At 43.4% G+C, this 57671-nt stretch carries 48 protein-coding genes, 1 tRNA gene, 2 rRNA genes and 1 pseudogene; 47 read left to right on the top strand and 5 right to left on the bottom strand.

Annotated features, from left to right (window positions below; all coding sequences use genetic code 11):
- The first annotated feature begins 53 nt into the window (after positions 1 to 53).
- From serC to HMPREF9960_RS05710, 13 genes are all read left to right on the top strand, one after another.
- Entirely contained in the window at positions 54 to 1145 is a 1092-nt protein-coding gene (gene serC, locus HMPREF9960_RS05770; protein WP_005591854.1) for a 3-phosphoserine/phosphohydroxythreonine transaminase, read from the top strand.
- A gap of 12 nt (positions 1146 to 1157) precedes the next feature.
- Positions 1158 to 2333, top strand: coding sequence for a 3-phosphoglycerate dehydrogenase family protein (locus tag HMPREF9960_RS05765; protein WP_005591855.1), 1176 nt, complete (start codon positions 1158 to 1160; stop codon positions 2331 to 2333).
- A gap of 71 nt (positions 2334 to 2404) precedes the next feature.
- Positions 2405 to 2707, top strand: a complete 303-nt coding sequence (locus HMPREF9960_RS05760; RefSeq protein ID WP_005591856.1) for a YciI family protein — start codon at positions 2405 to 2407, stop codon at positions 2705 to 2707.
- Positions 2708 to 2806: 99 nt separating this feature from the next.
- The gene (locus HMPREF9960_RS05755) at positions 2807 to 3160 is read left to right on the top strand and encodes an arsenate reductase family protein (protein WP_005591857.1); all 354 of its coding nucleotides are present in this window, start codon (positions 2807 to 2809) and stop codon (positions 3158 to 3160) included.
- Between the two features lie 167 nt (positions 3161 to 3327).
- On the top strand, positions 3328 to 4263 hold the full coding sequence (gene msrB, locus HMPREF9960_RS05750) for a peptide-methionine (R)-S-oxide reductase MsrB (RefSeq protein WP_005592296.1): 936 nt from the start codon (positions 3328 to 3330) through the stop codon (positions 4261 to 4263).
- Between the two features lie 164 nt (positions 4264 to 4427).
- Positions 4428 to 4670: a hypothetical protein gene (locus HMPREF9960_RS05745; RefSeq protein ID WP_005592291.1), complete on the top strand. Its 243-nt coding sequence runs from the start codon at positions 4428 to 4430 to the stop codon at positions 4668 to 4670.
- Positions 4671 to 4869: 199 nt separating this feature from the next.
- A complete protein-coding gene (gene tkt / locus HMPREF9960_RS05740) occupies positions 4870 to 6846 on the top strand; it encodes a transketolase (RefSeq protein ID WP_005591860.1) in 1977 nt (658 codons plus the stop codon).
- A gap of 163 nt (positions 6847 to 7009) precedes the next feature.
- Positions 7010 to 7300 carry a preprotein translocase subunit YajC gene (gene yajC / locus HMPREF9960_RS05735; protein WP_050806132.1) on the top strand — a complete coding sequence of 97 codons (291 nt, stop codon included), beginning with the start codon at positions 7010 to 7012 and terminating at the stop codon, positions 7298 to 7300.
- A 217-nt stretch (positions 7301 to 7517) separates the two neighbouring features.
- The gene (gene uppS, locus HMPREF9960_RS05730) at positions 7518 to 8267 is read left to right on the top strand and encodes an undecaprenyl pyrophosphate synthase (RefSeq protein ID WP_005591862.1); all 750 of its coding nucleotides are present in this window, start codon (positions 7518 to 7520) and stop codon (positions 8265 to 8267) included.
- Between the two features lie 15 nt (positions 8268 to 8282).
- Positions 8283 to 9086 carry a phosphatidate cytidylyltransferase gene (locus HMPREF9960_RS05725; RefSeq protein WP_005591863.1) on the top strand — a complete coding sequence of 268 codons (804 nt, stop codon included), beginning with the start codon at positions 8283 to 8285 and terminating at the stop codon, positions 9084 to 9086.
- 70 nt (positions 9087 to 9156) lie between these two features.
- A complete protein-coding gene (gene rseP, locus HMPREF9960_RS05720; RefSeq protein ID WP_005592263.1) occupies positions 9157 to 10416 on the top strand; it encodes an RIP metalloprotease RseP in 1260 nt (419 codons plus the stop codon).
- A 17-nt stretch (positions 10417 to 10433) separates the two neighbouring features.
- On the top strand, positions 10434 to 12284 hold the full coding sequence (locus tag HMPREF9960_RS05715; protein ID WP_005591865.1) for a proline--tRNA ligase: 1851 nt from the start codon (positions 10434 to 10436) through the stop codon (positions 12282 to 12284).
- A gap of 90 nt (positions 12285 to 12374) precedes the next feature.
- Complete coding sequence (locus HMPREF9960_RS05710; protein WP_005592305.1) at positions 12375 to 12755, top strand: PH domain-containing protein; 381 nt, start codon at positions 12375 to 12377, stop codon at positions 12753 to 12755.
- A gap of 100 nt (positions 12756 to 12855) precedes the next feature.
- On the opposite strand, the gene HMPREF9960_RS05705 is transcribed toward HMPREF9960_RS05710, so the two are convergent.
- Positions 12856 to 13323 (bottom strand): hypothetical protein, encoded by a 468-nt coding sequence (locus HMPREF9960_RS05705; protein ID WP_005591867.1) that lies wholly within the window; start codon positions 13321 to 13323, stop codon positions 12856 to 12858.
- 150 nt (positions 13324 to 13473) lie between these two features.
- A complete protein-coding gene (locus HMPREF9960_RS05700; protein WP_005591868.1) occupies positions 13474 to 14016 on the bottom strand; it encodes a hypothetical protein in 543 nt (180 codons plus the stop codon).
- Positions 14017 to 14183: 167 nt separating this feature from the next.
- On the opposite strand from HMPREF9960_RS05700, the gene HMPREF9960_RS05695 reads away from it, so the two are divergent.
- From HMPREF9960_RS05695 to HMPREF9960_RS05680, 4 genes are all read left to right on the top strand, one after another.
- Complete coding sequence (locus HMPREF9960_RS05695; protein ID WP_005591869.1) at positions 14184 to 18572, top strand: PolC-type DNA polymerase III; 4389 nt, start codon at positions 14184 to 14186, stop codon at positions 18570 to 18572.
- 19 nt (positions 18573 to 18591) lie between these two features.
- Entirely contained in the window at positions 18592 to 18744 is a 153-nt protein-coding gene (locus HMPREF9960_RS10660; protein ID WP_005591870.1) for a hypothetical protein, read from the top strand.
- 20 nt (positions 18745 to 18764) lie between these two features.
- Complete coding sequence (locus HMPREF9960_RS05685) at positions 18765 to 20006, top strand: aminopeptidase (RefSeq protein WP_005591871.1); 1242 nt, start codon at positions 18765 to 18767, stop codon at positions 20004 to 20006.
- Positions 20007 to 20099: 93 nt separating this feature from the next.
- A complete protein-coding gene (locus HMPREF9960_RS05680) occupies positions 20100 to 20330 on the top strand; it encodes a GlsB/YeaQ/YmgE family stress response membrane protein (RefSeq protein ID WP_005591872.1) in 231 nt (76 codons plus the stop codon).
- 65 nt (positions 20331 to 20395) lie between these two features.
- Here HMPREF9960_RS05680 and def read toward each other — a convergent pair whose 3' ends face one another.
- A complete protein-coding gene (gene def, locus HMPREF9960_RS05675) occupies positions 20396 to 21028 on the bottom strand; it encodes a peptide deformylase (protein ID WP_005591873.1) in 633 nt (210 codons plus the stop codon).
- 194 nt (positions 21029 to 21222) lie between these two features.
- On the opposite strand from def, the gene HMPREF9960_RS05670 reads away from it, so the two are divergent.
- From HMPREF9960_RS05670 to HMPREF9960_RS05595, 16 genes are all read left to right on the top strand, one after another.
- Positions 21223 to 22374 carry an MFS transporter gene (locus tag HMPREF9960_RS05670; protein ID WP_005591874.1) on the top strand — a complete coding sequence of 384 codons (1152 nt, stop codon included), beginning with the start codon at positions 21223 to 21225 and terminating at the stop codon, positions 22372 to 22374.
- Positions 22375 to 22383: 9 nt separating this feature from the next.
- Positions 22384 to 23112, top strand: coding sequence for a pseudouridine synthase (locus tag HMPREF9960_RS05665; protein WP_005591875.1), 729 nt, complete (start codon positions 22384 to 22386; stop codon positions 23110 to 23112).
- 115 nt (positions 23113 to 23227) lie between these two features.
- Entirely contained in the window at positions 23228 to 23722 is a 495-nt protein-coding gene (locus tag HMPREF9960_RS05660; protein WP_005591876.1) for a DUF536 domain-containing protein, read from the top strand.
- Between the two features lie 156 nt (positions 23723 to 23878).
- Complete coding sequence (locus HMPREF9960_RS05655) at positions 23879 to 25633, top strand: glycerophosphodiester phosphodiesterase (RefSeq protein ID WP_005591877.1); 1755 nt, start codon at positions 23879 to 23881, stop codon at positions 25631 to 25633.
- Between the two features lie 140 nt (positions 25634 to 25773).
- On the top strand, positions 25774 to 27750 hold the full coding sequence (locus HMPREF9960_RS05650) for a peptide ABC transporter substrate-binding protein (protein WP_005591878.1): 1977 nt from the start codon (positions 25774 to 25776) through the stop codon (positions 27748 to 27750).
- Between the two features lie 65 nt (positions 27751 to 27815).
- Complete coding sequence (locus HMPREF9960_RS05645; RefSeq protein WP_005591879.1) at positions 27816 to 29312, top strand: ABC transporter permease; 1497 nt, start codon at positions 27816 to 27818, stop codon at positions 29310 to 29312.
- A complete protein-coding gene (gene oppC / locus HMPREF9960_RS05640) occupies positions 29312 to 30238 on the top strand; it encodes an oligopeptide ABC transporter permease OppC (protein WP_005591880.1) in 927 nt (308 codons plus the stop codon). The genes HMPREF9960_RS05645 and oppC overlap by 1 nt, the downstream gene beginning before the upstream one ends.
- 8 nt (positions 30239 to 30246) lie before the next feature.
- Positions 30247 to 31314, top strand: a complete 1068-nt coding sequence (locus HMPREF9960_RS05635; protein ID WP_005591881.1) for an ABC transporter ATP-binding protein — start codon at positions 30247 to 30249, stop codon at positions 31312 to 31314.
- 10 nt (positions 31315 to 31324) lie between these two features.
- Complete coding sequence (locus HMPREF9960_RS05630) at positions 31325 to 32251, top strand: ATP-binding cassette domain-containing protein (protein ID WP_005591882.1); 927 nt, start codon at positions 31325 to 31327, stop codon at positions 32249 to 32251.
- Between the two features lie 259 nt (positions 32252 to 32510).
- A complete protein-coding gene (locus HMPREF9960_RS05625) occupies positions 32511 to 34703 on the top strand; it encodes a PTS transporter subunit IIBC (protein ID WP_005591884.1) in 2193 nt (730 codons plus the stop codon).
- A 17-nt stretch (positions 34704 to 34720) separates the two neighbouring features.
- On the top strand, positions 34721 to 35536 hold the full coding sequence (locus tag HMPREF9960_RS05620; RefSeq protein ID WP_005591885.1) for an endonuclease/exonuclease/phosphatase family protein: 816 nt from the start codon (positions 34721 to 34723) through the stop codon (positions 35534 to 35536).
- Positions 35537 to 35757: 221 nt separating this feature from the next.
- Positions 35758 to 36453 carry a cell wall-active antibiotics response protein LiaF gene (gene liaF / locus HMPREF9960_RS05615; protein WP_005591886.1) on the top strand — a complete coding sequence of 232 codons (696 nt, stop codon included), beginning with the start codon at positions 35758 to 35760 and terminating at the stop codon, positions 36451 to 36453.
- Entirely contained in the window at positions 36450 to 37469 is a 1020-nt protein-coding gene (locus HMPREF9960_RS05610; RefSeq protein ID WP_005591887.1) for an envelope stress sensor histidine kinase LiaS, read from the top strand. The genes liaF and HMPREF9960_RS05610 overlap by 4 nt, the downstream gene beginning before the upstream one ends.
- A complete protein-coding gene (locus HMPREF9960_RS05605; RefSeq protein WP_005591888.1) occupies positions 37447 to 38079 on the top strand; it encodes a response regulator transcription factor in 633 nt (210 codons plus the stop codon). The genes HMPREF9960_RS05610 and HMPREF9960_RS05605 overlap by 23 nt, the downstream gene beginning before the upstream one ends.
- A gap of 37 nt (positions 38080 to 38116) precedes the next feature.
- A complete protein-coding gene (locus tag HMPREF9960_RS05600) occupies positions 38117 to 39517 on the top strand; it encodes a bifunctional Cof-type HAD-IIB family hydrolase/peptidylprolyl isomerase (protein WP_037586248.1) in 1401 nt (466 codons plus the stop codon).
- Positions 39517 to 39879 (top strand): S1 RNA-binding domain-containing protein, encoded by a 363-nt coding sequence (locus HMPREF9960_RS05595; RefSeq protein WP_005591890.1) that lies wholly within the window; start codon positions 39517 to 39519, stop codon positions 39877 to 39879. Before HMPREF9960_RS05600 ends, HMPREF9960_RS05595 begins: the two co-directional genes overlap by 1 nt.
- 47 nt (positions 39880 to 39926) lie before the next feature.
- Here HMPREF9960_RS05595 and cysK read toward each other — a convergent pair whose 3' ends face one another.
- Together cysK and HMPREF9960_RS05585 are read right to left on the bottom strand one after the other, a co-directional pair.
- The gene (gene cysK, locus HMPREF9960_RS05590; protein WP_005591891.1) at positions 39927 to 40856 is read right to left on the bottom strand and encodes a cysteine synthase A; all 930 of its coding nucleotides are present in this window, start codon (positions 40854 to 40856) and stop codon (positions 39927 to 39929) included.
- 116 nt (positions 40857 to 40972) lie between these two features.
- Positions 40973 to 41608, bottom strand: coding sequence for a YigZ family protein (locus HMPREF9960_RS05585; protein ID WP_005591892.1), 636 nt, complete (start codon positions 41606 to 41608; stop codon positions 40973 to 40975).
- A 56-nt stretch (positions 41609 to 41664) separates the two neighbouring features.
- On the opposite strand from HMPREF9960_RS05585, the gene HMPREF9960_RS05580 reads away from it, so the two are divergent.
- From HMPREF9960_RS05580 to HMPREF9960_RS05515, 14 genes and pseudogenes are all read left to right on the top strand, one after another.
- Complete coding sequence (locus tag HMPREF9960_RS05580) at positions 41665 to 42966, top strand: ATP-dependent helicase ComFA (protein ID WP_005591893.1); 1302 nt, start codon at positions 41665 to 41667, stop codon at positions 42964 to 42966.
- Entirely contained in the window at positions 42963 to 43628 is a 666-nt protein-coding gene (locus tag HMPREF9960_RS05575) for a ComF family protein (protein ID WP_005591894.1), read from the top strand. Before HMPREF9960_RS05580 ends, HMPREF9960_RS05575 begins: the two co-directional genes overlap by 4 nt.
- Before the next feature lie 81 nt (positions 43629 to 43709).
- Positions 43710 to 44252, top strand: coding sequence for a ribosome hibernation-promoting factor, HPF/YfiA family (hpf, locus tag HMPREF9960_RS05570; protein ID WP_005591895.1), 543 nt, complete (start codon positions 43710 to 43712; stop codon positions 44250 to 44252).
- A 149-nt stretch (positions 44253 to 44401) separates the two neighbouring features.
- Positions 44402 to 47515 (top strand): pilus expression-regulating Snf2 family helicase, encoded by a 3114-nt coding sequence (locus tag HMPREF9960_RS05565; protein WP_005591896.1) that lies wholly within the window; start codon positions 44402 to 44404, stop codon positions 47513 to 47515.
- Positions 47516 to 47556: 41 nt separating this feature from the next.
- Positions 47557 to 48228, top strand: a complete 672-nt coding sequence (gene zapJ, locus HMPREF9960_RS05560) for a divisome accessory protein ZapJ (RefSeq protein ID WP_005591897.1) — start codon at positions 47557 to 47559, stop codon at positions 48226 to 48228.
- Positions 48229 to 48260: 32 nt separating this feature from the next.
- On the top strand, positions 48261 to 49595 hold the full coding sequence (gene murC / locus HMPREF9960_RS05555; protein WP_005591898.1) for a UDP-N-acetylmuramate--L-alanine ligase: 1335 nt from the start codon (positions 48261 to 48263) through the stop codon (positions 49593 to 49595).
- A gap of 11 nt (positions 49596 to 49606) precedes the next feature.
- Positions 49607 to 50119, top strand: coding sequence for a GNAT family N-acetyltransferase (locus HMPREF9960_RS05550; RefSeq protein ID WP_005591899.1), 513 nt, complete (start codon positions 49607 to 49609; stop codon positions 50117 to 50119).
- The gene (locus HMPREF9960_RS05545) at positions 50119 to 50616 is read left to right on the top strand and encodes a GNAT family N-acetyltransferase (RefSeq protein WP_005591900.1); all 498 of its coding nucleotides are present in this window, start codon (positions 50119 to 50121) and stop codon (positions 50614 to 50616) included. Before HMPREF9960_RS05550 ends, HMPREF9960_RS05545 begins: the two co-directional genes overlap by 1 nt.
- A 64-nt stretch (positions 50617 to 50680) precedes the next feature.
- Positions 50681 to 52482, top strand: a pseudogene (gene mltG, locus HMPREF9960_RS05540) (endolytic transglycosylase MltG).
- Positions 52483 to 52546: 64 nt separating this feature from the next.
- Positions 52547 to 53029 carry a transcription elongation factor GreA gene (gene greA / locus HMPREF9960_RS05535; RefSeq protein ID WP_005592281.1) on the top strand — a complete coding sequence of 161 codons (483 nt, stop codon included), beginning with the start codon at positions 52547 to 52549 and terminating at the stop codon, positions 53027 to 53029.
- A gap of 77 nt (positions 53030 to 53106) precedes the next feature.
- Positions 53107 to 53736 carry an endonuclease III gene (gene nth, locus HMPREF9960_RS05530; protein ID WP_005591903.1) on the top strand — a complete coding sequence of 210 codons (630 nt, stop codon included), beginning with the start codon at positions 53107 to 53109 and terminating at the stop codon, positions 53734 to 53736.
- Positions 53737 to 54146: 410 nt separating this feature from the next.
- Positions 54147 to 55694: ribosomal RNA gene (locus tag HMPREF9960_RS05525) — 16S ribosomal RNA — on the top strand.
- A 53-nt stretch (positions 55695 to 55747) separates the two neighbouring features.
- A tRNA-Ala gene (locus HMPREF9960_RS05520) sits at positions 55748 to 55820 on the top strand.
- A 126-nt stretch (positions 55821 to 55946) separates the two neighbouring features.
- Positions 55947 to 57671 (top strand): 23S ribosomal RNA (locus tag HMPREF9960_RS05515); the annotation flags it as partial.

Raw genomic sequence — 57671 nt, 5'->3', positions numbered from 1 at the left:
AATTTTCTGAACATTGTGATATGATAGACAAAATACATTTTTGGAGGTAGGATATGACCATTTACAATTTTTCTGCTGGACCGGCAGTATTGCCCAAGGAAGTCTTGAAAAAAGCTCAGGCTGAGTTTTTAGACTATGCCCAAAGCGGCATGAGCGTGATGGAGCTATCCCACCGATCCAAAGAATTCGACGATATTATCAAAGAAGCTGAGAGCTTGCTGCGTGAGCTCATGGATATCCCAGACAATTACCGCGTCCTCTTTCTGCAGGGCGGGGCATCTACCCAGTTTTCTATGCTTCCTCTCAATCTCGCCAAGGGCGGCAAGGCCTATTACCTAGTAGCCGGATCTTGGGGCAAGAAGGCCTACACAGAAGCAGTCAAGCTGGCTAAGACCGTGCCTTTTGAGCCTATTCTTTTGGCTTCGTCAGAGGATTTAAATTACACAGAAATTCCTTTTTTTGATGAAAAAGAGATTGATCCGCAGGCGGCCTATGTGCATCTGACAACCAATAATACTATCGAAGGAACGGCCATCTACGACCTGCCAGCGACCAATGGCGTGCCCATTGTGGCGGATATGTCTTCTAATATCCTTGCTGCTCAGTATCGGGTAGAGGATTTTGGTTTGATTTATGCTGGAGCTCAGAAGAATATCGGACCAGCCGGCGTGACAGTGGTCATCATTCGTGAGGATTTGCTCAATGACGAGCCAGTTCTGTCTAGTATGCTGGACTACCGCATTCAGGCGGACAATGACTCTCTCTACAATACACCACCAACTTTCGCCATCTATATGGCCAAACTGGTCTTTGAGTGGGTCAAGGAGCTGGGTGGCGTAGCAGAAATGGAAAAGCGCAATCGTGAAAAATCTGGCCTTTTGTACGACTTCATTGAGCAGTCGGACTTTTATCGCAGTCCAGTCCGTTACAAGGAGCAGCGCTCAGTAGCCAATATTCCCTTTGTGTCTCCTAGCCCAGAGCTGGATGCTAAATTTAACAAAGAGGCTGCAGCAGCGGGATTCAAGAATATCAAGGGACACCGCAGCGTAGGCGGCATGAGAGCTAGTCTCTACAATGCCTTTCCGCTCCAAGGTGTCAAGGACTTGATTGCCTTTATGCAGAAATTTGAAGAAGAAAATTCTTAAGAGAGGGAAACTATGGTCTTTAGTGTCAAAACCTTTAATAATATCAATCAAATCGGCCTTAAGGAGCTGGGCAATGCTTTTCAGATTGACGGAGATAAGTCGGACAATCCAGATGCTTATATCCTGCGCAGTCAAAACCTGCATGGACAGGAATTTCCAAGCAAGCTCAAAGCCATTGCGCGGGCAGGTGCAGGAACCAATAATATTCCTGTTGACCAGGCAACAGCTCAGGGAATTGTAGTCTTTAACACTCCAGGAGCTAATGCCAATGCGGTGAAAGAAGCTGTCTTGGCTTCCATTCTCCTATCTGCACGTGACTATATCGCAGCTAATAGCTGGGCTAATGGCCTTTCTGGAGATGATGTTCCCAAGCAAGTGGAAGCTGGTAAGAAGCAGTTTGCGGGTACAGAAATTGCCAATAAAACCTTGGGTGTCATCGGTCTGGGAGCTATTGGTGGACGTATTGCCAATGATGCCTACCGTCTGGGAATGAATGTCCTAGGCTATGATCCTTATGTATCCATTGAGACGGCTTGGAATATCTCTAGTCATGTCAAACGGGTAGCAGACATCAAGGAAATTTTTGAAAAAAGCGACTACATCACTATTCATGTACCTCTAACTGAGGATACTCGTGCGACCTTTAATCAAGCGGCTTTTGAAGCCATGCAAAAAGGTACCACAATTATCAATTTCGCTCGGGGTGAGTTGGTGGATAATGCAGCCCTCTTTGAGGCCTTGGAAGCTGGTGTTGTCAAACGATATATCACAGACTTCGGTGTAGAAGAGCTGCTCCTTCATCCGCAGATTACAGTCTTTCCGCATCTGGGCGGATCGACAGAGGAAGCTGAGCTCAATTGTGCCATTATGGCTGGAAAAACAATCCGCCGTTTCATGGAAACAGGAGAGATTATCAATTCAGTGAATTTCCCTAATGTCCGTCAGGCTCTCTCAGCGCCTTATCGGATTACCCTGATTAACAAAAATGTACCAAATATTGTCGCTCGGATTTCAACAGCGGTCAGTGATTTGAATATCAATATTGACAATATCATCAACCGTTCTAAAGGTGATTACGCCTATACTTTGCTGGATCTGGATGAGTCGGACGAAGGTAAGATTCAGGAGCTGGTTGATAAATTTGAGAATAGCGATAATATTGTGCGCGTGCGTTTGATTAAAAAATAACAAAAAAATACGGCTTACATAAAAGTGATTTATATGCTAAATATCATAAGTAAAATATCATAGGAGTTATTATGTTTATTATTGATTTAACTTATAAAAAAGACCTAGTAGAAGTTGAAAAATATTTACCAGAGCATATTTCTTTTTTAGATAAATATTATGCATCTGGCCATTTTATCGCATCAGGACGGAAGAATCCTCGGACTGGTGGGATTATTTTAGTGAATACAGATAGTAAAGAAACTGTTCAAAAGATTATTTCAGAAGATCCTTTTTATATTCAAGAGATTGCAGCATATACTTTCACCGAGTTTTATCCGACAAAGTATTCGCAACACTTCAAGAAAATATTGGATGAGGGTGATGTCTTGTAGAGGAAGCATTTGCTTTCTTTAACAGTAAGCATAGAAATTTCAAGCTATTTTGGAATTTTAGACCACAAAGTCTAGAGATTAATAAGAATTGAGGTAAGTATGTTAGAATTTATCGAATACCCAAAATGCTCTACCTGCCGCAAGGCCAAGGCTGAGCTCAATCAATTAGGAGTGGACTTTGAAGCGGTGGATATTGTCAAAGAAACGCCTAGTCAGGAGCAACTTCTGCAATGGATGACCAATTCTGATTTGGAGATTAAGTCTTTCTTTAATACCAGTGGTATCAAGTACCGAGAATTGGGGCTCAAGGATAAGGTCCCTCAGTTTTCTGCTGAGGAGGCAGCCGCACTTTTGGCGACCGACGGCATGCTGATTAAGCGACCGCTGCTAGTCCAAGATGATCGGATTGTGCAAGTTGGTTACCGAACCGAATACAAGGAATTAAACCTTTAATTAAAGATGGGAAATTTCCTGTCTTTTTATATTTTCTTGAAACTATTAAATTTGGCTAATCCATAGAGGCGCAGTATTTGATATGATTTTTAAGAAAGTCCCAATCAAAATCCTATAAAAGTTTCTCTTTTTATGAGAAAATAGAGGAAAAGATTGGAGGGATGTTTATGGCAGAAATTTATCTAGCGGGCGGTTGTTTCTGGGGCTTGGAAGAATATTTTTCTCGGATTGAAGGGGTTGAGAAGACGACAGTAGGCTATGCCAATGGACAAGTAGAGTCCACCAACTATCAGCTCATTCACCAGACCGACCATGCGGAGACGGTGCACTTGATTTATGACGAAGAAAAAATCAGCCTGCGGGAAATTTTGCTCTACTATTTCCGAGTCATTGACCCCCTATCTATCAACAAACAGGGTAATGATATTGGACGTCAGTATCGGACAGGTGTTTACTATGTCCGTGAGGAAGATCGCGCCACTATCGAGCAGGTTTTTGCTGAGCAGGAGGAGCAATTAGGACAAAAGTTGGCTGTAGAGCTAAAGCCCTTGCGCCATTATATCTTGGCCGAGGATTATCATCAGGATTATCTCAAGAAAAATCCGACGGGTTATTGCCATATCAATGTCAAGGATGCTGAGCAGCCCTTGGTAGATGCGGGCCATTATCCTAAGCCTAGCCAGCAGAAACTCAAAGCAGTGCTAAGTGAGGAGCAGTATCAGGTGACCCAGCAGAGCGCAACGGAGCGCCCTTTCCATAATGCTTACAACGCGACTTTTGAGGCAGGGATTTATGTTGATGTGACAACTGGCGAACCACTCTTTTTTGCGGCTGACAAGTTTGAATCTGGTTGTGGCTGGCCTAGCTTTGCTCGTCCTATCGCTCGCGAGCTTATCAAGTATTATCAAGATTTGAGTCATGGCATGGAGCGAATTGAAGTGCGGAGTCGCTCAGGAAATGCCCATTTGGGTCACGTCTTTACCGACGGTCCGCAGGAATTAGGCGGTCTGCGCTACTGCATCAATTCAGCAGCTCTGCGATTTATCCCGAAAGAGCAAATGGAAGAGGAAGGCTACGGCTACCTGCTATCCTATATGGACTAATGCTCACTTTCGTCGCTTGTCAACCTTCTCAAAATCTAGCTAAACTAGCCAGAAATAATCAGCCAATTTCCTCTTTTCTAACGCTCCAAGCATTTATATATGTAAATACCATAGAAAAGTGTATAATGGTTAGGAAAAGATAAATGTTATGGAAGGAATGCAAAATGGAGAAATTGGATATTACTACAATGTCTGATTATAAAAAGGTAGAAGCTGTTATTCAATTACTAATCGATGGAGTTTTGACCAGCTATCGTGTGGCGACAGATGCCAACATCAGCAAAATGAGCATCTTGACACTGGTCAAAGGTAGCAGCAAGATTAAGAATATTACTTATCAAACGGCTATTGCTCTGATTAATTGGTATGAAGAAAATCATGAAAAATACGGTATTACTATTCAATAAGTAGCCGATTTTACAGGGAAATATATATAACTGGAATTCTATGAGTGGCTTGCTTGTGGGATTCTTTTACTGAAGGAAAGAATAGCCTTTCCATTATTGCAGGAAAGGCAAAAATTTCATATAATGGAAATAAGAAAAATGAGCGTAGGAATGTCTGCTGGTTGTAGCAGCCCGCTAAATTTTTTATAAGGAGAACTCAATGTCACAATTATCTGTTAATGCCATTCGCTTTTTAGGAATTGACGCGATTGAAAAGTCTAAGTCAGGTCACCCTGGTGTCGTGATGGGCGCTGCGCCGATGGCTTACGACCTATTTACCAAACAGCTGCGTATCAATCCAGAAGAGCCAAATTGGATTAACCGCGATCGCTTCGTTCTATCTGCAGGACACGGCTCTATGCTGCTTTATGCCTTGCTCCATCTGTCTGGCTTTAAAGATGTCAGCATGGAGGAAATCAAGAACTTCCGCCAATGGGGCTCTAAGACACCAGGTCACCCAGAGTTTGGTCATACAGCTGGAGTTGATGCGACGACTGGACCATTGGGACAAGGGATTTCTACAGCGACTGGATTTGCTCAAGCAGAGCGTTTCTTGGCTGCTAAGTACAACCGTGAAGGCTATCCGATTTTCGACCATTACACTTACGTAATCTGTGGTGATGGCGATTTGATGGAGGGAGTTTCAGCTGAGGCGGCTTCTTACGCTGGTCTGCAAAAGCTGGACAAGCTGGTTGTCCTCTACGATTCAAATGATATCAACTTGGATGGGGAAACTAAGGATTCCTTTACAGAAGATGTTCGTGCCCGCTATGAAGCTTACGGATGGCACACTGCTTTGGTGGAAGATGGAACAGACCTTGCAGCGATTGATGCGGCTATCAATGAAGCGAAGGCTTCTGGCAAGCCATCTTTGATTGAAGTTAAGACAGTTATCGGTTACGGTTCTCCAAACAAGCAAGGAACCAATGCAGTTCACGGTGCGCCTTTAGGAGCAGAAGAAGCGGAAGCCACTCGTCAAGCCTTGGGATGGGACTATGCGCCATTTGAGATTCCTGAGGAAGTCTATGCTGACTACCGTACAAATGTAGCAGAGCGTGGTGCCGCAGCATACGATGCTTGGAAACAGCTAGTAGAGGACTACAAGCAAGCCCATCCAGAATTGGCAGCAGAAGTAGCAGCTATCATCGCTGGTCAGGATCCAGTAGAAATCAAACCAGAAGACTTCCCAGCACTTGAAAATGGCTTCTCTCAAGCGACCCGTAATTCTAGTCAGGATGCCCTCAATGCAGCAGCTAAAGTGCTTCCAACTTTCCTCGGCGGTTCTGCTGACTTGGCTCATTCCAATATGACCTACATCAAGGAAGACGGCTTGCAGGATGATGCCCACCGTCTCAATCGCAACATCCAATTTGGTGTGCGCGAGTTTGCCATGGGAACAATTCTCAACGGTATGGCGCTTCATGGTGGTCTTCGCGTTTACGGTGGTACCTTCTTCGTCTTCTCAGACTATGTTAAGGCAGCTGTTCGTTTGTCTGCTTTGCAAGGCTTGCCAGTGACCTATGTCTTCACACATGACTCAATTGCAGTTGGTGAAGATGGACCGACTCACGAGCCGATTGAGCATTTGGCTGGTCTGCGTGCGATTCCAAACCTGACTGTCCTTCGCCCAGCGGATGCACGTGAAACTCAAGCAGCTTGGTATCTGGCCCTTAAGAGCCAATCTACTCCGACAGCTCTAGTCTTGACCCGTCAGAATCTGACAGTTGAAGAAGGCACAGACTTTGACAAGGTAGCTAAAGGTGCTTACGTGGTCTATGAAACAGGAGCAGATTTCGATACCATTTTGCTGGCTTCTGGTTCTGAGGTTAATTTGGCTGTTGCAGCTGCTAAAGCACTGGCAGCAGAAGGTGCTAGAATTCGCGTGGTCAGCGTGCCATCAACAGAGCTTTTTGATGCTCAAGATGCAGCCTACAAAGAAGAAATTCTGCCAAATGCAGTTCGTCGCCGTGTAGCCATCGAGATGGCAGCTAGCCAGCCTTGGTACAAGTATGTTGGTCTTGACGGTGCAGTTATCGGAATCGACCAGTTCGGTGCATCTGCTCCAGCAAGCAAGGTTCTGGAAGAATACGGCTTTACAATTGAGCACGTAGCAGAAGTTGTTAAAAATCTTAAATAAAAAGACTTAAGATCAGGATGCTAGTCATCCTGATTTTTTTGGAAATCATTTTCCTGCCTTGTCAAACGGGCCAAAATCTGCTATAGTAATTAGTAGATGAATTCCAAAGGAGAAGAGAAATGAATCCAACAATGATGATTATTTTTTTGTTGTACTAGTAGGGATGATGTATTTCCAAGTACGGACACAGAAAAAGCAAGCTGAAAAACGGATGGAGAGCCTTAATAAACTGCAAAAAGGCTATGAAGTCATTACTATTGGTGGTCTTTACGGAACTGTTGACGAAGTTGATTCAGAGCGTAAGACTGTTGTCTTGGACGTAGACGGTGTTTTCTTGACATTTGAATTGGCAGCCATTAAGACTGTTTTGCCATTGACAGAAGGTATCCCAGCTGCTGCAGGAGTGGAAGGCGATATCGCTGTGTCTGATGAAGATACTGCCATTGAAGAATAGGATACAGGACAGCCGAGAGGCTGTCTTTTTTATTTTAAGGACATATTGTAAACTCATCTTTTACAATATTATAGTTGCACAACACTAGCGAAACCTGTCTGCATACACTACCAGCTATTCATCATCAGCTCTGATAGACGAAAAATCAGCTCTCCTGCCCACATTTAAAGGATTTATGATATAATGAAATGATAAAACTTTAAATAGGATAAAAAATATGTTTAGTTTTAAGAAAAAAGAAAAGCTCGATGAGGCCTTGCTTGTTCCCAAGCATATAGGCATTATCATGGATGGCAATGGTCGTTGGGCTAAAAAACGTATGCAGCCGCGCGTCTTTGGTCATAAGGCAGGTATGGAAGCCTTGCAAGAAGTGACGATTGCAGCCAAGGAGATGGGCGTGCAGGTCTTGACAGTCTATGCCTTTTCAACGGAAAACTGGACGCGACCAGAAAAAGAAGTGTCTTTCATTATGAATTTGCCGGTTGAGTTTTATGACCGCTATGTGCCAGAATTGCACAGAAACAATGTAAAAATTCAAATGATTGGCGACACGAAGCGCCTTCCTAAAGCTACTTTTGAGGCCTTGGAGAAAGCTGAAGATCTGACTCGCTTGAATACGGGGCTGATTTTGAACTTCGCCCTAAACTATGGCGGACGAGCTGAGATCAATCAAGCGGTTCAGAAGCTTGCTCAAGATGTTTTAGATGCGAAAGTTCAGCCAGCAGATATTACAGAGGAAATGCTTGGAGATTATCTCTACACTAGCAGTTTGCCTGTAAGCTTGCGAGATCCTGACTTGGTTATTCGTACGAGTGGCGAGCTGCGCCTTAGCAATTTCTTGCCTTGGCAGACAGCTTATAGCGAGTTGTATTTTACAGATATCCTTTGGCCGGATTTCGATGAGAAGGCTTTGAAGGATGCAGTTGTAGAGTATAATCGCCGTAATCGCCGCTTCGGCGGTGTATAAAGGAGGGAGAAAAAGATGAGTTTAGATTTACAAAGACGTCTTCTTTTTGGAGGAATTGCTCTAGCTATTTTTATACCTCTAGTGAAGATGGGAGGGATTCCCTTCCAGATCAGTGTTGGCCTTTTAGCTATGCTAGCAGTGCATGAATTGCTTAAGATGAAGGGGCTTCCGACAGCGACCTTGGAGGGCGGATTGGCTATGCTGGCAGCTTTCGTCTTGACCCTGCCACTTGAAAATTACTTGAAGTTTTTGCCCGTGGACGGCAATGTGATGGCTTATGGCTTGGTTGTTTTCGTCTTGCTAGGAGCGACTGTTTTAGGTTCCTCTTATAGCTTTGAAGATGCGGCTTATCCGATTGCTTCTAGTTTTTATGTCGGTCTAGGTTTTAATGCTTTGATCGATGCCCGTTTGGTGAATGTGGACAAGGTTTTGCTGGCCCTCTTTATCGTCTGGGCGACAGACAGTGGGGCCTATCTGGTTGGTACTCGCTACGGACGGAGAAAATTATTGCCAAAGGTATCGCCAAATAAAACCATTGAAGGCAGTTTAGGAGGCATTATCTCAGCGGTGTTGGTTTCGGCGATTTTTATGTCTGTTCGTCCGCAAGTTGCCACTCCATATAGTTTTGTGACCATGCTGCTCTTGACAGTTGTCTTTAGTATTGCTGGTCAATTCGGCGACTTGGTAGAGAGCGCCATCAAGCGTCACTTTGGTGTCAAAGACTCAGGGAAGTTTATTCCTGGGCATGGCGGTGTTTTGGATCGCTTTGATAGCTTGCTTTTTGTCTTCCCACTGATGCACCTCTTTGGCCTGTTCTAAGGAGTTTGGTGGCCAAGCAGCCGAAAGCCTTCTTGGCTTAATGAACAATCTTAAGAGAAAGATTAGACTTATGCAGATTATTACATTTATTATTATTTTTGGGGTCATTGTGGTGGTTCATGAATTTGGACATTTCTACTTTGCCAAAAAATCAGGTATTCTAGTTCGTGAGTTTGCCATTGGGATGGGGCCGAAAATTTTTGCTCATATTGGCAAGGATGGAACAGCCTACACGATTCGGATTCTGCCGCTAGGTGGCTATGTCCGCATGGCTGGCTGGGGCGAGGATTCGACAGAAATCAAAACAGGTACGCCAGCAAGTCTAACTCTGAATGAAGAGGGAAAAGTCGTACGCATCAATCTGTCTGGCAAGAAAATCGATCAGACGGCTCTGCCTATGAATGTGACCAGTTTTGATTTTGAAGAAAAACTAGAGATTACAGGGCTGGTCTTAGATGAAAGCAAGACTTATTCTGTCGATCACGATGCGACCATTGTTGAGGAAGACGGAACGGAAGTTCGGATTGCTCCGCTGGATGTCCAGTATCAAAATGCAAGTATCTGGGGACGACTCATTACCAACTTTGCGGGTCCCATGAACAACTTTATCCTGAGCATTGTCGTCTACTCTCTCCTAGCCTTTATGCGAGGAGGAGCAGTGGACTACTATAGCAATCATGTTCAGGTTGTTCCTCAAGGAGTGGTGGCTAAGGCTGGTTTGAAAGACAATGACCAGATCGTTCAGGTCAATGAATACAAGGTTTCCAATTGGGATGAGTTGACAGATTCTGTCCAGAAGGCAACCCGTAACCAAGGAAAAAATCCAGAAGTAACGATTACCTATGAACGAGATGGAAAGACTCAAAAAGTGACGGTCCAACCAGAAGAAGATGGGGGACGCTATTATATCGGTGTGACCAATGCTGTCAAGACGGGCTTTTTCGATAAGCTTCTGTCAGGTGTGACAGATACTTGGTACACAGCAAGTCGTATCTTGACGGCCTTGAAGGATATCATCTTCCACTTTAGTTTGAACAAGTTGGGTGGTCCAGTAGCGATCTACAAAGCGAGTTCGCAAGCAGCGGAGCTTGGACTTCCAGCTATCCTGTCCCTGATGGCCATGTTGTCCATCAATATCGGAATCTTTAACTTAATCCCTATTCCGGCCTTGGATGGTGGGAAAATCTTGATCAATTTGATCGAGCTGGTTCGTCGCAAACCGCTCAAGCAGGAAGTAGAGACCTACTTGACCCTTGCTGGAGTGGCGGTCATGGTTATCTTGATGATTGCCGTTACTTGGAACGATATTATGAAATTATTTTTGAAATAGAAAAGGAATGAATCTGAATGAAACAAAGTAAAATGCTTATTCCAACACTTCGCGAAATGCCAAGTGATGCGCAGGTTATCAGCCACGCTTTGATGCTCCGTGCGGGTTATGTTCGTCAAGTCTCTGCAGGTGTCTATTCATATCTGCCACTTGCTAACCGTGTGATCGAAAAAGCTAAGAAGATCATGCGCCAAGAATTTGATAAGATTGGTGCGGTTGAGATGTTGGCTCCAGCCCTTCTCAGTGCGGACCTCTGGCGCGAGTCAGGTCGTTACGAGACCTACGGTGAAGACCTCTACAAGCTGAAAAACCGTGAGAAATCAGACTTTATCCTAGGGCCAACCCATGAGGAAACCTTTACGGCTATCGTCCGTGATTCGGTTAAATCCTACAAACAGCTGCCGCTTAATCTCTATCAGATTCAGCCTAAATACCGCGATGAAAAGCGTCCTCGTAACGGGCTCTTGCGGACGCGTGAGTTTATCATGAAAGATGCCTACAGTTTCCACGCTAACTATGACAGCTTGGATGTAGCTTATGATGAATACAAGTCTGCCTATGAGAAAATCTTTACCCGCAGCGAGCTGGATTTCAAAGCCATTATCGGCGATGGTGGTGCCATGGGGGGCAAGGACAGCCAAGAATTCATGGCCATTACGCCGGACCGAACAGATTTGAATCGCTGGGTTGTCTTGGACAAGTCTGTAGCCAGCTTTGATGAAATTCCTGCAGAAGTACAAGAAGAAATCAAGGCAGAATTGCTTAAATGGATGGTTTCTGGTGAAGATACCATTGCCTACTCTAGCGAGTCTAGCTATGCGGCCAACCTAGAAATGGCAACCAATGCTTATAAACCAAACAAAAAAGTAGTGACTGAGGCAGAGTTGGTGCGTGTAGAAACCCCTGACTGCAAGACCATTGATGAGGTGGCAGCTTTCCTACAAGTTGATACAGAAGAAACAATCAAGACCTTGGTCTACATGGCTGATGACAAGCCTGTTGCAGCCCTTTTAGTTGGAAATGACCAACTCAACGAAGTCAAGCTGAAAAATCATTTGGGAGCTGATTTCTTTGAAGTCGCTAGTGAAGAGGATGTTCGTCAGCTCTTGGGCGCAGCCTTTGGTTCTCTAGGACCAGTCAATCTGCCAGAAGATGTGACTATTATCGCGGACCGTAGAGTCCAAGACCTTTCTAACGCTGTAGCAGGAGCCAATGAAGATGGCTACCACCTGACTGGTGTTAATCCAGGCCGTGACTTTAGTCCTGAATATGTGGATATCCGCGAAGTTCGTGAAGGTGAAGTGTCTCCGGACGGTCAAGGTATCCTTAAGTTTGCTCGTGGGATTGAGATTGGGCATATCTTTAAGTTAGGAACTCGCTATTCTGACAGCATGAACGCCAATGTCTTGGACGAAAATGGCCGTGCCGTACCGATGATTATGGGCTGTTATGGTATCGGTGTCAGCCGCCTCCTCTCTGCTGTTATGGAGCAGCACGCTCGTCTCTTTGTCAATAAAACTCCTAAGGGTGAATTCCGCTATGCTTGGGGCATCAACTTCCCTAAAGAACTGGCACCATTTGATGTACATTTGATTCCGGTCAATGTCAAGGACGAGGAAGCTCTGGCTCTGACTGACCAAATCGAGGCTAACTTGCTAAGTGCTGGTTATGAGGTCTTGGTGGATGATCGCAATGAGCGCGCGGGTGTCAAGTTCAGCGACAGCGATTTGATTGGTCTCCCAATCCGTGTGACAGTTGGTAAGAAAGCCGCAGAAGGCATCGTCGAAGTCAAGATTAAGGCTACGGGCGATACCATTGAAGTCCACGCTGATAATCTGCTAGAAACTCTGTCTATTTTGACAAAATAAAAACAACTGCCAGTTTTATCTGGCAGTTTTCTTTTGCTTATTAGCCTTGAAAATGCTATAGTAGGGAAAAATGAATTGGAGGATCAAAACATGGGATTATTCAGCGGTTTATTGGGCAATGCTTCTCAGAAAGATATTGAAAAAACAGAAAGAGAATTGGAGAACATTCTGACGCCGGCAGAAAATGTGGAGTTATCTTTCAGTCTGATTCGCGACTTGATTGTCTTTACAGATAAGCGGTTGATCTTGGTGGACAAGCAGGGAGTGACAGGCAAGAAAACGGCTTATAAGTCTTATCCTTATCGCTCCATTTCTCGCTTTTCAGTGGAAACGGCTGGCCACTTTGACCTGGACGCTGAACTGAAAATCTGGGTTTCCAGCGCTGAGGAACCAGCTGAAACCCTAACCTTCCGAAGTGATAAAAGTGTCATTGCTATCCAAAAAGCGCTGGCAGAAGCGGTATTGAGATAAAAAGCGGTTGAAACCGCTTTTTTTGCAAACAAAAACTAACCATAGCTTATTAGCTTGGTTAGTCTATAAATAAAGATTGACGATCTGGAATACTTCCCATCTAGTTGTCTTCACTAGGGAAAGATTCACCAAAATGCAGCTCAGAGTATGGAGTTTCAAAATGACCTCCGTCATAAGTTACCTTGACTGAACTTATTCCAAAGTCAACGATTATTGGTTTTGCAGCAGTTATAAAGACATAGCGATTAGCGTTTTGTTTTATATCATAGACTTTTACTGCTCCGTAAATGGAATCGGAAGAATAGATATCTCCATTTTTAGTCGATTTGCTTATTTCAATGGTCTTCTTAGTAGGAGAGTAGGATAAATTATAGGCTTCTTTTTTTCCGATGCCTTGTGTAATAAAAGTTTCGTTGTCATCACTTTTAGCTTGAAAGTGAATAAAATTTTTATCAAAACTTTGCTGAGCGTTGTTCATAACGAGAAATACATTTACTCCCCATGCAGCTAAGCCCAAAATAAGAAGAGAAGCGATACCAATAAAAACAGTTTTTTTAGTTAAGCGCATAAAAACTCCTTGAAAATCATGCTATTGGAGAAGTGAATGCCAATAGCTTGCTCTATAAAATATTTTCTAAGTTTTTTCTTGCTGGCGAACTAAGGACTTGGCTAGCAAGACTGGATAGTTTCTAAAGTATAAAATCAGTCCGAAAAGATTTTATTCTTCTGTGAATCCTTGAGATAGCAGAAAAGCAAAGAAATCTTCGGGCTTTTCCTTAAGCTTTTTGAATAGGTTATCTTTAGTTGTTTCCCCTAAAGCAGCCATGACTTGTTTTTCTTTTGCTTTGCTGAGATCAAAGTGGGCAACTTGTGCAACGGTTTTCTTGTCCTCTGAAACTTTGACTTCAAGTGTGACTCCATCTAACTTGCTGAATTTATCATAAAAGTCACTGGCTTTCAATTCTTCTTGATAAATGTTGATGATTTCTTCAGGACTCTTACTTTGCTCGTCCTCTTGAGTCGGTTTCGTAGCCATAAAATCGAAGGCTCGAATCCTATCTTTTTGATAATAAGCGACAATTTTATTATTGTATCCGTTAGGCATGTTGTAAGCAAAAGTCTTGGTTTTTACTTTCTCTTCTTTTTTTGGCTTGCTTTGGCTCTGACTTTGGTTGGGCTTGCTTTCGTGTTTAGTTTGCTTAGGCATGCTGCAGGCAGTCAAAGCCAGCAGACAGGCGCTAGCTAGTAAAATTTTCTTCACAGTTAAGACTCCTTTTGATAAATGTTTTTTCTATTATATCATAACTTAGTTTTAAGACAAGAAAACATATAAATATATAAGCATAACTAACTTTGCGCTACTCTTTTTCTATCGAAAAAAGTGCTGATTTATGGTAAAATAGGGTCACTACTGTACGAGGAAATGTCATGTCAAACAAGTTTGAAATTTTAATGCATCAACTGGATATGCCACTGGAAATGAGAAATTCAGAGGCCTTTTTGAATGCTGAAATTGAGAAAGTTCTGGTCCATAAGGTCAGTCGGGTCTGGGAGTTTCATTTTTCTTTTGCGAATATCCTGCCCATTGAGATTTTTCGGGAATTGCAGAAGCGCTTAGCTCAAGAGTTTTCAAAGACAGGCAATCAAGCTATTTTTGAAATTCATTGTCAGAATCCTCATGTATCGGATGAACTCTTGCAGGCTTATTACCAGCAGGCCTTTGAGGAGGGGCCTTGTGCCAGTCATGGCTTTAAGAGTCTGTATCAGGATTTGCGGGTTCATCTAGATGGTTACAAGCTGCTGATTGAGGGAGCTTCGACCATTGATACGGAGCATTTTCGTAAGAATCACCTGCCCAATCTCAGTCGTCAGCTGGTCAAGTACGGCTTTCCACATCTGACCTGTCAGGTTCAGCACAGCGATGAGCTGACCCAGCAGCAAGCGGAGAATTTTCAGGCTGAGAATGACAAGATTGTTCAGGCGGCCAATGAAGAAGCGCTCAAAGCCATGGAATCTCTGCAACAGATGGCCCCACCGCTAGAAGAAAAACCGACTTATGATTTCCAAGCTCGCAAGGCTGCGGCTAAACCAAATCTGGACAAGGCAGAGATTACTCCTATGATCGAAGTTCAGACTGAGGAAAACCGTCTGGTCTTCGAGGGAATGGTCTTTGACTTGGAGCAGAAGGTCACTCGGACCGGCCGAGTCTTGCTTAACTTCAAAATGACAGACTACACTTCCAGCTTCTCCTTGCAAAAATGGATGAAAAACGAAGAAGAAGCCAAGAAGTTTGACATGATTAAGAAAGGCGCCTGGCTGCGCGTGCGGGGAAATGTGGAGATGAACAACTTCACCCGCGACCTGACCATGAATGTGCAGGATGTCCAGGAAGTTACCCACTATGAGCGCAAGGATCTGATGCCTGAGGGTCAGAAGCGGGTTGAATTTCACGCTCATACCAATATGTCTACTATGGATGCCCTGCCTGAGGTAGAGGAAATCGTTGCAACAGCGGCTAAGTGGGGCCACAAGGCTGTCGCCATTACCGACCATAGCAATGTGCAGAGCTTTCCCCATGGCTACAAGGCTGCAAAGAAGGCTGGTATTCAGCTGATTTACGGTATGGAGGCCAATATTGTAGAAGACCGGGTGCCCATCGTCTACAATGAAGTGGACATGGAGCTGAGCGATGCGACCTATGTTGTCTTTGACGTGGAGACAACAGGGCTTTCGGCTGTCTACAATGACTTGATTCAAGTTGCTGCCAGCAAGATGCACAAGGGCAATATCATCGCTGAGTTTGATGAGTTTATCAATCCTGGTCATCCTCTTTCGGCCTTTACGACGGACTTGACCGGGATTACGGATGAGCATGTCCGCAATGCCAAACCACTGGAGCAGGTGCTGAAAGAATTTCAGGAATTTTGCCAGGACAGCGTCCTCGTTGCCCATAATGCTACCTTTGACGTAGGCTTTATGAATGTCAACTATGAGCGGCATGGCCTGCCCCAAATTACCCAGCCAGTCATTGACACGCTGGAATTTGCCCGCAACCTCTATCCAGAGTACAAGCGGCATGGTCTGGGGCCTTTGACCAAGCGTTTCCAGATTGCTCTGGAGCACCACCACATGGCCAACTATGACGCGGAAGCTACTGGCCGCCTCCTCTTTATCTTTATCAAGGATGTGGCTGAAAAGCATGGTGTGACCAACCTTAAGGATTTGAATACGGATCTGGTCGATGAGAATTCTTACAAGAAAGCTCGGGTCAAACATGCGACCATTTATGTGAAAAATCAGACGGGGCTCAAGAATATTTTCAAGTTAGTCAGTCTGTCCAATACCAAGTATTTCGAAGGTGTCCCTCGGATTCCACGGACCGTGCTGGATGCCCATCGTGAAGGACTGATTTTAGGCTCAGCCTGTTCAGAAGGTGAAGTCTATGACGCCGTTGTCTCTCAGGGGGTGGATGCAGCTGTCGAAGTAGCCAAATATTATGACTTTATCGAGGTCATGCCACCAGCTATCTATGAGCCACTGATTGCCAAGGAGCAGATCAAGGACCAGGAAGAGTTGCAGACCATTATTCGCAATCTGATTGAGGTCGGAGAACGCTTGGGCAAGCCTGTCCTTGCGACGGGGAACGTCCACTATATCGAGCCGGAAGAAGAAATCTACCGTGAGATTATCGTACGCAGCCTCGGTCAGGGAGCCATGATTAACCGGACTATTGGTCACGGTGAAAATGCCCAGCCGGCTCCGCTTCCTAAGGCTCACTTCCGGACCACCAATGAGATGCTGGACGAATTTGCCTTCTTGGGCGAGGACTTAGCTAAGAAGTTAGTCATCACCAATCCGAATCAGCTGGCGGAGACCTTTGAGCCGGTAGAGGTAGTCAAGGGCGACCTCTATACGCCTTTCATTGACAAGGCCGAGGAGACAGTTGCCGAACTGACCTATCAAAAAGCTTTTGAGATTTATGGCAATCCGCTGCCAGATATCGTGGACTTGCGGATCGAAAAAGAGCTGACCTCCATCTTGGGGAATGGTTTTGCCGTGATTTATCTGGCTTCGCAGATGCTGGTGCAGCGCTCCAATGAGCGGGGCTATCTAGTAGGTTCGCGGGGGTCTGTCGGATCTAGCTTTGTTGCGACCATGATTGGGATTACTGAGGTTAATCCTTTGTCGCCCCACTATGTCTGTGGCAAATGCCAATACAGCGAGTTCATCACGGACGGCTCCTATGGTTCTGGCTTTGATATGCCGGATAAGAACTGTCCAGAATGTGGCCACAAGCTGAGCAAGAACGGTCAGGATATTCCATTTGAGACCTTCCTTGGATTTGACGGGGACAAGGTACCCGATATTGACTTGAACTTCTCCGGAGAGGATCAGCCGAGCGCCCACTTGGACGTGCGGGATATCTTTGGTGAGGAGTATGCCTTTCGGGCTGGAACCGTTGGTACCGTTGCCGCTAAGACGGCCTATGGATTTGTCAAGGGCTACGAGCGCGACTACGGGAAGTTCTACCGGGATGCAGAAGTTGAGCGTCTGGCGCAGGGAGCTGCCGGAGTCAAGCGGACGACCGGACAACACCCGGGCGGAATTGTTGTTATCCCCAACTACATGGATGTTTATGACTTTACACCGGTCCAATATCCAGCTGACGATGTGACGGCCGAGTGGCAGACCACCCACTTCAACTTCCACGATATCGATGAAAATGTCCTCAAGCTAGACGTTCTGGGACACGATGATCCGACCATGATTCGGAAGCTTCAGGACTTGTCAGGCATTGATCCTAATGACATTCCTATGGATGATGCTGGCGTCATGGCCCTCTTTTCTGGAACAGACATTTTGGGTGTGACTGAGGAGCAAATCGGCACGCCGACTGGTATGTTGGGGATTCCGGAGTTTGGGACCAACTTTGTACGGGGCATGGTTGACGAGACCCATCCGACCACCTTTGCCGAGCTCTTACAGCTATCTGGTCTCTCTCATGGTACGGACGTTTGGCTAGGCAATGCCCAGGACTTGATCAAGCAAGGGATTGCCGACCTGTCCACCGTTATCGGCTGTCGGGACGACATCATGGTTTACCTCATGCACAAGGGCTTGGATCCTAAGATGGCCTTTACGATCATGGAGCGCGTGCGGAAGGGCCTCTGGCTGAAGATTTCTGAAGAAGAGCGCAATGGCTACATCGCAGCTATGAAGGAAAACAATGTGCCAGAATGGTACATCGAGTCCTGTGGAAAGATTAAGTACATGTTCCCCAAGGCTCATGCGGCAGCCTATGTTATGATGGCCCTGCGGGTGGCCTATTTCAAGGTGCATCATCCGATTTATTACTACTGTGCCTACTTCTCTATCCGAGCTAAAGCCTTTGATATCAAGACCATGAGTGGTGGACTCGATGCCGTCAAGCGCCGGATGAGCGAAATCGCTGAAAAGCGCAAGAACAATGAAGCCTCCAATGTAGAAATTGACCTTTATACGACTCTGGAAATCGTCAATGAAATGCTGGAGCGAGGCTTTAAATTCGGCAAGCTAGATCTTTACAAGAGCCACGCGACCGAGTTTCTCATCGAAGGAGATACCCTTATCCCGCCTTTCTCTACCATGGACGGTCTGGGTGATAACGTTGCCCGCCAATTAGTTAGAGCGCGGGAAGAAGGTGAATTCCTTTCTAAGACAGAGCTCCGCAAACGTGGCGGCCTCTCTAGCACCCTAGTCGAAAAAATGGACGACATGGGCATTCTGGGCAATATGCCAGAGGATAACCAGTTGAGTTTGTTTGATGAGTTTTTCTAAAATATAGAAAGAGGTTTTTATGAAATTGACTATTTCCGCTCAGGATAAGCCTGCGCAAAAGGTGTTTGATTACCAGCTGGAGTTTGACCCAGATACGATTTTGAAAATGACCGCTTTGATTTGCGGTACGGTGGCAGCGGTGAGTCTGCTGTCCCTGTTTAAAGAGAAATAACGAAAGAAAAGGAGAAGCAGATGGTTCTGCCAAATTTTAAAGAAAACTTAGAAAAATACGCTAAACTATTGGTTGCCAATGGTATCAATGTGCAGCCAGGTCACACGGTAGCGCTCAATATTGATGTGGAGCAGCGTGAATTGGCACATTTGATCGTGAAAGAAGCTTATGCCTTGGGTGCGCATGAGGTTATCGTTCAGTGGACAGATGATGTGATCAACCGTGAGAAATTCCTCCATGCACCAATGGATCGTTTGGACAATGTGCCAGAATATAAGATTGCTGAGATGAACTATCTCTTGGAGAACAAAGCCAGCCGCTTGGGCGTTCGTTCATCTGATCCGGGGGCCTTGAACGGTGTGGACGCTGACAAGCTTTCAGCTTCTGCTAAAGCGATGGGACTTGCTATGAAGCCAATGCGCATCGCAACTCAATCCAACAAGGTTAGCTGGACTGTAGCAGCCGCTGCTGGACTTGAGTGGGCTAAAAAAGTCTTCCCAAATGCTGCGAGCGATGAAGAAGCAGTGGACCTCCTTTGGGACCAAATCTTCAAAACTTGCCGTGTCTACGAAGACGATCCTGTTAAGGCTTGGGAAGAACACGCTGCCATTCTTAAGAGCAAGGCAGATATGCTTAATAAGGAGCAATTTTCAGCCCTTCATTACACAGCGCCAGGGACAGATTTGACACTTGGTTTGCCAAAGAACCACGTTTGGGAATCAGCTGGTGCTGTCAATGCACAGGGAGAAGGATTCTTGCCAAATATGCCGACAGAAGAAGTCTTCACAGCGCCTGACTTCCGTAGGGCAGATGGTTATGTCACTTCTACAAAACCGCTTAGCTATAACGGAAATATCATCGAAGGCATTAAGGTAACCTTTAAGGATGGACAAATCGTGGATATTTCAGCCGAGAAGGGTGATCAGGTCATGAAAGACCTTGTCTTTGAAAATGCGGGTGCGCGTGCCTTGGGCGAATGTGCCTTGGTACCAGATCCAAGCCCAATTTCCCAGTCAGGCATTACCTTCTTCAATACCCTTTTTGATGAAAATGCTTCAAACCACTTGGCTATCGGTGCAGCCTATGCGACCAGCGTTGTTGGTGGAGCAGAGATGAGCGAAGAAGAGCTTGAAGCTGCAGGCCTCAACCGTTCAGATGTTCACGTGGACTTTATGATTGGCTCTAACCAGATGGATATCGATGGTATCCGTGAGGATGGAACACGAGTTCCTATCTTCAGAAATGGAGACTGGGCAATCTAAGATTTCAAGTTATTTTGACGGGCACTTTTAATCTGGCAGCTCCCACCTGCTTCTTGAAAAGAATTCTTAGAAACATAGAAAGAAGGATCCTATATGATTGGTAGTATGTTTGTCGGTTTTATTATTGGTCTCATGGCTGGGGCTATTACCAGCCGCGGGGAACGTATGGGCTGTATCGGAAAAATCCTCTTGGGCTGGTTTGGTTCATGGCTTGGGCAATTGCTTTTTGGCCACTGGGGACCGATGCTAGCGGACACAGCCATTCTTCCCTCAGTCTTGGGCGCTGTGATCCTCTTGGCTCTTTTCTGGGATCGAGGCACTTAGAATAGTGTAAAAGAAATACCTAGACGCTCTATGTCTAGGTATTTTTGATTGAAATATAAGGTCGTTTATTCCAGCACCAGCATGCCGTCTTTCACTGCAAATGGATCTTTTTCATTGATACGATCGTAAAACATGATGCCGTTGATGTGGTCAATCTCGTGTTGAACCACGATAGAATTGTAGCCTTTGAGTTTGATGCGGTGTTTTTGACCGTCCTTGTCAAAGTAATCCACGGTCACTCGTGCATGGCGCACAACATAGCCTGGCACCTCTCGGTCAACAGAAAGGCAGCCTTCTCCATCAGCTAGAGCAGCATCTTGCACAGAGTGGGCAACAACTTTAGGGTTATACATGACCTGAGCTAGGGAGTAGGCTTCTTTAGGTGGATTTCCTTCTTCGTCCTCCAGATTTGGCACCAGAACAGCGATGATTCGTTTAGAAATATCCAGCTGGGGAGCTGCTAGACCGACTCCGCCACGAAGCCCCATTTTTTCCGCCATGACAGGATCTTGAGAATGTTTCAAGAACTGCATCATTTTTTCACCTAAAATGATTTCCTGATCAGATAAGGGAAAGCTGACTTCCTCAGCCACCGCACGCAAGGTAGGATTTCCCTCACGAATAATATCGCTCATATCAATCAAATGAGCTGCTTTGGTTAATTTATCCATAACCGATTTTTTTTCACTAACAGACATGATTCTCTCCTTTTTCTTTCTTTCATCATAACACAAATCCCGCCAGAAATAAAGAAAGGGCTTGTCCTTTTGTCAGAGGAGAAATTTTTCGAAAGAATATTCTTTTTAATGGCTGAATTTTTAAGAAAAGATGATTGCGTCTTTTTCTAAAAAGCTGTATGATAGAATGAGTGTGATTTTTAAAGGAAAATAGAATGAAAAAGTTTATGGAAAAAGTGAGTATTCTCTCACTTTCTTTGGTGTTGACGACCTCCTTTTCGATTTCCAGTGCCCAATCGGCTATGTTTGCTTATTATAAAGACTTGCCAGAAAGTTGGATTGAATTGTTGGTTTCTCTCCCATCGGCTGGGATTATGCTCATGCTAGTTTTAAATGGCCTAGTGGAGAAATATTTATCGGAACGAAAGATGATTGTGACGGGGCTCTTGATTTTCTCTCTTTGCGGCTTTGTTCCTCTCTTTAATAAGGAATATTGGGTGATTTTTGCCTCGCGTCTGATCTTTGGTATGGGAGTTGGTTTGCTCAACGCTAAAGCTATCTCGATTATCAGCGAGCGCTATGAGGGCAAGGAACGCATTCAGACCCTTGGTCTACGTGGATCGGCTGAAGTTGTTGGGACAGCCCTCCTGACGCTTGGAGTGAGCCAGTTGCTTCGCTTTGGCTGGGAAATCTCTTTCTTGGTCTATGCGTCGGGGTTGATCGTTCTAGCCCTCTACCTGCTCTTTGTGCCTTATGGCAAGGAGGAGAAGCATCATGAGGCTCATCAGGAAGGCAAGGGCTTGACAGCTGCACAGTGGTTTTTGACAATCGGCCTAGCCCTAGTAGCAGCGGTGATTGTCTTGACGAATGTGGTCATCAACGTGCGCGTGCCCGGACTGGTTGAAAAGTCTGGTATGGGCAGTGTTCAGACAGCAGGTTTGATTCTTTCAACCATGCAGTTGATTGGTATTGCCGCAGGCTTGTCCTTTGCACCTCTTCTTCATTATTTCAAGGAAAATTTATTGACGGTTGCAGGAGTGGCCTTTGGCCTTACTGCGATCATGATTGGTTTGGCACCAAATCTCTTGCTCTTGAGTGTGGTTACCATCGCTTCTGGCTTTGTTTATAGTGTCAGTCTGACAGCGATTTTCCATATTCTTTCTGAGAGAATCCCTAGCAAATCCTTGAATCAAGCAACCTCGATTGTGATTTTAGGCTGCAGTGCTGGAGCGACTGCTACAACCTTTTTCTTGTCTTTGATTAGTCAATTTTCAAGCCAAGCTTCCTTTATTTTTGGCGTTTTGGGAAGTCTGATGGTTTTAATGGCAGTGCTGGCATTCGGAATTCTCAAGAAAAAGTCTGCTTAGGAGAAGAGTATGCGTCTGGATAAATTTCTAGTAGAAAGTGGGCTTGGCTCGCGCAGTCAAGTCAAGCAACTATTGAAAAAAGGTCAAGTCTGGGTCAATGGGGCAGCGGTCACGTCGGCCAAGACACAGATTAATGAGCGGTCGGATCAGATTGTGGTGGATGGTCAGACCCTGGTATATGAAAAGTTTGTCTACTACCTCTTAAATAAACCCAAGGGTGTCATTTCCGCCACTGAAGATGACCGACATAAAACCGTCTTAGATTTATTGGACGATACTGCCCGTCAAAAAGAAGTATTTCCTGTGGGGCGGTTAGATGTAGACACACATGGGCTTCTGCTTTTGACCAATAATGGTCAGCTATCGCATGCTATGCTGTCCCCTAAGCGCCATGTGGCTAAGGTTTATCAAGCTCAGGTTGCCGGTCTGATGGATCAGGCAGATGTTGAGCGTTTTGCTCAAGGAATCGAGCTTAAAGACTTCACTTGTCAGCCTGCCCAGCTCGAAATTCTCGAAAGAGATGAAGGAGCGAAGACCAGTCTGGTCCGTATCACCCTTTCAGAAGGTAAGTTTCATCAGGTGAAGCGGATGGTTTTAGCATGTGGGAAGGAAGTCACCGACCTTCAGCGCTTGTCTATGGGGCCTCTGCAGCTAGACCCAAGTCTGGAACTGGGGCAATGGCGACGCTTGACAGAAGAAGAAATGCAGAGTTTGGAAATTTTTCAAGTTGAACTATAGAAAGCTAGGAAAGTGGAGCAATGTATTGCTTCACTTTCCTAGCTTTATTTGACAGTTAAGCCTTGATATGATAAGATTTAGGTAACTATATCTAGAAAAAGTTTCAGAGGAAATTATGGCAATTGAAAAGACAGTCAGCGAGCTGGCCGAGATTTTAGGAGTCAGCCGTCAGGCAATCAATAATCGTGTCAAGGCTCTGCCGCCAGAAGATACAGAAAAAAATGAAAAAGGGGTCACAGTCGTGACCCGCAGTGGCCTGATTAAGCTAGAAGAAATTTATAAAAAGACCATTTTTGAAGATGAGCCAGTCAGCGAAGAAGTCAAACAGCGCGAGTTGATGGAAATCTTAGTGGATGAAAAAAATGCTGAGATTTTGCGCCTTTATGAGCAACTCAAGGCGAAAGATAACCAGCTGGCTAAGAAAGACGAACAACTCCGTGTCAAGGACGTGCAGATTGCTGAAAAAGATAAGCAGCTAGACCAACAGCAGCAGTTGACAGCCAAGGCTATGAGCGAGCGGGAAACCCTTCTTTTGGAACTGGATGAAGCCAAGGAGAAGGTGCAAAAGCAGGAAAACAAAGGATTTTTCGCCCGTTTATTTGGTAAATAAGAAAGAAAATCTCAGTTGAAAAGCTGGGATTTATTTTTCAAAGAAAGAGTAGAGATAAGGCAGAGAAACTGCCAAACGCAGATTTTCAGGAGCCATTCAGTCTTCGTTAGAGTTTGCCTTTCCCTTTTTCGCACAAATTTCTGAAAGAAGAATAAGATGAAACCAGAAAAACTTAGCTTTAAGCGCTTTTATCATAACTTAGACAAGATCCTAGTTCTCTTTTTCATGGCCTTTATGATAATGGAGTATGCTTGGATTCCCTTTAATTCCTATGCAGCAGAATACCTGCTCAAACAGACAGGTTATCTCTTCTTGTCTTACAACAATGTCTGGGCAGTCCTCAGCTCTAATTGGCTGGTCGGTCTGGGTTTTCTAGTCCTCGTTGTGGTCAATCTCTTTGTAGCCTATTTCCAGAGCGGCATGATTTTCATGGGGATTCGCAATCTCTTGGATAAAGAAAATCGACCGGTATTCGCTTTTCTTGGAAAAACATTCAGGGATAGTTTTGCTATTGTCAAGAAGGCATGCCCAGGGAAAATGCTCTTTATCGTACTTTATATGGGCTTTCTTTTTCCCTTTTTGCGTCAAATTTTGAAAATATACTATCTCAATAAAATTTTGGTTCCGGATTTTATTGTCACCTATTTGGCAAATAATATTGTGTTCGCTGTTTTCATGGGACTTCTTGTGGTCGGCATGCTTCTAGTGGCAGTGCGACTAATGTTTGCCCTACCACAGCTCTTTTTTGAGCACGCCACAGTTCCTCAGGCAATTCGCTTTAGTTTGGCCAAGACTAAGAACCGCCTTTTCTTTTACACTAGGCATCTTTTTTGGATTATTATCAAAAGCTTTCTGCTTTATACTTTTCTCTCAGCTCCAGCTATACTGGGACAGCGATACGCGAACACTCAACCAAATGAGGTTGTCCTCTTTAGCGGTATTGTAGCTTTTGTCCTGATTAAGTTTGCCTACTATGCTATGTTGTCCTATTTCCTTCTCAAATTTGTCTCCTTCTTGACAGATCGTACCTTAAATGACTATCCAACGAAAAGAGGCCTATCTCTAATGCGTTGGTTTGTTCTGACTATTGCCAGCTCAAGCTTCGCATTAGAAGGCTATGTCTATCTAAATTTCCCTTTGGAGAACGTTCCGATTACGATTTCCCATAGAGGGGTTTCGAGGGAAAATGGAATCCAAAATACCGTAGAAGCGCTAGAAAAAACAGCCTTGCTCAAGCCTGATCTAGTAGAAATGGATGTGCAGGAAACCAAGGATGGGCAATTTGTCATGATGCACGATGCAAACCTGAAGCAGTTGGCAGGCCTTGATGCCCAACCTCAAGACCTAACCTTGGCCGAATTAACTTCGCTAGAGATTTCAGAAAATGGCTATCGGGCTAAGATTTCTAGCTTTGACGATTACTTTACTCGTGCCAATCAACTCGGTCAGCGCCTCTTGATAGAAATCAAGACCAGCAAGAAAGACTCCAAGGATATGATGGAGCGATTTTTGAGCAAGTATGGTGCCAAAATCAAGGTTTATCAACACCAGATTCAGTCTTTGGACTACCAAGTTATCGATCAGGTTGTTAATTATGACTCCTCTATCCCCAGTTTCTTTATCCTACCTTATAATACAATCTTTCCACGAACCAAGGCTTCTGGCTACACCATGGAGTATTCAACCTTGGATGAAAATTTTGTCAATAAACTCTGGCAATCCGACAAACGTCTCTATGATTGGACCATTAATGATGAGGATAGTATCGTCAAATCTTTTCGTTTAGGAGTGGATGGGATGATTACAGATGATTTAGAGCTGGTTCAAAGTTCCATAAAAGAACTCAAGGATGATCCGGACTATACTACCCTTCTATTAAATAAGTCTTTAGACTTGCTAAGTTTTTCTTAGAATAGCAGTAGAAAATGAACACGAGTAATAGAGTAGAGTTATTGCATGTCTACCATAATATTCAGAAAATTTAGTTTACTTTTTTCCTTTCTTGTGCTATAATCCTAAGTAAACCTAAAAAACAAAATTGGAGAATTCGTATGAAAAAAAGCAAAGTATTAGCTTTAGCTGGGGTTAGCCTTCTTTCAGTAGGTGTTTTAGCTGCTTGTTCTGGTTCATCAAAAGGAAACAGCGCAGCAAAAGCTTACAATTATGTCTATACTGCTGAACCAGAAACATTGGACTATGTGACATCTGGTAAGGCTTCAACAGCTGACCTCGTGACTAACGGTGTGGACGGTTTGTTGGAAAATGACCAATATGGTAATTTTGTACCGTCTATTGCAGAGTCTTGGACTGTTTCTAAAGATGGTTTGACTTATACCTATAAAATCCGTAAAGACGCTAAATGGTACACTTCAGAAGGTGAAGAATATGGTGATGTGACAGCTCAGGACTTTGTGACTGGCCTCAAGCATGCTGCCGACAAGAAATCTGAAGCCCTTTACCTTGTTCAACATTCTGTAAAAGGCTTGGATGACTACGTAAATGGTAAAACAACTGATTTCTCTACTGTTGGTGTCAAAGCAGTTGACGACCACACGCTCCAATATACTTTGAACCAACCTGAACCACAGTGGAATTCAAAAACAACTTCACAAGTTCTTTGGCCAGTTAATGCTGAATTCCTTAAGAAACAAGGGGACAAATTTGGTCAATCTACTGACCCATCTTCTATCCTTTACAATGGACCATTCTTGATGAAGTCTATCACTGCTAAGTCTGCTGTTGAGTATCAAAAGAATGAAAACTACTGGGATAAGGAAAATGTTCATGTTGACACAATTAAGTTGTCTTACTTTGATGGACAAGACCAAGATGCCCTTGCTCGTAACTTTAAAGACGGCGCCTACACAGTAGCTCGTCTCTACCCTACCAGCTCAAACTATGCTGGAGTAGAAAAAGACTTCAAGGATAATATCTTTTTCACACCGCCAAGTGCTGGTGTAGCTGTTATGGGTGTCAATATTGATCGTCAAAGTTACAACCATACAAGCAAAACAACAGATGCTCAGAAGTCTGCTACTAAGAAAGCGATTCTGAACAAAGACTTCCGTCAAGCCTTGAACTTTGCTATCGACCGTACATCATACTCAGCACAGATCAATGGTAAAGAGGGTGCTCCTTACGCTGTCCGTAATACTTATGTACCACCAACTTTTGTTCAAGCCGGTGATAAATCTTTTGGTGACGTTGTAGAAGAGAAAGTTGCTGCATTGGGTGACGAATGGAAAGGTGTTAAACTTGAGGACGGTCAAGATGGCCTCTTTAATGCTGAGAAAGCAAAAGCAGAGTTTGCCAAAGCAAAAGCGGCTCTACAAGCTGACGGAGTAGAATTCCCAATTCATCTGGATCTCCCAGTTGCTCAGACTGCTAAGCCAATGGTTAACCGCGCGCAATCGCTTAAGCAATCTGTTGAAAAGACTTTGGGAACTGAGAATGTTGTTGTAGATATTCAACAAATGTCAGAAGATGATCTTTACAACATTACTTACTATGCACCAAATGCTGCTGGCGAAGACTGGGATATCTCAACAGCTGTTGGTTGGAACCCTGACTATCAAGATCCATCAACTTATTTGGATATTTTGAAAACTACATCAACTGAAACTACAAAGACTTACCTTGGTTTTGAGGGAGCAGACAATGCTGCCGCTAAGCAAGTTGGTCTAGATGAATATGACCGCTTGGTAGATGAAGCTGGTAAAGAAACTTCAGATGTTGTTACTCGTTACGAAAAATATGCAGCAGCTCAGGCTTGGTTGACAGATAGCTCTCTTGTTGTCCCATTGATGGCAAACCCTGGTGCAGCACCATTTATCTCACGTATCGAGCCATTCTCAGGTTCTTATGCTCAAACTGGTAATAAGACATCTTCTACTTACTTCAAACGTATTAAAGTGAAAGATGAAGTAGTAACGAAGAAAGACTACGAAGCAGCTCGTAAGAAATGGCTGAAAGAAAAAGAAGAGTCAAATGCGAAAGCACAAAAAGATCTCGAAAGTCATGTAGAATAAATCGTTCACTAGAACTTTCTCTAATAACGAGAGAAAGTTCTTTTGAAATTTAAAGGAAACGATAAATGAAGAAATACATTTTTATGCGTATTTTACGCTCAATTGTGTCGATTTTCTTGGTAACGACCTTGACCTATACCATTATTTATACAATGGTTCCGAGAAGATTGATTTTCAAACAAGACCCGAACTACAATAAGATAGCCACAACCGAAGATAAAAAGACAAACTATGAAAATACAGTCTATGAGCGGATGGGTTATATTGATTATTATGATACAAAAGAGTTGCAGGAAAAAGCCAAGAAGGAAAATAAATCTGTAACTACTGAGGCAACCGATGAAAATAAAAAGATCTACGAAGCCTATGTTGAAAAACTTGGTAAAGGTTGGAAATTGTATCAATTCAAAGAAAGCAAAGAATTCTATGCTGTTCGTGAAGTTCCAGTTTACGAGCGTGTACTTGAGTTCTATGCTAATCTGATTCAGATTGATCATCCAAATGTGATTCAAGATGAGGAAAATCCAAATCTTAAGCGCTATATCCGTATCGAAAATGACCCGGCCATTGGTTGGTCAGTCGTAGGTTCTGGTACTCGTCATAAATATCTTCTATATTTCAATGGCCAATTCCCATTTGTTCACCAAAACTTTGTTAGTTTGAACCTAGGAAATTCTTATCCTACTTATGCGAATACGCCTGTATTGCAAGTTATTTCCCAAGGACAAGGACAAACAAAATCATCAGAAGTTCAATTCCCAACAGGTAAGAAAACTTCTGCTGTAGATATTTATTCTCGTACCTATAAGACTCCAAGTAAGGCAGACTCTCAAGATATTGCTAAATATGGCAAGGGAGATGCTTACACTGCAACCAAGAATAACTATCAAAACCCATCGATGATTGTCAGCTCATCTATTATTGGTCTGATTGGTGTGGCGCTTTCTTATTTGATTGCTGTTCCGCTTGGTTCTTATATGGCTCGTTTGAAAAATACTTGGTTTGATAGTATTTCAACAGGTGTCTTGACCTTCATGATGTCACTGCCAACTATCGCTCTTGTCTATATTGTTCGTTTGGCTGGTTCAGCTATTGGTCTTCCAGATTCCTTCCCAATTTTGGGAGCAGGCGACTGGCGTTCCTATGTTTTGCCATCTCTGATTCTTGGACTTCTGAGCGCACCTGTGACAGCAGTTTGGATTCGTCGTTTTATGATCGACTTGCAATCTCAAGACTTTGTTCGCTTTGCTCGTGCTAAAGGTCTTTCAGAGAAAGAAATTTCTAACAAGCATATTTTCAAAAATGCCATGGTACCATTGGTAACTAATATTCCAGCTTCTATCGTTGGTGTCATTGCAGGTGCGACTCTGACAGAAACAGTCTTTGCCTTCCCTGGTATGGGTAAAATGTTGATTGACTCTGTGAGGGCGTCTAATAACTCAATGGTGGTTGGCCTTGTGTTTATTTTCACCTGTCTTTCAATCTTTGCCCTCTTGGTAGGTGATATCTTGATGGTAATGCTTGATCCACGTATTAAATTAACATCTAAAGGAGGTAAATAATGGCTACAATTGATAAAAGTAAATTCCAATTTGTCAAACGTGACGATTTTGCCTCTGAAACGATTGATGCTCCGGCGTATTCATACTGGCGCTCCGTTATGCGCCAGTTCTTGAAAAAGAAATCAACGACGATCATGTTAGGAATTCTGGTTGCCATCGTTTTGATGAGTTTCATTTATCCAATGTTCTCAAATTTCGATTTCAATGATGTCAGCAAGGTAAATGACTTTAGTATGCGTTATATCAAACCAAATGCTGAACACTGGTTTGGTACAGACAGTAATGGTAAATCGTTGTTTGACGGTGTTTGGTTTGGTGCGCGGAATTCTATCTTGATTTCCATTATTGCAACACTCATTAACCTGATTATCGGAATTATTATTGGTGCTATCTGGGGAATTTCCAAAGCGGTTGACCGTGTCATGATGGAAGTCTACAATATCATTTCAAATATTCCAGCCCTCTTGATTGTCATTGTCTTGACTTACTCTATCGGTGCTGGTTTCTGGAACTTGATCTTTGCCATGACCATCACTGGCTGGGTAGGGATTGCTTATACGATCCGTATTCAAATTATGCGTTATCGTGATTTGGAGTATAACTTGGCATCGCGTACCTTGGGAACACCGACATATAAGATTGTGACCAAGAATATCATGCCCCAGTTGGTATCTGTTATCGTGACGACAACTTCTCAAATGCTTCCAAACTTTATCTCTTACGAGGCATTCCTATCCTTCTTTGGACTTGGTCTTCCTGTAACAGTACCAAGTTTGGGACGCTTGATTTCCGACTATTCACAAAACGTAACAACCAACGCTTACCTTTTCTGGATTCCATTGACAACCCTGATCTTGGTATCCCTGTCCTTCTTCGTAGTTGGTCAAAACTTAGCCGATGCAAGTGATCCACGGACACATAGATAGGAGTAAATATGACAAAAAATAAAAATGTAATATTGACTGCTCGCGATATTGTCGTGGAATTTGACGTTCGTGACAGAGTATTGACCGCCATTCGAGGCGTTTCCCTTGACCTAGTTGAAGGTGAAGTTCTAGCTCTGGTTGGAGAATCTGGCTCTGGTAAATCTGTTTTGACAAAAACATTTACTGGAATGTTGGAAGAAAATGGCCGTGTAGCGCAAGGAACGATTGATTACCGAGGAACTGATTTGACGGCCCTAAAGAGCAACAAGGACTGGGAACCCATTCGTGGTGCTAAAATTGCGACTATTTTCCAAGATCCCATGACTAGTCTAGATCCGATTAATACAATCGGAAGTCAAATTACCGAAGTTATCATCAAACACCAAGGAAAAACAAGTAAAGAAGCCAAAGAAATGGCAATCGACTACATGACTAAAGTTGGAATTCCAGACGCTGAAAAACGTTTTGAAGAGTATCCCTTCCAATATTCTGGTGGGATGCGTCAACGGATTGTTATCGCGATCGCCTTGGCTTGCCGTCCAGATATTCTGATCTGTGATGAGCCAACAACTGCCCTCGATGTGACGATTCAAGCCCAAATTATTGACTTGCTCAAGTCATTGCAGGCAGAATATCATTTCACGACTGTCTTTATCACCCACGACCTTGGTGTTGTAGCAAGTATTGCTGATAAAGTGGCAGTTATGTATGCTGGTGAAATCGTTGAATATGGAACAGTTGAGGAAATCTTCTACGATCCAAAACATCCATATACATGGAGCCTGCTGTCTAGCTTGCCGCAGTTAGCTGAAGCAAATGGTGAACTTTACTCGATTCCAGGTACACCACCGTCGCTATATACTAGCATTAAAGGGGATGCTTTTGCACTTCGTTCGGACTATGCAATGGCTATCGATTTCGAAGAAAAAGCTCCTGCCTTTCAGGTTTCCGATACTCACTGGGCTAAGACCTGGCTCTTGCACGAAGATGCACCAAGAGTTGAGAAGCCGGCTATTATCGAAAACCTTCATGATAAAATTCGTTCAAAAATGGGCTTCAATCACTTAGAAGCTTAGGAGGAAGGAAATGACTGAAAAATTAGTTGAAATTAAAGATTTAGAAATTTCCTTCGGCGAAGGAAGTAAGAAATTTGTAGCTGTTAAAAATGCAAATTTCTTTATCAATAAAGGAGAAACTTTTTCCCTAGTAGGTGAATCTGGTTCTGGTAAGACAACCATCGGCCGTGCTATCATCGGCTTGAATGATACCAGTGCAGGTGACATCTTATACGAAGGCAAAAAAATCAACGGGAAGCAATCGAAAGCTGATGAAGCTGAACTGATCCGTAAGATTCAGATGATTTTCCAAGACCCAGCTGCCAGCTTGAATGAGCGTGCTACGGTTGACTATATCATTTCAGAAGGTCTTTATAACTATCATCTTTTTGAGAATGAAGAAGACCGTCAGCAAAAGGTTAAGAATATCATTCGTGAAGTTGGTCTTTTAGCTGAGCATTTGACACGCTATCCTCATGAATTTTCTGGAGGTCAACGTCAGCGGATTGGGATTGCTCGTGCCTTGGTGATGGAGCCAGATTTCGTCATTGCGGATGAGCCAATCTCTGCCTTGGATGTTTCTGTACGTGCACAAGTCTTGAACCTTTTGAAAAAATTCCAAAAAGAACTTGGCTTGACCTATCTCTTTATCGCCCACGACCTATCGGTAGTTCGCTTTATTTCAGATCGAATTGCTGTTATCTATAAAGGGGTTATCGTTGAGGTTGCAGAGACAGAAGAGTTGTTTAACAACCCAATCCACCCGTATACGCAGTCCCTTTTGTCTGCTGTGCCGATTCCAGACCCAATTCTGGAACGCAAAAAGGTCTTAAAGGTTTACGATCCAGAGCAGCATGACTACTCAGTGGATCAACCTAGTATGGTTGAGATTCGTCCCGGACACTATGTCTGGGCTAATAAGGCAGAAGTGGACCGTTATAAAAAAGAATATAAATAAAAAAGAAGCTGTAGAAACATGGAATTGAATGTTTCTCGGCTTTTTTTATTATTATTTCAGCAAATTTATGGAAACATACGCAATCGCTTGCACACTAAAATTTTATCTTATTCTATATATTATTCCACTAAATATAGGAAAAAGTCCCAAAATAATTTTTATAAAAGCCTTTACAAAATTAAAAATAGTGGTATAATAGTATTATTCAATGCAAACGATTTCATCAAGGGGTGGTTTGTGAAAATATAAGGAGGTCTGGATGATGAAAGATTCATTCAAAAACATTTTTAGCTTTGAATTTTGGCAAAAATTCGGTAAAGCTTTGATGGTGGTTATTGCGGTTATGCCCGCAGCAGGTTTGATGATCAGTATTGGTAAGTCAATTCCGATGATCAACCCTGAACTAGGTTTTCTAGTGACTACTGGTGGCGTTTTAGAACAAATTGGTTGGGGGATTATCGGAAACCTGCATATCCTCTTTGCTCTCGCTATTGGAGGTAGCTGGGCGAAAGAACGTGCTGGCGGTGCCTTTGCGGCAGGTTTATCCTTCATTTTGATTAACCGTATCACTGGGGTTATGTTCGGTGTATCAAGCGATATGCTGAAAGATTCTAAAGCAGTGGTTAGCACTCTCTTAGGAGGAAGCATCAAGGTTTCTGATTACTTTATCAGTGTCCTTGAGTCTCCTGCTTTGAATATGGGGGTTTTCGTCGGAATTATCGCTGGTTTTGTCGGAGCAACAGCTTATAACAAATACTACAACTTCCGTAAATTGCCAGATGCTTTGTCATTCTTCAATGGTAAGCGTTTTGTACCGTTCGTTGTTATCTTGCGTTCAGTAATCGTAGCAATTGTTTTGTCATTTGTATGGCCAGTTGTTCAAACAGGTATCAACAACTTTGGTATTTGGATTGCTAACTCACAAGATACTGCTCCAATCTTGGCACCGTTCTTGTACGGTACTTTGGAACGTCTCTTGCTTCCATTCGGTTTGCACCACATGTTGACGATCCCAATGAACTACACACAACTTGGTGGTACTTATGAAGTATTGACTGGTGCTGCTAAAGGTACTCAAGTATTTGGTCAAGATCCACTCTGGTTGGCTTGGGTAAATGACTTGGTTGGTACTAAGACAGCTGATCCTACTAAGTACCAATATTTGCTTGACACATTCCATCCAGCCCGCTTCAAAGTTGGACAAATGATCGGTTCATTTGGTATCCTTATGGGTGTTGCCGCAGCTATTTACCGCAATGTTGATGCTGACAAGAAACATCAATACAAAGGTATGATGATTGCGACTGCTTTGGCAACCTTCTTGACAGGGGTTACTGAACCAATCGAATACATGTTCATGTTCGTGGCAACTCCACTTTACTTGATTTATTCATTTGTACAAGGTGCTGCCTTTGCTATGGCGGACATTGTTAACCTTCGTGTGCACTCATTCGGGTCTATCGAATTCTTGACTCGTACTCCAATGGCTATCAATGCTGGTTTGGGTATGGATATCATTAACTTTATCTGGGTAACAGTTCTCTTTGCAGTAATCATGTACTTCATTGCGAACTTCATGATTCAAAAATTCAACTATGCAACTCCAGGACGTAACGGTAACTATGAAACAGCAGAAGGTTCAGATGCAGCTTCTTCATCAGAATCTGGTAATGGTAAAGTTGCTGCAGCTTCTCAAGCCGTTAATGTTATCAATCTTCTAGGTGGCCGTGCTAATATCGTTGATGTTGATGCATGTATGACACGTCTCCGTGTGACTGTTAAGGACGCAACAAAAGTTGGTTCTGAAGAAGAATGGAAAGCTGAAGGCGCTATGGGCTTGGTTATGAAAGGTCAAGGTGTTCAAGCAATCTACGGACCAAAAGCTGACGTTCTTAAATCTGATATTCAAGACTTGTTGGATTCAGGAGAAGTGATTCCTGAAACTTTGCCAAGTCAAAAAGCTGAGTCTGCAGCTGCAGCAGTTAGCTACAAAGGCGTGACAGAAGCAATCGAAACAGTTGCTGAAGGTGAAGTCATCAAGTTGGAAGATGTGAAAGATCCAGTTTTCTCACAAAAAATGATGGGTGACGGATTTGCAGTTGAACCAGCAAATGGCAAAATCTACTCTCCAGTAGCTGGTAAAGTGACAAGCGTCTTCCCTACAAAACATGCTCTTGGTCTCTTGACTGAAGCTGGTCTTGAAGTGCTTGTTCATATCGGTTTGGATACTGTTAGCCTTGAAGGCAAACCTTTTGAAGTACATGTAGCAGAAGGACAAACCGTTGCTGCAGGTGATCTTTTGGTAACAGCAGATTTGGCGGCTATTAAAGAAGCGGGTCGTGAAACAACCACTATCGTTGTCTTCACAAATGCTCCAGCAATCAAATCAGTAGCAGTTGAGAAATTCGGTAAAGTCGCTCCTAAGACAGTTGTAGCTAAAGTAGAATTGTAAGATAGAAAAGAGAAATCATGGCAAAATTCCTGACTTTAAATACTCATAGTTGGATGGAAGAAGAGCAAGAAAGCAAGCTAAATCAGCTAGCTGAGCGGATTCTCCAAGAAAAATATGACGTCATTTGCCTGCAGGAAGTCAATCAATTAGTGGAGTCTGAACAGGTTGTTCAGGCTCCCTTCTATTATGCGGTAGATGGCGCCATTCCGATTCACCAGGACCACTATGCCCTACGTCTGGTTGAGAAACTAGCTGAGGCAGGTCTGGACTATTACTGGTCTTGGGCTTATAATCATATTGGGTTTGATATTTATAATGAAGGGGTTGCAATTCTTTCCAGAAAGCCCCTGAAGGCAAGAGAACTCCTGGTGTCTGATGTCAATGATCCAAGTGACTATCATACACGTAAAGTCTTGCTGGCAGAAACGGAACTCGATGGTCGGCTTATCACGGTTGCTTCTTGTCACTTATCTTGGTGGGATAAAGGCTTCCAAGGAGAGTGGGCTAAGTTTGAATCTGAGCTCTTGCAAGTTGAGACTCCTCTTGTCCTCATGGGAGATTTTAACAATCCTGTTGATTACGAGGGTTACCAGCACATTCTTCAAAGCCCGCTTGCTCTTCAGGATAGTCATAAGGTGGCTGTCCAAACGATTGGTGCAGCAACGGTTGAAGGCGATATCGCTGGCTGGGCAGGAAACAAAGACGCTCTAAAAATTGATTATATCTTTACAAGTAAAGATTTCAATGTTGAAAGATCTGCTGTTGTTTTTGATGGGCAACGTGGTCCAGTCGTTAGTGACCATTTTGGCTTGGAAGCACAAGTCCATTTCTAAGCTTGTCTGAACAATACAAATAAACTAAAAATCGCTTTAAATGTTTGTTTTGCTTAAACAGCATTTGAAGCGATTTTTTGCTTTTTAGAGGAAAAGTGCAAAGAAGTCTAGAACCAAGAAGTTCTGCTGGGTCAGATAGGATAATCTTTCCATTTCATGCCTCAGACGGAGGTTTTTTTGCTTAATTTTGTTACAATAGACATGTAAGGAAGGGAATAGCTATGTGGAAAGTTCAATTATTCATCTTTGTTGAAGCGATTCTATTATCAATGGCGCTGGTTACCATGCTGGCTGCCGATTTTTCGCGTGTTGTTCTCATCATGCTACTCTTTCTCTTGTTTTTATATTATTATTTCGGCAAGCAGAGAGGCAATTCGCTATTGGTTGCGACCATGATTGTCTTCTTTTTCATTGTCATGCTCAATCCTTTTGTTATTGCCGCTGTCCTTTTCGCCTTGATTTACGGCATGATTGTGGCCTATCCCTATCTTTACAAAGAAAATCAAGAGACCCATCTTTTCTTTGAAGATGCGACCGAAGTTCGGGCTGAAAAAAATCGTTGGTTGGGGGATTTGCAGCATTTCTCAAAGGATGACTGCCAGTTTCATGATATCAACCTTTTGAGAATGATGGGAAAGGACACCATTCACTTAGAAGATGTCATTGTGGTCAATCATGATAATGTCATCGTGATTCGTAAGGGCTTTGGGGATACCAAGATTGTCATCCCTTTAGATGTGGAAATCCAGCTTCAGATTAACACTTTGTATGGAGATTTGAATTTTTTAAATCATCCGCCACGCAAGCTGCGCAATGAAACGATTTCTCTGACGACGCCTGATTATAAGCGAGCCAGCAAAACGGTAAAAATTGTCTTGGTCAGCTTTTTAGGAAATGTGGAGGTTGTTAGAAAGTGAAAAAAACAAGTTATTTGCTTATTTTTCTCTATACCTTCTTCGTTTTAGGGATTATCTTTCATTACATTTTTAATCTTTTTAATTTAGAATGGCAAAAGCTGCTGAATAATCTGGAACTGCTCCAGTCCTTTGCCTTTTTTGTTCTGGTTCTGGGCTTAGCACTAACTATTCTCTTGGCCGCTGCTGCGCGCTTCCTTCAGCACCTGTCCCTTTCTCAAGTTCAAAAGAATTTAAAAGCTATTTTAGAAGGCAGGGGCATACAAGAAACCGGGCAGGCAGAATTAGATGATTCTTTCGTCCACTTGAAAGAAAAGTTGGATAGTCTAACCGAAAATTTGCAGAAATCTGAGAATCAGGCTTTACAGGCTGAAGAGAATATTATTGAAAAAGAACGCAGGCGGATTGCTCGCGACTTGCATGATACGGTTAGTCAGGAGCTATTTGCTGCCAATATGATTCTTTCAGGTGTCGCTGGGAATGTGGAGCGTCTCGATAAAGATAATCTCCAGCAGCAGTTAAAGGGAATCGCAGACATTCTAGAGACAGCGCAAAAAGATTTGCGGATCTTGCTCTTACATTTACGGCCGACAGAGTTGGAAAATCGGACCTTGGTAGAGGGCATGAATGTATTAATCAAAGAGTTGACAGATAAGTCAGACTTGACTGTCCAGTTTAAGCATGAGGTGGTCAGCCTGCCCAAGCAGATAGAGGAGCATATTTTTCGTATTATCCAAGAAATAATCAATAATACCTTGCGCCATGCTCAGGCCAGTCGTCTGGACATCTATCTCTATCAGACGCCAAATAGACTCAAACTCAAGGTTTCTGATGACGGAATCGGTTTTGATACGACTAGCTTGGCTGACATGAGTTATGGTTTGAAAAACATTGAAGATCGAGTGCATGATATGGCTGGCACCTTGAAGATTCTGACGGCTCCCAAAAAAGGAGTTTCTATCGAAATCAGTGTTCCATTGTTAGAAGGGAAAAAAGATGAGAATATTACTAGTGGATGACCATCAAATGGTCAGATTGGGCTTGAAAAGCTTTTTTGAATTACAGGACGATATTGAAGAAGTGACAGAGGCTACCAATGGTAGAGAAGGTGTCGAAAAGGCTCTGGAAAGCCGTCCAGATGTGATTTTGATGGATATCGTTATGCCAGAGATGAGTGGCATTGATGCTACCTTGGCTATCTTGAAAGAATGGCCAGAGGCAAAGATTTTGATTTTGACGTCCTATCTGGATAATGAAAAAATCTATCCTGTCTTGGATGCGGGTGCCCGTGGTTATATGCTGAAAACTTCTAGTGCGGATGAAATTCTCCATGCCGTCAGAAAGGTTGCAAAGGGTGAATTTGCCATTGAAACAGAAGTCAGCAAGAAGGTCGAATACCATCGGAATCATATAGAGCTTCATGAGGATTTGACAGCGCGGGAGCGGGATATTTTGGGGCTTCTAGCCAAGGGCTATGAAAACCAGCGGATTGCTGATGAGCTCTTTATCTCCTTGAAAACGGTCAAGACGCACGTGTCCAATATTTTATCCAAACTGGAAGTGAGCGATCGAACCCAAGCAGTTGTCTATGCTTTTCAGCATCACCTTGTTCCGCAAGATGACTTTTAATGATATAATAGAAAAGATTAAATTGAAAGAGGAAAATATGAAGGCAAAATTAAAATATAAGGCGAAAAAGATTAAGATTGTTTTCTTTGATATCGATGATACTTTGCGTGTCAAGGAAACGGGCTTCATCCCAGAGTCGATCAAAGTTGTATTTAAGCAGCTGAGAGAAAAGGGAATTCTGACAGGAATTGCTTCTGGTCGTGGCATTTTTGGAGTCGTTCCAGAAATTCGTGACTTGGATCCTGATTTTTTTGTTACCTTGAATGGGGCTTATGTTGAAAATAGAAAGGGCGAAGTCATTTCAAAAACGGTCATTCCGCAAGAATGCGTGGAATCCTATATTTCTTGGACCAAGGAAGTGGGAATTGAGTACGGTTTGGTAGGCAGTCACGAAGCGGCTTTGTCTGTTCGCAATCCTATGATTTCGTCAGCAATTGATATCATTTATCCGGATCTGGCTGTCAATCCTGATTTTTACCAAGATCATGAAATCTATCAAATGTGGACTTTTGAGGATGTAGGTGACAGTTTGCAGTTGCCAGAGGATTTGGCTAAGTCCCTCCGTATAGTCCGCTGGCATGAGCATTCATCGGATGTCGTACTGAAAGAAGGTTCAAAGGCATCTGGTGTTGCCAAGGTCGTGGAGCATCTCGGTTTCAAGCCAGAAAATGTCTTAGTTTTTGGCGATGGACTTAATGATTTAGAGTTGTTTGACTATGCAGGGCTCAGCATTGCTATGGGAGTTTCCGACGAAGAGCTACAGGAAAAAGCTGATTTCGTCACAAAAACGATCGAAGAAGACGGTATTTTTGATGCTTTGGAGCAATTGGGCATGGTGGAGAAAGAATTGACCTTCCCACAGCTTCATCTTGATGAGCTGGAAGGACCAGTGGCAAAGATCAAGACAAACCATGGTGAGTTGAAGATTCAACTCTTCCCAGAGCAAGCGCCCAAAACAGTTGCCAACTTTATTGCCTTATCTAAGGATGGCTACTATGACGGAGTGATTTTCCATCGAGTTATCAAAGATTTTATGATTCAGGGGGGCGATCCGACGGGTACTGGCATGGGCGGAGAGTCCATCTATGGTGAACGCTTTGAAGACGAGTTTTCACCTGAACTTTATAATATTCGTGGTGCTCTATCAATGGCGAATGCTGGACCAAATACCAATGGCAGTCAGTTCTTTATTGTCCAAAATAGCAGTCTTCCTTATTCAACCAAGGAATTGACTCGGGGAGGATGGCCAAAGCCAATCGCTGAAGTTTATGCTAGCCAGGGTGGGACACCGCATTTGGACCGTCGACATACTGTGTTTGGCCAGTTAGTGGATGAGGCTTCTTATGAAGTTCTGGACAAGATCGCAGCAGTTGAGACAGCTTCAATGGATAAACCACTTGAGGATGTTGTCATTGAGACGATTGAGGTTATAGACTAATGAAAATCGGAGATAAGTTAAAGGGCAAAATTACTGGAATTCAGCCCTACGGTGCCTTTGTCGAACTAGAAAGCGGTCTGATCGGTCTCATTCATATTTCTGAGATTCGGACGGGCTATATTGACAATATTCACGATATTTTGAAAATCGGGGATCAGGTCCTTGTGCAGGTAGTAGATTATGATGAGTTTTCTGGTAAGGCCAGCTTATCGATGCGAACCTTGGAGGAGGAAAAACATCGTTTACCAAGACGGCATCGCTTTTCAAACGATCGTTGCAAAATTGGATTTGCACCTTTAGGTAAGCAATTGCCAATCTGGATAAGGGAAGCCAAAGCTTTTCTAAAAGAACAAAAAGAGTAAAAAATTCCTACCCAAACGGGTAGGAATTTTGTTAACTATTTTCACGATTAAGCGTCAAATTCGTAGAGAGCAGTAGATAGGTAACGTTCACCATTATCAGGTGCAAGGGCAAGGACTTTCTTGCCAGCTCCTAGTTTTTTAGCGACTTCAATGGCTGCAAAAATAGCCGCAGCAGATGAAATTCCGACTAGGAAACCTTCCTGACCGCCAATGTAGCGTCCTAATTCTAGCGCTTGATCAGAAGTCACGCGGACAATGCCATCATAGGCTGCTGTATCCAAGGTCTCTGGAATGAATCCAGCTGAAAGTCCTTGGATTTTGTGAGGACCCGGTTTCTCACCAGAAAGGATAGCAGATTCGTCTGCTTCAACCGCATAGATTTGGACATTTGGATTCGCTTTTTTAAGAGCATGAGAGACACCAGAGATAGTCCCCCCAGTTCCAACACCACCGACAAAGGCATCTAGTCCAGTTTCACCGAAAGCAGCGACAATTTCTGCTCCTGTTGTTCGTTCGTGAACTTCTGGATTGGCTGGATTGTTAAACTGCAGTGGCAACCAGCCATTTCGCTCTTGGGCGATTTCTTCTGCTTTGGCGATAGCGCCCTTCATTCCCTCGCTACCCGGAGTCAAAACTAGCTCTGCTCCATAGGCTTGAATAATCTTGCGGCGCTCCACACTCATGGTTTCTGGCATCACAATGACAACTTTGTAGCCTTTAGCTGCTCCAACCCATGAAAGGCCAATACCAGTATTTCCGCTGGTTGCTTCCACGATAGTATCGCCAGGCTTGATAAGGCCATCGCGCTCAGCCGCCTCAATCATACTGAGAGCAATCCGATCTTTGACAGAAGAGCCAGGGTTGAAGGCTTCTAACTTGACATAAACCTCAGCTGCTCCTTCAGGAACGATATTATTAAGTTTAACAATTGGCGTTCTTCCAACTAATTCTGTGATGTTTTGATAAATGTTTGCCATTTTTTCTACCTCAATACTTTAATGAGACTAGTATAAGCTGAAAGTGGCACTTTGTAAAATATAAAAAAGCTATGACCACGATAAAAATTCTTTATCACTAGGCCTAGCTGTTAAGATTATTCAACTGTTAAAGGAATTTCAACCTCGCGCAAACCTTGATCATCAATTTGGATTTTGCCATTGAAAAATTCGACTAATTTCTGTTCTAATGGTTCTTTTTCCTGCTTGTCGATATAGATGGTTGTAGCCACTAGATCTGTAAACTCTGTATCGAATTCGGTCAGATCTTCGGCTTTCAAAAAGTTATCGAAGTTTTGGTACTGGCTGTAAGACATTTTGAGACGCAAACCGGCCTGTTCCTTAATTTCGATGAGACCAATTTCTTTGATTGCCAAGGCGACACTACCTGCATAAGCCCGAATGAGCCCACCAGCTCCTAGTTTGATCCCGCCAAAATAGCGCGTGACCACAAAGCAGACATTGGTCAGTTGGTGATTTTCCATGACACCGAGCATAGGAACGCCCGCTGTACCGCTGGGCTCACCGTCATCACTAGTTCGTTTGATCTCGCTTTTCTCCCCTACAATAAAAGCAGAGCAATTATGAGTGGCTTTATAGTGCTCTTTTTTGATGGCAGCAATAAAATCCCTGGCTTCCTCTTCTGAGTAAACGCGCTTGGCGTGGCAAATGAAGCGAGATTTTTTAATTTCTTCCTGGGCTTGACCGTCTTGTCTAATTGTTCTATATTCCATAGTTTTATTGTACACAAAAAAATGGATTTTTCCAAAAGTTTTACGAATAAAAAAGTATGTTAGAAATAAAAGATTGCCTAGGTAGGATATTTACAAAGGATCAGCTCAGCCCTGAGCTGCGCTTGCAGGCCCAGCAGATGCTCAGTATGCGAGAGGAAAGGAGGAAATTATTTTGCGGCTGCTGTGGTTCTAAAGTGGACAAGGAGAACTACCAGCTACCTGTCAATGCCTACTATTGTAGGGAATGTCTGATTTTGGGGCGAGTTCGGAGTGATCAAGAACTCTACTATTTTCCACAGGAAGCTTTTCCTAAAAATCAGGTACTCAAGTGGCAGGGACAATTAACGACCTTTCAAGAGAAAGTTTCTCAGGGACTGTTAGAGTCAGTTGCTCAAAAGCAGAATAGCCTAGTCCATGCAGTGACTGGGGCGGGCAAAACGGAAATGATTTATCAGGTGATTGCAGAAGTGATTGACCATGGAGGTGCCGTTTGTCTAGCCAGCCCTCGGATTGATGTCTGTTTGGAGCTTTATCGCCGGCTCCAGCTGGATTTTGCCTGTCCTATTTCACTTTTGCATGGTGAATCCGAGCCATATTTTCGCAGTCCCTTGGTCATTGCCACTACCCATCAGCTCCTCAAATTTTATCGAGCTTTTGATTTGTTGATTGTGGATGAAGTAGATGCTTTTCCTTATGTGGACAATCCTGTGCTCTACCATGCCGTGGAGCAGTCGGTCAAGGAGAAGGGAACGACAATTTTCTTAACTGCCACTTCGACGGATGAGCTGGATAAAAAAGTCCAAAAAGGAGAATTAAAACGCCTTAGTCTTCCTCGGCGCTTCCATGGGAATCCTTTGATTGTGCCCCAAAAAGTTTGGCTGGCAGATTTTCAAAAATATTTGGCGAAAAAGAAATTGCCGCCTAAACTGAAAAAATATATCGAGAGACAGAGAAAAACAGGCTTTCCCTTACTGATCTTTGCCTCGGAAATCAAAAGAGGTCAAGAATTTGCGCAAGTTTTGGAGGAGATATTTCCAGCGGAAAGAGTCGGATTTGTGGCTTCGACAACTGAAAATCGTCTAGAAATCGTTGAAGAGTTTCGCAAACGAGAAATTACTATTCTAGTCACGACGACCATCCTAGAGCGTGGTGTGACCTTTCCCTGTGTAGATGTCTTTGTTCTGGAAGCCAACCATCGCCTCTTTAGTCGTAGCGCCTTGGTTCAGATTTCTGGCCGAGTGGGACGTAGTATGGAGAGGCCAACGGGAGATTTATTCTTCTTTCACGATGGTACCACACATTCAATCGAAAAAGCGATTCGTGAAATCAAACTGATGAACAAGGAGGCCGGCCTATGAGAAATTGCTTGTTATGCAGCCAGGCAGTAGAAGAAAATAGGACTTTTTCTTCCTTGATTTTATTACAAAAAGAGCAAAATACAATTTGTAAACATTGTCGAGCAGGATTTGAAGCGATTTCCTCTATCCATTGCCCACGTTGCTGGAAGGATGGGGAAGCGAAAGTCTGCTCGGATTGTCAAATATGGGAAACGCAAGGCTATTTGGTGCAGCATCAGGCTTGCTTTCTTTATAATGATTTGATGAAGGATTTCTTCAGCAAATACAAGTTTCAAGGAGATTATCTTCTGAGATTTGTTTTTGCGGAAGTTCTCAAAAAAAGTCTCAGAAACTTCAAAGAATATACTCTGGTTCCTATTCCAGTCAGCCCTGAAAAATACCAAAGTCGAGGTTTTAATCAGGTGGAAGGCTTCTTGCAAGCGGCTGGTTTGCCTTATAAACAGTTGCTGGAAAAGCAGGATGCGCTTGCCCAATCCAGTAAAAATCGCCAAGAACGTTTAAAAAGCCAGCAATGTTTTACATTGGTAAAAGATGTCCTTCTGCCAGAAAAAATTCTTCTGATAGATGATGTATATACGACTGGAAAAACCTTGCAATTAGCTCGAGAATTATTGCTGGAAGCAGGTGTGAAAGAAGTTTTGACATTTTCACTCGCAAGATAAGAAAATATTTGCAAAAAAAGAATGAAAGCGTTATAATGATATTGTAAATAAAACATTTATGTTTAGAAAGAAGGTACTTATATGCTTAAATATAGTATCCGTGGTGAAAACCTAGAAGTAACTGATGCTCTCCGTGACTACGTAGTTTCTAAACTTGAGAAGATTGAGAAGTATTTCCAAGCAGAGCAAGAACTTGATGCACGGATAAATTTGAAAGTGTACCGGGAGAAGACGGCGAAAGTCGAAGTAACGATTCCTCTTGGTTCTATTACCCTTCGGGCAGAAGATGTTTCGCAAGATATGTACGGATCTATCGACCTAGTTATCGATAAGATTGAACGTCAGATTCGTAAGAATAAGACAAAAATTGAAAAGAAAAACCGGAACAAGGTTGCAACTAGCCAGTTGTTCACTGATGCTTTAGTAGAAGACGCTGATGCAGCATCTTCCAAAGTAGTACGTTCTAAGCATATTGATTTGAAACCAATGGATCTAGATGAAGCTATTTTGCAAATGGATTTGTTGGGACATGACTTCTTCATCTACACAGATGTTGAAGATAGTACAACGAATGTTATCTATCGTCGTGAAGATGGAGATATCGGTTTGTTAGAAGTAAAATAATGTAAAAGAGCTGTCCAATGGACGGCTCTTTGTTGTAGAGAAAGCTCTCGCTTATTCTACTTCAAAGAATGTTTGCAAATAAAGAAATTCTATTTTATTTTTATAGCTGTCCTATGGTATAATAAAGGGATAAATGTTAGGTGGTAGGTATGGCTAAATTAATTCCAGGTAAAATTCGAACGGAAGGAATTGCCCTCTGTGACAGCAAAAAAGTCGAAATTCTTGACGTCAAAGATTCCTTTTTATACACGCGCGTGGATCAGTACAATCTACGCTATAGTCTAGATGATGATGCAGTTTTCTGCTCCTGTGATTTTTTTCAAAAGAAGAAGTACTGTGCCCATCTGGCTGCCTTGGAATATTTTTTGAAAAATGATTCGGTGGGTAAAGATCTGCTGGCGAAGATGACAGACAAAGAGTCTTCTAGTCAGGAAGCCCAGAAATTGGTTTCTTTTGGTAGCCTTTTTTTGGATAAGATTTTGCTAGATAAATCCAGTCAGCAAATGCGTTATGAGCTATCAGCGACTGGACAGGAAGATGCTTACACAGGACAATTTTTATGGAGCCTGCGGATTAGCCGTCTGCCGGATGAGCGCTCTTATGTAGTGCGTGATATTTTGTCCTTTTTGAGAACCTTGAATAAGGGTGGGCATTATCAAATCGGTAAGAACTACTATGAGCCTATCCGAATGGAGAATTTTGATGAAGCTAGTCAAGACCTACTAGAATTTTTACGAGGCTTGGTGACGGATTATAAGGGACAGGACTCTTCGTTGGTCTTTCCCAATGCTGGGCGGCACCTTTATTTTCCAGCCAGTCTTTTTGAGGAAGGCGTGACTCGCTTGATGAATCTCACTTCGTTTCGTTTGGAATATAGCTTTTATGATTATGCTGAGGTATTTTTCCAAGATTTGCATGAAGAGGCGGAGATTTATCAGTTTGAGGTGCAAGAACGGGAAAACTTTTTTGAGCTGCTGATATCTGAAAAGAATTATAAGCTGCTCTATGGGGGGCAATTTATCTTTCATAATCAGACCTTCTATCAACTGACAGCTCAGCAGACCAAGTTAGTCAAGGCATTACAGGAATTGCCGATTGAGCAAGAGCGCGTCAAGCGCCTGCAGTTTGATGTGTCTGAGCAGTCCAAACTGGCAGTGAGTCTGCTTGAGTTTAAAAAAATTGGCCGTGTGACAGCACCTGAGCGACTGTTCATTCATGATTTTACCGTGGATTTCAATTTTTATTTAGGGGCTGACAAGCAAGTATTGCTGGATCTTGTCTTTGATTATGGTAGTCAGACTGTAACCAGTCGTGAAGAGCTGATAAATCTACCTTTTGCCAGCAATTTTGAGCGGGAACAGCAAGTTTTTAAAGCAATGCTGGAGGCAGGTTTTGCAGATGATTTTATCAGCCAGCGTCCGCCTTTACGACCCGAAGAAATTTACCGTTTCTTCTCTGTCTTGATTCCGCGCTTTAGAGCATTGGGCAATGTCTACTTGTCAGATGAGCTGCAGAGTCTATCACAAACAGCACCTCCGAAGGTTTCCATCAGTATGAATGGTGGGCTCTTGGATATTGGCTTTGATTTTACTGGTATCGATCAGTCTGAGGTAGATGATGTTCTAGATTCGTTGTTGAGCCAAAAGGATTACTTTATCAGCAAGACGGGTCAAGTTGTGATTTTTGATGAGAATAGTAAGCGAATCAGCCAGACCTTGCAACAATTGAGAAGCAAACACTCCCGAAATGGGGTCATCCAAACGCATAGCCTGGCTGCCTATCAACTCTCTGAATTGTTCAAAGATCAGGAAAGGGTTGACTTGTCGGAGGATTTTCGCCAGCTGGCTTATGATTTGACCCACCCAGAGGATTTTCCTCTGCCTAAGCTGAAAGTTCAGGCAGAGCTTCGAGGTTATCAAGAAACGGGTGTAAAATGGCTATCCATTCTGAATAAATATGGATTTGGTGGCATTCTAGCCGATGACATGGGCTTGGGAAAGACCCTTCAGACCATTTCTTTCTTGACTGCTCATTTGACCAAGTCTAAGAAAGTTTTGATTTTGGCGCCGTCGAGTCTAATTTACAACTGGAGCGATGAGTTTGCCAAATTTGCTCCAGACCTAGATGTCGCTGTTGTGTATGGACTGAAAAATGTTCGAGATGCTGTGATTGCGGAAGACCATCAGATTACCATTACCAGTTATGCTTCCTTCAGACAAGATGTTGAAGAGTATAAAGGACTTCATTTTGACTATTTGGTATTGGACGAAGCGCAGGTCATGAAGAATGACCAGAGCAAGATTGCTCAATATCTGAGAGCATTTGAGGTGGAGCGGACTTATGCCTTGTCTGGCACGCCGATTGAAAATCATCTCGGCGAACTTTGGTCAATTTTTCAGATCGTCCTTCCGGGCTTATTACCGAGCAAGAAAGCTTTTTTGAAGATGCCGGCAGAAACGGTTGCGCGCTATATTAAACCCTTTGTCATGAGGCGTAAGAAAGAAGAAGTCTTGCAGGAGCTTCCTGATTTGATTGAGATTTCTTATCGTAATGAACTCGCAGACAGCCAGAAAACGATTTATCTAGCTCTGCTCAAGCAAATGCAGGAGCGAATTCTCCATGCAACAGAGGAGGAAATCAATCGTAGTAAAATCGAAATTTTGTCTGGTCTTATGCGACTCCGTCAAATCTGTGATACTCCCAAGCTTTTTATGGATGATTACGATGGGGAAAGCGGCAAGCTGGAAAGTTTACGTGAGCTGTTGGAGCAGATCCAAGACGGTGAACATCGTGTTCTGATATTTTCACAATTCCGTGGCATGCTGGATATTATCGAGCAAGAACTGAACCAGATGGGAATGGAGTCCTTCAAAATCACAGGCTCAACTCCAGCAAAAGAACGTCAGGAGATGACCAAAGCCTTTAATCAAGGAGAAAGATCAGCCTTCCTGATTTCTCTTAAAGCTGGTGGTGTCGGTCTCAATCTAACTGGTGCAAATACTGTTATTTTAGTGGATCTTTGGTGGAATCCTGCAGTAGAAGCCCAAGCTATTGGTCGGGCTCATCGCATCGGTCAGGAACGGAATGTAAAAGTTTATCGTATGATTACACGGGGGACTATTGAAGAAAAAATTCAGGAATTACAGGACACCAAACGAAATCTAGTTTCAACGATTCTAGATGGTGCAGAGTCTCGCTCTAGTCTTTCGATGGAAGAAATTCGAGAAATTCTTGGAATTTCATCTGAATCGCTTGAAAAATAGTTTGAATAGTTTATAATAATGAAGAGTTGAAAGGACATGCTATGACAAATACTAAATTTCCTATAATTGCTGATGACGAAATCATGTTGACAGAAATGCCACACATGAATTTGTACGATGAGTTGGATCTGATTAGCAACATTAAAGGGGACTATCAGGACCGTAATTATTTAGAATGGATGCCGATTGCTAAGCCAGAAAATCCTGCTCATGCTACTCCTAGTCAAACTGTAAGTAAAGCTAGAAAGAAGCAAGCTCCAGTTACGGACTTTAAAAAGCCGATTGATAAGAAAGATCCAGCTATTCGCTATGCTGAGCAAGCACGAGAGGAAGCTCGGGCTGATCTGAGGAAAAAACGTTCAGCTGCTTATTTGACGAGCAAGCTCCCAAATAAGGTTCGTAGTCGGAAGGTGGCACCTCCTTTTGAGGGAAATCCAGTTAAACCAACAGCCCCTTTCCAAAAGGAAAATCCAGGTGAGTTAACGAAGTTCAGTGATAAGCTAAAGCAAGATAGCTACATATTAGCAGATGTTCAGTCTCAACCTCTCATAGAAGTACCAACGAATCCAGAAAAAAAGAAAAAGAATAACTACGATTTTCTCAAAACCAGCCAAGTCTATAACAAGGGCAAGAAGCGAGAAAAACACAATAAGCATAAAAAAGCACAGGAATTGGACATCACCAAGTTGAGTTCAGATGCCCAAGGACAATAAGGCTTCAGTTGTTTAAGATTTAAGGAGTAATCATGACGAAAACCTATCATTTTATCGGAATTAAGGGCTCAGGTATGAGCGCTTTGGCTTTGATGTTGCATCAGATGGGCCATAAGGTTCAGGGAAGCGATGTTGATAAATATTATTTCACTCAGCGTGGTCTGGAGCAGGCTGGGATTCCCATTTTGCCTTTCGATGAGAAAAATCTCCAGTCAGATTTTGAAATTATTGCCGGTAATGCCTTCCGTCCAGATAACAATGTGGAAATTGCCTATGCAGATGCCAATGGTATTAGCTACAAGCGCTACCATGAATTTTTGGGTAGCTTTATGCGTGACTTTGTCAGCTTAGGAGTAGCAGGTGCTCACGGGAAAACTTCGACAACGGGTATTCTTTCTCATGTTCTGTCTAATATCACAGATACTAGCTATCTAATTGGGGATGGTACAGGTCGCGGTTCTGCTAATGCCAAGTATTTTGTCTTTGAATCAGACGAGTACGAACGTCATTTTATGCCTTATCATCCGGAATATTCGATCATCACCAATATTGACTTCGATCATCCGGATTATTTCACAAGCTTGGAAGATGTCTTTAATGCTTTCAATGATTACGCCAAGCAGATTACAAAAGGACTCTTCGTTTATGGAGAAGACGAGCAACTACGCCGTATTACTTCAAATGCGCCGATTTACTACTATGGTTTCAAGGAAGAAGGCAACGACTTTGTTGCTCACGACCTCTTGCGTTCTACTAGTGGTTCAGGCTTTAAAGTTTCCTTCCGTGGGCAAGAGCTGGGTGAGTTCCAGATTCCAAGCTTTGGCCGTCACAACATTATGAATGCGACAGCGGTCATCGGTCTCCTCTATATTGCAGGTATTGACTTGAATCTAGTAAGGGAACATCTCAAGACCTTTAGTGGGGTTAAGCGCCGCTTTACAGAAAAGATTGTTAATGATACAGTCATTATTGATGACTTTGCCCATCATCCAACGGAAATTATTGCGACTCTGGATGCAGCTCGTCAGAAGTATCCAAGCAAGGAAATTGTGGCCATCTTCCAGCCGCACACCTTCACTCGGACCATTGCTCTCTTGGACGAATTTGCGGAAGCCCTCAATCAGGCTGACTCAGTCTATCTAGCTCAGATTTACGGATCTGCGCGTGAGGTGGATAAGGGCGATGTTAAGGTCGAAGATCTGGCTGAAAAGATTGTGAAGCGGGCCAAGGTTATTGACGTGGATAATGTTTCTCCGCTTCTTGACCACGATAATGCAGTTTATGTCTTTATGGGAGCTGGAGATATCCAGACCTATGAGTATTCCTTTGAACGTCTCTTGTCCAATCTGACTAGCAACGTTCAGTAGGAGGCACCTGGATGGAAGCACCGATTCGAATCAGACGGGCTGAATTGAACGACTGGGAGGAAATTCTTGCAATCGAGCAGCTGAATTTTCCAGCAGCAGAAGCAGTCGGTGCAGAAGTTCTCAAAGAGCGGATTGAACGCATCTCGGATACTTTTTTGCTGGCAGAGCTGCATGGTCAGCTGGCGGGCTATATTGTTGGACCAGCTGTTCAGACGCGATATTTGACAGATGATCTCTTTAGCAAGGTGGGTGTTAATCCTTCAGAAGGTGGCTTCATTGTCGTCCAAAGTCTGTCCGTCCATCCGGATTTTCAGAGGCAGGGTGTCGGAACCTTGTTGCTTGCAGCTCTCAAGGAGACAGCTGTTCAGCAAAATCGACAGGGCATTAGCCTAACCTGCCATGATGAGCTGATACCTTATTTTGAGATGAATGGTTTCGTCCACGAAGGGATTTCTGACTCAACTCATGGTGGAGCCGTCTGGTCTGATATGGTGTGGGAAAATCCAAATTTTAAGGAGAAGTGATGATTATCCGTCAAGCTCAAATGGCTGATTTAGATGCCATTTATGCTATCGAATTGGAAAATTTCAGTCCAGAAGAGGCTATTAGTCGTAAAATATTGGCAAAGCACATTGAAACGATTCCTTCAACTTTTTTGGTTGCAGAAAAAAATGGCAAGATTTTGGGCTATTTAGAAGGTCCTGTCCGACCAGAACGCTATTTAAAAGATATTTCCTTTACGGAGGACATTGAAGATTATAGCTATCTGGCTGGCGGATTTATCTCTGTGACCAGTCTATCCATTTCTAAAGAAGCACAGGGTTTAGGTGTAGGAAAAGCCTTGTTGGACACTATGAAGGAAATTGCGATTGCAGATGAACGCCACGGTATCAATCTCACTTGTCATGATTATTTGATAACCTATTATGAGAAGCATGACTTTGTCAACGAAGGCCGTTCAGCCTCAACGTATGCAGATGAAGTATGGTTTGATATGGTTTGGGAAAATCCTCAGATATAACTTTCATAAATAATATAGTTTTAAAAGTCGGATATGATTGCATTTATCTGACTTTTAAGATATAATGTTAGGGATTATGAAGAAGGAGATCAAGTTTTTGACTGAAAATTCACAGGATAACGAAAAGACGCTGAGTTTTAAAGAGAAAATTTTGAATGAGTTGGCAGCAGCCAATGGTACCCAAAATCACTCAGTTCAGGAAGAAGCGCAGCCTCTTTTAGGTAAAGAAATGGAATTGGCGGAGAGCTTGGAATCTCTCGTTTCTGCTGTTGAAAAATCTCATGAGGTTCTAGAGAAGGATACTTCAGTAGAGGAAGAACCTAGTAAGGTCAAAGTAGAAGAGCCAATGGGACAAAGCGATCCTACGGTTCATACTCAGGCAGATGTGCTAGAAAATATAGTCCGTAATTCTACGATTTCGGAAGTCCCATCAAATGTTGGTGGTCCAGGACAAGCTGATGTTGCTAAGAAGGAAAGTATAGAATATGGAGAGGTTCAAACTTCTGTGGCTCATTCGGAAGCTTATCAAGAAAAGGTAGCGCCTGTTGCAGATGAGATAAAAGAAACAGTGTTACCTGATTCAAACACTACAGATGAAAGAGAAGCTAAAAATGATTTTTCTACTGCAGAACCAACGCTAAGCCGTAGAGATGTTGCTCATGGAAAAAAACGTTCACGTGCAGATCGTACCAATAGTAGTAAAAAGAAAAACGTAAAAACGGCCTAGCCAATCGAATCGTGATGACAGTCTTGGTACTTTTCCTATTGGGCCTTGGTATTACTGGTTTTGTAGGATACAATTATGTCTCTTCCGCACTGAAACCAGTAGATGCTAAATCGACAGAATATGTGACAGTAGAGATTCCTGCCGGTTCTAGTACCAAACAAATCGGAGAGATTTTAGAAAAGAAGGGCCTGATTAAGAACGCTCAAGTCTTTAATCTTTATTCAAAAATCAGAAGTTATGGGAATTTCCAATCTGGTTACTATAATCTTCAAAAGAGTATGGATTTAGACACGATTGCTAAGCAATTACAAGAAGGTGGAACAGATACACCACAGCCTCCAGTTCTTGGCAAGATAACAATTCCTGAAGGATACACCTTGGAGCAAATTGCCGAAGCAACTACTGTCAATGCTGCAAAAACTGCGAACAAGAATACTAAAACACCATTCAGCAAGGAAGATTTTCTAAATAAAGCTCAAGATGAAGACTTTATTGCAAAAATGGCAGCTAAATATCCGCAGCTTCTAGCAACTTTGCCGAGCAAGGATAGTGGTGTTAAATATCGTCTTGAAGGTTATCTCTTCCCGGCTACTTATGATTATGGAAAAGAAACCACGATTGAAGAACTGATTGACCAAATGTTGGCTGCTATGAATACAAATCTATCGCAGTATTACTCAACAATTGAGTCTAAGAATCTGACAGTCAATGATGTTTTAACCCTCGCCTCTTTAGTTGAAAAAGAGGGATCAACTGATCAGGATCGCAAAGATATTGCGAGCGTCTTTTATAATCGTTTGAACCAAGCTATGCCACTTCAGAGCAATATTGCGCTTCTTTATGCTCAAGGAAAACTTGGTCAAAAGACAACTCTTAAAGAAGATGCTGAAATTGATACAAATCTTGACTCGCCTTATAATGTGTACAAGAAGCAAGGTTTGATGCCTGGTCCAGTAGATAGTCCAAGCCTGTCTGCTATCGAAGCTACCATTAATCCAAGTAAGACAGAGTACTTGTATTTTGTAGCAAATGTGGAAACAGGGGCTGTATATTTTGCAAATACTTACGAAGAACACGCTAAGAATGTGGAAGAACACGTTAATAGCAAATTAAACCAATCAGGTGAAAGTTCTAACTAAATTATGTGGTTTTCCACATAATTTTGTTTTATCAAAAAATAGAAAGAAGAGAGAAAATAAAGTAATGGCTGAAAAAACTTATCCTATGACCCTTGTAGAAAAGGAAAAATTAGAACAAGAATTAGAAGAATTGAAATTGGTTCGACGTCCAGAAGTAGTAGAACGCATTAAAATTGCTCGTTCTTACGGAGATTTATCAGAAAATAGTGAATATGAAGCAGCAAAGGACGAGCAGGCTTTCGTTGAAGGACAAATTTCAAGTCTGGAGACTAAAATTCGCTATGCTGTGATTGTTGATAGCGATTCGGTGGCTAAAGATGAAGTTGCCATCGGTAAAACTGTTACTATCCAGGAAGTCGGTGAGACTGAAGAAGAAGTATACATTATCGTTGGTTCAGCTGGTGCGGATGCCTTTGCGGGAAAAGTTTCAAATGAAAGCCCAATTGGTCAAGCATTGATTGGTAAGAAGACCGGTGATATTGCAACAGTAGAAACACCAGTTGGCAGTTATGACGTCAAAATCCTAAAAGTTGAAAAAACAGTCTAAGAAAGGTCGAGCAAGCTCGGCTTTTTCTTTATCAATTTATGCTATAATATAGAACAAGCAAAGGAGATTGTATACTGATGGTTTTATCAAAAAAACGAGCACGCCATGTCATCGAGGAGATCATTGCCCTATTTCCTGATGCCAAACCGAGTTTAGATTTTAGAAATCACTTTGAGCTACTCGTGGCAGTCATGTTATCCGCTCAAACGACAGATGCTGCAGTTAATAAAGCTACACCGAATCTATTTTTAGCTTATCCTACTCCAGAAGCTATGGCAGCAGCATCCGAGGCAGATATTGCCAAGCACATTTCGCGTTTAGGACTTTATCGAAATAAGGCCAAATTTCTGAAAAAATGTGCCCAGCAACTCTTAGAGCAATTTGAGGGACAAGTGCCACAGACTCGTACGGAACTAGAAAGTCTGGCGGGTGTGGGGCGCAAAACAGCTAATGTGGTTATGAGCGTAGGTTTTAGCATTCCAGCATTTGCAGTTGATACCCATGTCGAACGCATTTGTAAACATCACAATATTGTCAAAAAGTCAGCAAGTCCTTTAGAAGTTGAAAAACGTGTTATGGACGTTCTCCCGCCTGAACGCTGGCTAGCTGCGCATCAGGCTATGATCTACTTTGGTCGGGCTATTTGCCATCCTAAAAATCCAGAGTGCGATCACTATCCTCAACTTTACAATTTTGATCATGTTTAAGATAGAGTCTTAAGATACAAATTTTTACTAGGCGATGAGCGCTTTAAGGGACGTAAAAGACTGTTGCGAGAGTTAGAGAAATATTTAAGCGACTTTAGCAGCACGGTGCTATAGAGAATAGGGGAGAGGTAAGAATAGGTTACCTTTCCCTTTTAATTTATTGATTTATCAGTGATATTGATTGTGTTAGGAAGAAAAGATGAAAAAAAGATAAAAAAATTTCAAAAAAGTGTTGACAAGGGAATGGATAGGTGATATACTGATATAGTTGTCGCTTGAGAGAGCGATAAAGACCTTTGAAAACTGAACAAGACGAACCAATGTGCAGGGCACTACAACATATGTTGTAGTACTGAACAAAGAAAAAACAATAAATCTGTCAGTGACAGAAATGAGTGAGAACTCAAACTTTTAATGAGAGTTTGATCCTGGCTCAGGACGAACGCTGGCGGCGTGCCTAATACATGCAAGTAGAACGCTGAAGGAGGAGCTTGCTCTTCTGGATGAGTTGCGAACGGGTGAGTAACGCGTAGGTAACCTGCCTGGTAGCGGGGGATAACTATTGGAAACGATAGCTAATACCGCATAATATTGACTATTGCATGATAGTCAATTGAAAAGGTGCAAATGCACCACTACCAGATGGACCTGCGTTGTATTAGCTAGTTGGTGGGGTAACGGCTCACCAAGGCGACGATACATAGCCGACCTGAGAGGGTGATCGGCCACACTGGGACTGAGACACGGCCCAGACTCCTACGGGAGGCAGCAGTAGGGAATCTTCGGCAATGGACGGAAGTCTGACCGAGCAACGCCGCGTGAGTGAAGAAGGTTTTCGGATCGTAAAGCTCTGTTGTAAGAGAAGAACGAGTGTGAGAGTGGAAAGTTCACACTGTGACGGTATCTTACCAGAAAGGGACGGCTAACTACGTGCCAGCAGCCGCGGTAATACGTAGGTCCCGAGCGTTGTCCGGATTTATTGGGCGTAAAGCGAGCGCAGGCGGTTAGATAAGTCTGAAGTTAAAGGCTGTGGCTTAACCATAGTACGCTTTGGAAACTGTTTAACTTGAGTGCAGAAGGGGAGAGTGGAATTCCATGTGTAGCGGTGAAATGCGTAGATATATGGAGGAACACCGGTGGCGAAAGCGGCTCTCTGGTCTGTAACTGACGCTGAGGCTCGAAAGCGTGGGGAGCAAACAGGATTAGATACCCTGGTAGTCCACGCCGTAAACGATGAGTGCTAGGTGTTGGGTCCTTTCCGGGACTCAGTGCCGCAGCTAACGCATTAAGCACTCCGCCTGGGGAGTACGACCGCAAGGTTGAAACTCAAAGGAATTGACGGGGGCCCGCACAAGCGGTGGAGCATGTGGTTTAATTCGAAGCAACGCGAAGAACCTTACCAGGTCTTGACATCCCGGTGCCCGTCCTAGAGATAGGATTTTGCTTCGGCACACCGGTGACAGGTGGTGCATGGTTGTCGTCAGCTCGTGTCGTGAGATGTTGGGTTAAGTCCCGCAACGAGCGCAACCCTTATTGTTAGTTGCCATCATTTAGTTGGGCACTCTAGCGAGACTGCCGGTAATAAACCGGAGGAAGGTGGGGATGACGTCAAATCATCATGCCCCTTATGACCTGGGCTACGCACGTGCTACAATGGCTGGTACAACGAGTTGCAAGTCGGTGACGGCAAGCTAATCTCTTAAAGCCAGTCTCAGTTCGGATTGTAGGCTGCAACTCGCCTACATGAAGTCGGAATCGCTAGTAATCGCGGATCAGCACGCCGCGGTGAATACGTTCCCGGGCCTTGTACACACCGCCCGTCACACCACGAGAGTTTGTAACACCCGAAGTCGGTGAGGTAACCTTTCAGGAGCCAGCCGCCTAAGGTGGGATAGATGATTGGGGTGAAGTCGTAACAAGGTAGCCGTATCGGAAGGTGCGGCTGGATCACCTCCTTTCTAAGGAAAAACGGAAGCCATTGGTCGTCATGTTTAGTTTTGAGAGGTCTTGTGGGGCCTTAGCTCAGCTGGGAGAGCGCCTGCTTTGCACGCAGGAGGTCAGCGGTTCGATCCCGCTAGGCTCCATTAGGATAGTGGAAACTATTCTAAACTTGTCCATTGAAAATTGAATAACTATATCAAATAGTAACAAGAAAATAAACCGAAACGCTGTGAATATTAATGAGTTTAAGACTGAAAGGTCAAAAATAAGGTTAAGTTAGTAAGGGCGCACGGTGGATGCCTTGGCACTAGGAGCCGATGAAGGACGTGACAAACGACGAAATGCCTCGGGGAGCTGTAAGTAAGCGCAGATCCGGGGATGTCCGAATGGGGGAACCCAACAGGTACTACCTGTTACCCATCTCTGTTAAGGAGATGAGGAGGAAGACGCAGTGAACTGAAACATCTAAGTAGCTGCAGGAAGAGAAAGCAAAAGCGATTGCCTTAGTAGCGGCGAGCGAAACGGCAGGAGGGCAAACCGAAGAGTTTACTCTTCGGGGTTGTAGGACTGCAATGTGGACTCAGATTTTATAGAAGAATGACATGGGAAGGTCAGCCAAAGAGAGTAAGAGCCTCGTATTTTAAATAGAATCTGTACCTAGCAGAATCCTGAGTACGGCGGGACACGCGAAATCCCGTCGGAATCTGGGAGGACCATCTCCCAACCCTAAATACTCCCTAGTGACCGATAGTGAACCAGTACCGTGAGGGAAAGGTGAAAAGTACCCCGGAAGGGGAGTGCAATAGAACCTGAAACCGTGTGCCTACAACAAGTTCGAGCCCGTTAATGGGTGAGAGCGTGCCTTTTGTAGAATGAACCGGCGAGTTACGTTATGATGCGAGGTTAAGTTGAAGAGACGGAGCCGTAGGGAAACCGAGTCTGAATAGGGCGAGTTAGTATCATGATGTAGACCCGAAACCATGTGACCTACCCATGAGCAGGTTGAAGGTGCGGTAAAACGCACTGGAGGACCGAACCAGGGCACGTTGAAAAGTGCTTGGATGACTTGTGGGTAGCGGAGAAATTCCAAACGAACTTGGAGATAGCTGGTTCTCTCCGAAATAGCTTTAGGGCTAGCGTCGACATAGAGATTCTTGGAGGTAGAGCACTGTTTGGGTGAGGGGTCCATCCCGGATTACCAATCTCAGATAAACTCCGAATGCCAATGAATTATGGTCGGCAGTCAGACTGCGAGTGCTAAGATCCGTAGTCGAAAGAGAAACAGCCCAGACCACCAGCTAAGGTCCCAAAATAATTGTTAAGTGGAAAAGGATGTGGGGTTGCACAGACAACTAGGATGTTAGCTTAGAAGCAGCTATTCATTCAAAGAGTGCGTAATAGCTCACTAGTCGAGTGACCCTGCGCCGAAAATGTACCGGGGCTAAAACAATTTACCGAAGCTGTGGATACCTTTATAGGTATGGTAGGAGAGCGTTCTATGTGTGGAGAAGGTGTACCGTGAGGAGCGCTGGAACGCATAGAAGTGAGAATGCCGGTATGAGTAGCGAAAGATGGGTGAGAATCCCATCCACCGTAAGACTAAGGTTTCCAGGGGAAGGCTCGTCCGCCCTGGGTTAGTCGGGACCTAAGGAGAGACCGAAAGGTGTATCCGATGGACAACAGGTTGATATTCCTGTACTAGAGTATGAAGTGATGGAGGGACGCAGTAGGCTAACTCGTGCGTACGAATGGATGTACGTCTAAGCAGTGAGGCGTGGTATGAGTCAAATGCTTATACCTGTAACGTTGAGCTGTGATGGGGAGCGAAGTTTAGTAGCGAGTGAGTGATGTCACACTGCCAAGAAAAGCTTCTAGCGTTGTATCATACTCTACCCGTACCGCAAACCGACACAGGTAGTCGAGGCGAGTAGCCTCAGGTGAGCGAGAGAACTCTCGTTAAGGAACTCGGCAAAATGACCCCGTAACTTCGGGAG

Origin of the sequence: Streptococcus cristatus ATCC 51100, assembly GCF_000222765.1 — a bacterium.
GTDB lineage: Bacteria > Bacillota > Bacilli > Lactobacillales > Streptococcaceae > Streptococcus > Streptococcus cristatus.
Note: the sequence above shows the minus strand (reverse complement) of the source record. Positions and strands in the feature narration are given on the sequence as shown.

Coding starts and splice junctions, on each gene's coding strand:
- HMPREF9960_RS05665 (WP_005591875.1), top strand. CDS start 22,384: ATGCGTCTGGATAAATTTCTAGTAGAAAGTGGGCTTGGCTCGCGCAGT.
- HMPREF9960_RS05760 (WP_005591856.1), top strand. CDS start 2,405: ATGTTTATTATTGATTTAACTTATAAAAAAGACCTAGTAGAAGTTGAA.
- yajC (WP_050806132.1), top strand. CDS start 7,010: ATGATGTATTTCCAAGTACGGACACAGAAAAAGCAAGCTGAAAAACGG.
- HMPREF9960_RS05680 (WP_005591872.1), top strand. CDS start 20,100: ATGATTGGTAGTATGTTTGTCGGTTTTATTATTGGTCTCATGGCTGGG.
- def (WP_005591873.1), bottom strand. CDS start 21,028: ATGTCTGTTAGTGAAAAAAAATCGGTTATGGATAAATTAACCAAAGCA.
- liaF (WP_005591886.1), top strand. CDS start 35,758: ATGTGGAAAGTTCAATTATTCATCTTTGTTGAAGCGATTCTATTATCA.
- HMPREF9960_RS05565 (WP_005591896.1), top strand. CDS start 44,402: ATGGCTAAATTAATTCCAGGTAAAATTCGAACGGAAGGAATTGCCCTC.
- HMPREF9960_RS05605 (WP_005591888.1), top strand. CDS start 37,447: ATGAGAATATTACTAGTGGATGACCATCAAATGGTCAGATTGGGCTTG.
- uppS (WP_005591862.1), top strand. CDS start 7,518: ATGTTTAGTTTTAAGAAAAAAGAAAAGCTCGATGAGGCCTTGCTTGTT.
- HMPREF9960_RS05660 (WP_005591876.1), top strand. CDS start 23,228: ATGGCAATTGAAAAGACAGTCAGCGAGCTGGCCGAGATTTTAGGAGTC.
- nth (WP_005591903.1), top strand. CDS start 53,107: ATGGTTTTATCAAAAAAACGAGCACGCCATGTCATCGAGGAGATCATT.
- HMPREF9960_RS05755 (WP_005591857.1), top strand. CDS start 2,807: ATGTTAGAATTTATCGAATACCCAAAATGCTCTACCTGCCGCAAGGCC.
- HMPREF9960_RS05710 (WP_005592305.1), top strand. CDS start 12,375: ATGGGATTATTCAGCGGTTTATTGGGCAATGCTTCTCAGAAAGATATT.
- HMPREF9960_RS05630 (WP_005591882.1), top strand. CDS start 31,325: ATGACTGAAAAATTAGTTGAAATTAAAGATTTAGAAATTTCCTTCGGC.
- HMPREF9960_RS05655 (WP_005591877.1), top strand. CDS start 23,879: ATGAAACCAGAAAAACTTAGCTTTAAGCGCTTTTATCATAACTTAGAC.
- HMPREF9960_RS05685 (WP_005591871.1), top strand. CDS start 18,765: ATGGTTCTGCCAAATTTTAAAGAAAACTTAGAAAAATACGCTAAACTA.
- HMPREF9960_RS05725 (WP_005591863.1), top strand. CDS start 8,283: ATGAGTTTAGATTTACAAAGACGTCTTCTTTTTGGAGGAATTGCTCTA.
- HMPREF9960_RS05715 (WP_005591865.1), top strand. CDS start 10,434: ATGAAACAAAGTAAAATGCTTATTCCAACACTTCGCGAAATGCCAAGT.
- HMPREF9960_RS05545 (WP_005591900.1), top strand. CDS start 50,119: ATGATTATCCGTCAAGCTCAAATGGCTGATTTAGATGCCATTTATGCT.
- cysK (WP_005591891.1), bottom strand. CDS start 40,856: ATGGCAAACATTTATCAAAACATCACAGAATTAGTTGGAAGAACGCCA.
- HMPREF9960_RS05550 (WP_005591899.1), top strand. CDS start 49,607: ATGGAAGCACCGATTCGAATCAGACGGGCTGAATTGAACGACTGGGAG.
- msrB (WP_005592296.1), top strand. CDS start 3,328: ATGGCAGAAATTTATCTAGCGGGCGGTTGTTTCTGGGGCTTGGAAGAA.
- HMPREF9960_RS05695 (WP_005591869.1), top strand. CDS start 14,184: ATGTCAAACAAGTTTGAAATTTTAATGCATCAACTGGATATGCCACTG.
- oppC (WP_005591880.1), top strand. CDS start 29,312: ATGGCTACAATTGATAAAAGTAAATTCCAATTTGTCAAACGTGACGAT.
- HMPREF9960_RS05705 (WP_005591867.1), bottom strand. CDS start 13,323: ATGCGCTTAACTAAAAAAACTGTTTTTATTGGTATCGCTTCTCTTCTT.
- zapJ (WP_005591897.1), top strand. CDS start 47,557: ATGACAAATACTAAATTTCCTATAATTGCTGATGACGAAATCATGTTG.
- rseP (WP_005592263.1), top strand. CDS start 9,157: ATGCAGATTATTACATTTATTATTATTTTTGGGGTCATTGTGGTGGTT.
- greA (WP_005592281.1), top strand. CDS start 52,547: ATGGCTGAAAAAACTTATCCTATGACCCTTGTAGAAAAGGAAAAATTA.
- HMPREF9960_RS05575 (WP_005591894.1), top strand. CDS start 42,963: ATGAGAAATTGCTTGTTATGCAGCCAGGCAGTAGAAGAAAATAGGACT.
- serC (WP_005591854.1), top strand. CDS start 54: ATGACCATTTACAATTTTTCTGCTGGACCGGCAGTATTGCCCAAGGAA.
- HMPREF9960_RS10660 (WP_005591870.1), top strand. CDS start 18,592: ATGAAATTGACTATTTCCGCTCAGGATAAGCCTGCGCAAAAGGTGTTT.
- HMPREF9960_RS05745 (WP_005592291.1), top strand. CDS start 4,428: ATGGAGAAATTGGATATTACTACAATGTCTGATTATAAAAAGGTAGAA.
- tkt (WP_005591860.1), top strand. CDS start 4,870: ATGTCACAATTATCTGTTAATGCCATTCGCTTTTTAGGAATTGACGCG.
- HMPREF9960_RS05765 (WP_005591855.1), top strand. CDS start 1,158: ATGGTCTTTAGTGTCAAAACCTTTAATAATATCAATCAAATCGGCCTT.
- HMPREF9960_RS05595 (WP_005591890.1), top strand. CDS start 39,517: ATGAAAATCGGAGATAAGTTAAAGGGCAAAATTACTGGAATTCAGCCC.
- HMPREF9960_RS05625 (WP_005591884.1), top strand. CDS start 32,511: ATGATGAAAGATTCATTCAAAAACATTTTTAGCTTTGAATTTTGGCAA.
- hpf (WP_005591895.1), top strand. CDS start 43,710: ATGCTTAAATATAGTATCCGTGGTGAAAACCTAGAAGTAACTGATGCT.
- HMPREF9960_RS05670 (WP_005591874.1), top strand. CDS start 21,223: ATGAAAAAGTTTATGGAAAAAGTGAGTATTCTCTCACTTTCTTTGGTG.
- HMPREF9960_RS05620 (WP_005591885.1), top strand. CDS start 34,721: ATGGCAAAATTCCTGACTTTAAATACTCATAGTTGGATGGAAGAAGAG.
- HMPREF9960_RS05635 (WP_005591881.1), top strand. CDS start 30,247: ATGACAAAAAATAAAAATGTAATATTGACTGCTCGCGATATTGTCGTG.
- HMPREF9960_RS05650 (WP_005591878.1), top strand. CDS start 25,774: ATGAAAAAAAGCAAAGTATTAGCTTTAGCTGGGGTTAGCCTTCTTTCA.
- HMPREF9960_RS05580 (WP_005591893.1), top strand. CDS start 41,665: ATGTTAGAAATAAAAGATTGCCTAGGTAGGATATTTACAAAGGATCAG.
- HMPREF9960_RS05600 (WP_037586248.1), top strand. CDS start 38,117: ATGAAGGCAAAATTAAAATATAAGGCGAAAAAGATTAAGATTGTTTTC.
- HMPREF9960_RS05585 (WP_005591892.1), bottom strand. CDS start 41,608: ATGGAATATAGAACAATTAGACAAGACGGTCAAGCCCAGGAAGAAATT.
- HMPREF9960_RS05645 (WP_005591879.1), top strand. CDS start 27,816: ATGAAGAAATACATTTTTATGCGTATTTTACGCTCAATTGTGTCGATT.
- murC (WP_005591898.1), top strand. CDS start 48,261: ATGACGAAAACCTATCATTTTATCGGAATTAAGGGCTCAGGTATGAGC.